The 57671-nt window shown below is 72.1% G+C and carries 28 protein-coding genes and 19 pseudogenes (1 of these 47 running past the window's edge); 28 read left to right on the top strand and 19 right to left on the bottom strand.

Features of this window, described 5'->3' with window-relative positions; translation table 11 throughout:
• The 3 genes and pseudogenes from BJF83_RS11665 to BJF83_RS11655 all read left to right on the top strand — a co-directional run.
• A protein-coding gene (locus tag BJF83_RS11665; protein ID WP_075926293.1) for a ferrochelatase crosses the window boundary here: on the top strand, positions 1–974 show its 3' portion. The gene continues 58 nt to the left of window position 1, outside the view; only the last 974 of its 1032 coding nucleotides appear in the window; its start codon lies beyond the left edge, outside the window; the stop codon is at positions 972–974.
• Between the two features lie 233 nt (positions 975–1207).
• Positions 1208–3243: pseudogene (locus BJF83_RS11660) on the top strand (prolyl oligopeptidase family serine peptidase).
• 21 nt (positions 3244–3264) lie between these two features.
• Positions 3265–4074 (top strand): inositol monophosphatase family protein, encoded by an 810-nt coding sequence (locus BJF83_RS11655; RefSeq protein WP_075926292.1) that lies wholly within the window; start codon positions 3265–3267, stop codon positions 4072–4074.
• Between the two features lie 147 nt (positions 4075–4221).
• On the opposite strand, the gene BJF83_RS27890 is transcribed toward BJF83_RS11655, so the two are convergent.
• Complete coding sequence (locus tag BJF83_RS27890) at positions 4222–4386, bottom strand: hypothetical protein (protein WP_017598337.1); 165 nt, start codon at positions 4384–4386, stop codon at positions 4222–4224.
• 606 nt (positions 4387–4992) lie between these two features.
• Between BJF83_RS27890 and BJF83_RS11650 the strand changes: the two genes are divergently transcribed.
• The 3 genes from BJF83_RS11650 to BJF83_RS11640 all read left to right on the top strand — a co-directional run bounded on the left by BJF83_RS11650 (position 4993) and on the right by BJF83_RS11640 (position 7635).
• Positions 4993–5646 (top strand): response regulator transcription factor, encoded by a 654-nt coding sequence (locus BJF83_RS11650; RefSeq protein ID WP_075926291.1) that lies wholly within the window; start codon positions 4993–4995, stop codon positions 5644–5646.
• On the top strand, positions 5643–6893 hold the full coding sequence (locus BJF83_RS11645) for a HAMP domain-containing sensor histidine kinase (RefSeq protein ID WP_075926290.1): 1251 nt from the start codon (positions 5643–5645) through the stop codon (positions 6891–6893). The genes BJF83_RS11650 and BJF83_RS11645 overlap by 4 nt, the downstream gene beginning before the upstream one ends.
• Before the next feature lie 445 nt (positions 6894–7338).
• Complete coding sequence (locus BJF83_RS11640; protein ID WP_075926289.1) at positions 7339–7635, top strand: DUF4193 domain-containing protein; 297 nt, start codon at positions 7339–7341, stop codon at positions 7633–7635.
• 207 nt (positions 7636–7842) lie between these two features.
• Here BJF83_RS11640 and BJF83_RS11635 read toward each other — a convergent pair whose 3' ends face one another.
• Positions 7843–8121, bottom strand: a complete 279-nt coding sequence (locus tag BJF83_RS11635; protein WP_075926288.1) for a DUF4235 domain-containing protein — start codon at positions 8119–8121, stop codon at positions 7843–7845.
• Positions 8122–8302: 181 nt separating this feature from the next.
• Between BJF83_RS11635 and valS the strand changes: the two are divergent.
• From valS to BJF83_RS11615, 4 genes and pseudogenes are all read left to right on the top strand, one after another.
• Positions 8303–10878, top strand: a pseudogene (gene valS, locus BJF83_RS11630) (valine--tRNA ligase).
• A 143-nt stretch (positions 10879–11021) separates the two neighbouring features.
• Positions 11022–11497, top strand: a pseudogene (dut, locus tag BJF83_RS11625) (dUTP diphosphatase).
• Between the two features lie 58 nt (positions 11498–11555).
• Positions 11556–12404, top strand: a complete 849-nt coding sequence (locus BJF83_RS11620; RefSeq protein ID WP_075926299.1) for a DUF3710 domain-containing protein — start codon at positions 11556–11558, stop codon at positions 12402–12404.
• Between the two features lie 40 nt (positions 12405–12444).
• Complete coding sequence (locus tag BJF83_RS11615) at positions 12445–13185, top strand: PIG-L deacetylase family protein (protein WP_075926298.1); 741 nt, start codon at positions 12445–12447, stop codon at positions 13183–13185.
• 123 nt (positions 13186–13308) lie between these two features.
• Here BJF83_RS11615 and BJF83_RS11610 read toward each other — a convergent pair.
• Positions 13309–14411: pseudogene (locus BJF83_RS11610) on the bottom strand (serpin family protein).
• 366 nt (positions 14412–14777) lie between these two features.
• On the opposite strand from BJF83_RS11610, the pseudogene BJF83_RS11605 reads away from it, so the two are divergent.
• A pseudogene (locus BJF83_RS11605) lies at positions 14778–15550 on the top strand (DUF3159 domain-containing protein).
• On the opposite strand, the pseudogene BJF83_RS11600 reads toward BJF83_RS11605, so the two are convergent.
• Together BJF83_RS11600 and BJF83_RS11595 are read right to left on the bottom strand one after the other, a co-directional pair.
• Positions 15547–16238: pseudogene (locus BJF83_RS11600) on the bottom strand (potassium channel family protein). The pseudogenes BJF83_RS11605 and BJF83_RS11600 sit on opposite strands and share 4 nt — an antisense overlap.
• A 1-nt stretch (position 16239) precedes the next feature.
• Positions 16240–16914, bottom strand: coding sequence for a TrkA family potassium uptake protein (locus BJF83_RS11595; protein WP_075926287.1), 675 nt, complete (start codon positions 16912–16914; stop codon positions 16240–16242).
• A gap of 224 nt (positions 16915–17138) precedes the next feature.
• Here BJF83_RS11595 and BJF83_RS11590 point away from each other — a divergent pair, with 224 nt between their 5' ends.
• Positions 17139–18422, top strand: coding sequence for a class I SAM-dependent RNA methyltransferase (locus BJF83_RS11590; RefSeq protein WP_075926286.1), 1284 nt, complete (start codon positions 17139–17141; stop codon positions 18420–18422).
• A 164-nt stretch (positions 18423–18586) separates the two neighbouring features.
• On the opposite strand, the gene BJF83_RS11585 is transcribed toward BJF83_RS11590, so the two are convergent.
• From BJF83_RS11585 to BJF83_RS11570, 4 genes and pseudogenes are all read right to left on the bottom strand, one after another.
• Positions 18587–20098, bottom strand: a complete 1512-nt coding sequence (locus BJF83_RS11585; RefSeq protein WP_075926285.1) for a hypothetical protein — start codon at positions 20096–20098, stop codon at positions 18587–18589.
• A pseudogene (locus BJF83_RS11580) lies at positions 20095–20978 on the bottom strand (ATP-binding cassette domain-containing protein). Before BJF83_RS11580 ends, BJF83_RS11585 begins: the two are co-directional and overlap by 4 nt.
• Complete coding sequence (locus tag BJF83_RS11575; protein ID WP_075926284.1) at positions 20975–21781, bottom strand: zf-HC2 domain-containing protein; 807 nt, start codon at positions 21779–21781, stop codon at positions 20975–20977. The pseudogene BJF83_RS11580 and the gene BJF83_RS11575 overlap by 4 nt, the downstream one beginning before the upstream one ends.
• A complete protein-coding gene (locus tag BJF83_RS11570; RefSeq protein WP_075926283.1) occupies positions 21778–22365 on the bottom strand; it encodes an RNA polymerase sigma factor in 588 nt (195 codons plus the stop codon). The genes BJF83_RS11575 and BJF83_RS11570 overlap by 4 nt, the downstream gene beginning before the upstream one ends.
• A gap of 285 nt (positions 22366–22650) precedes the next feature.
• On the opposite strand from BJF83_RS11570, the pseudogene BJF83_RS11565 reads away from it, so the two are divergent.
• The 5 genes and pseudogenes from BJF83_RS11565 to BJF83_RS11550 form a co-directional block, all read left to right on the top strand.
• Positions 22651–23259 (top strand): annotated as a pseudogene (locus BJF83_RS11565) (LLM class flavin-dependent oxidoreductase); the annotation flags it as partial.
• Between the two features lie 392 nt (positions 23260–23651).
• Positions 23652–26362 (top strand): annotated as a pseudogene (gene acnA / locus BJF83_RS11560) (aconitate hydratase AcnA).
• A gap of 522 nt (positions 26363–26884) precedes the next feature.
• Positions 26885–27637: pseudogene (locus tag BJF83_RS28960) on the top strand (serine/threonine-protein kinase); the annotation flags it as partial.
• A 236-nt stretch (positions 27638–27873) separates the two neighbouring features.
• Positions 27874–29094: a hypothetical protein gene (locus BJF83_RS28955; protein WP_262391474.1), complete on the top strand. Its 1221-nt coding sequence runs from the start codon at positions 27874–27876 to the stop codon at positions 29092–29094.
• A gap of 278 nt (positions 29095–29372) precedes the next feature.
• The gene (locus BJF83_RS11550) at positions 29373–30053 is read left to right on the top strand and encodes a potassium channel family protein (protein ID WP_075926281.1); all 681 of its coding nucleotides are present in this window, start codon (positions 29373–29375) and stop codon (positions 30051–30053) included.
• A 16-nt stretch (positions 30054–30069) separates the two neighbouring features.
• On the opposite strand, the gene BJF83_RS11545 is transcribed toward BJF83_RS11550, so the two are convergent.
• Positions 30070–30744: a TetR/AcrR family transcriptional regulator gene (locus BJF83_RS11545; protein WP_075926280.1), complete on the bottom strand. Its 675-nt coding sequence runs from the start codon at positions 30742–30744 to the stop codon at positions 30070–30072.
• A 137-nt stretch (positions 30745–30881) separates the two neighbouring features.
• Between BJF83_RS11545 and BJF83_RS11540 the strand changes: the two genes are divergently transcribed.
• On the top strand, positions 30882–31754 hold the full coding sequence (locus BJF83_RS11540) for an alpha/beta hydrolase (RefSeq protein WP_075926279.1): 873 nt from the start codon (positions 30882–30884) through the stop codon (positions 31752–31754).
• Positions 31755–31773: 19 nt separating this feature from the next.
• On the opposite strand, the pseudogene BJF83_RS11535 reads toward BJF83_RS11540, so the two are convergent.
• Positions 31774–32345, bottom strand: a pseudogene (locus BJF83_RS11535) (uridine kinase).
• A gap of 156 nt (positions 32346–32501) precedes the next feature.
• On the opposite strand from BJF83_RS11535, the pseudogene BJF83_RS11530 reads away from it, so the two are divergent.
• The 8 genes and pseudogenes from BJF83_RS11530 (at position 32502) to BJF83_RS11495 (ending at position 43487) form a co-directional block, all read left to right on the top strand.
• Positions 32502–33676, top strand: a pseudogene (locus tag BJF83_RS11530) (ROK family protein).
• Positions 33677–33988: 312 nt separating this feature from the next.
• Positions 33989–35133 (top strand): annotated as a pseudogene (locus BJF83_RS11525) (sugar ABC transporter substrate-binding protein).
• An 85-nt stretch (positions 35134–35218) separates the two neighbouring features.
• Positions 35219–36015 (top strand): annotated as a pseudogene (locus BJF83_RS11520) (ATP-binding cassette domain-containing protein).
• On the top strand, positions 36015–37295 hold the full coding sequence (locus BJF83_RS11515; protein WP_075926278.1) for a sugar ABC transporter permease: 1281 nt from the start codon (positions 36015–36017) through the stop codon (positions 37293–37295). The pseudogene BJF83_RS11520 and the gene BJF83_RS11515 overlap by 1 nt, the downstream one beginning before the upstream one ends.
• 301 nt (positions 37296–37596) lie before the next feature.
• Complete coding sequence (locus BJF83_RS11510) at positions 37597–38832, top strand: styrene monooxygenase/indole monooxygenase family protein (protein ID WP_075926277.1); 1236 nt, start codon at positions 37597–37599, stop codon at positions 38830–38832.
• 163 nt (positions 38833–38995) lie between these two features.
• Positions 38996–39661 (top strand): sulfite exporter TauE/SafE family protein, encoded by a 666-nt coding sequence (locus BJF83_RS11505; RefSeq protein ID WP_394329325.1) that lies wholly within the window; start codon positions 38996–38998, stop codon positions 39659–39661.
• Positions 39662–39941: 280 nt separating this feature from the next.
• A pseudogene (gene dxs / locus BJF83_RS11500) lies at positions 39942–41857 on the top strand (1-deoxy-D-xylulose-5-phosphate synthase).
• A gap of 232 nt (positions 41858–42089) precedes the next feature.
• Positions 42090–43487, top strand: coding sequence for an FAD-dependent oxidoreductase (locus BJF83_RS11495; RefSeq protein ID WP_075926275.1), 1398 nt, complete (start codon positions 42090–42092; stop codon positions 43485–43487).
• Here BJF83_RS11495 and BJF83_RS11490 read toward each other — a convergent pair.
• Positions 43471–44382, bottom strand: coding sequence for a neutral zinc metallopeptidase (locus tag BJF83_RS11490; protein ID WP_316042257.1), 912 nt, complete (start codon positions 44380–44382; stop codon positions 43471–43473). The genes BJF83_RS11495 and BJF83_RS11490 overlap by 17 nt on opposite strands.
• Positions 44383–45182: 800 nt before the next feature.
• Positions 45183–45974: a TetR/AcrR family transcriptional regulator gene (locus BJF83_RS11485; RefSeq protein ID WP_075926274.1), complete on the bottom strand. Its 792-nt coding sequence runs from the start codon at positions 45972–45974 to the stop codon at positions 45183–45185.
• A gap of 147 nt (positions 45975–46121) precedes the next feature.
• Here BJF83_RS11485 and BJF83_RS11480 point away from each other — a divergent pair.
• A pseudogene (locus BJF83_RS11480) lies at positions 46122–48351 on the top strand (MMPL family transporter).
• A 93-nt stretch (positions 48352–48444) separates the two neighbouring features.
• Here BJF83_RS11480 and BJF83_RS11475 read toward each other — a convergent pair.
• The 6 genes and pseudogenes from BJF83_RS11475 to BJF83_RS11450 all read right to left on the bottom strand — a co-directional run bounded on the left by BJF83_RS11475 (position 48445) and on the right by BJF83_RS11450 (position 56153).
• On the bottom strand, positions 48445–49305 hold the full coding sequence (locus BJF83_RS11475; protein ID WP_262391473.1) for a hypothetical protein: 861 nt from the start codon (positions 49303–49305) through the stop codon (positions 48445–48447).
• Positions 49306–49451: 146 nt separating this feature from the next.
• Positions 49452–51523: pseudogene (locus BJF83_RS11470) on the bottom strand (3-hydroxyacyl-CoA dehydrogenase NAD-binding domain-containing protein).
• Positions 51524–51594: 71 nt separating this feature from the next.
• Positions 51595–52794: an acetyl-CoA C-acyltransferase gene (locus BJF83_RS11465; protein WP_075926273.1), complete on the bottom strand. Its 1200-nt coding sequence runs from the start codon at positions 52792–52794 to the stop codon at positions 51595–51597.
• 193 nt (positions 52795–52987) lie between these two features.
• Positions 52988–54042, bottom strand: a pseudogene (locus BJF83_RS11460) (tetratricopeptide repeat protein).
• Positions 54043–54236: 194 nt separating this feature from the next.
• A complete protein-coding gene (locus BJF83_RS11455; RefSeq protein WP_262391472.1) occupies positions 54237–55499 on the bottom strand; it encodes a ribonuclease D in 1263 nt (420 codons plus the stop codon).
• Between the two features lie 79 nt (positions 55500–55578).
• A pseudogene (locus BJF83_RS11450) lies at positions 55579–56153 on the bottom strand (DUF3000 domain-containing protein).
• 340 nt (positions 56154–56493) lie between these two features.
• On the opposite strand from BJF83_RS11450, the gene hemE reads away from it, so the two are divergent.
• Positions 56494–57462, top strand: coding sequence for a uroporphyrinogen decarboxylase (gene hemE / locus BJF83_RS11445; protein WP_394329326.1), 969 nt, complete (start codon positions 56494–56496; stop codon positions 57460–57462).
• The last annotated feature ends 209 nt before the right edge of the window (positions 57463–57671 follow it).

Here is a 57671-nt window from a genome sequence, read left to right as displayed (position 1 = left end):
AGGTCATCCCGTTCCTGGAGAACGTGACCCGGGGGCGCAACATCCCCCGCGAGCGGCTGGCGGAGGTGGGTGAGCACTACTTCCTCTTCGGTGGCGTGAGCCCGATCAACCAGCAGTGCCGGGACCTGATCGCGGCGATCACCGACGACTTCGCCGCAGGTGGGGTGGACCTTCCCGTCTACTGGGGCAACCGGTTCTGGGCGCCGATGCTCACCGACACCCTCGCCCGGATGCGGGACGAGGGCGTGCGCCGGGTGCTGGCGCTGCCCACGTCCGCGTACTGCAACTGGTCCAGTCGGACCGCCTACCAGGAGGACATCGACCGGGCCCGTGCCGCCCTGGGTGACGACGCCCCCGAGGTCGAGCTGATCCGTCCCTTCTACGACCACCCGGGCTTCGTCGAACCCCTGGTCGAGCACGCGGACGCCGCCCTCGCCGCGCTGCCCGCGGACCAGCGGGCGGGCGCGCGGCTGCTCTTCTCCGCGCACTCCATCCCCACCGCTATGGCAGAGGCCAGCGGCGGCCCCGGCCGGGCGTTCGGAGCGGAGGGCGCCTACGGGGCCCAGCTCGCCGAGGTGGCGGGCCTGGTGGCCGCCCGGCTCGACCGCGAGTACCCTTACGAGGTCGTCTACCAGAGCCGGAGCGGCCCGCCCAGCCAGCCCTGGCTGGAGCCGGACGTCAACGACCGCATCGAGGAGCTGGCCAAGGACGGCGTGCCCGCGGTCGTGGTCGTCCCGCACGGATTCGTCTCCGACCACATGGAGGTCAAGTTCGACCTCGACGTGGAGGCCCGCGAGACCGCGCGCAAGCTCGGGGTCGGCTATGAGCGGGCGCTGAGCCCCGGCACCCACCCGCGGTTCGTGTCCATGGTGACCGAGCTGGTCCGCGAGTGCACCGACGGCGCCGCGCCGGTGCGCCTGGGCGGACTGCCCCGGTGCCCCGAGCCTGGCCAGGTCTGCTGCCGGCAGCGTTGAGCCGGGTCGGGCGGAGGGCCGCGGCCGCGCTCGTCGCGGGCCTCCGCTCCGCTTCGTCCCGTCCGTGGCCCCACCACCCTCGACGGATGCCCGCGGCGCGGTGCTCGCCCCTGTCGGCGCCCGAACCGAACCCCCCGGGGGGCGGCGGGCCCGCGGCCGGTCCCCCCGTCTGCGGGGATTCGCCCGATAGGGTCGGCTCCAGACCACACGTCGACGGTTCAGGAGGATTCGCCTTGGTTCGTTCCTGGTATGAACTGCCGGAGTACGTCCGTCTCCGCCGTGTCAACGGGCTGCGCCTCTCCCCGGACGCACCCGCCTCGTGGCGCCCGTCAGCGGCCTCGGGCCCGACGGCGCCGCCTTCCACAGCGCCCTGTGGGAGATCGACACGGTCCCCGCGTCCGAGGGCGGGAACGCACCCCGGCGCCTGACCCGCTCGGCCAAGGGGGAGAGCGCCGCCCACTTCCTCCCCGATGGATCGCTGCTGTTCGGTTCCGGCCGGCCCAATCCCGACGCGACCTCCGAGGCCGCTCCCAAACCCGCCCTGTGGCTCCTGCCCTCCGACGGCGGCGAGGCGCGCCCGGTCGCCTCCAGACCCGGCGGCGTCTCCTCCTTCACCGTCGCGCGCGACTGCGGCCTGGTCGCCTTCACCTCCGACACACACGCTGGCAGCGAGACCGCCGAGGCTGACCGGGAGGCCCGCGAGGCACGGGAGGAGGCCGGGGTCACCGCGATCCTCCACGAGGCCCTGCCCATCCGCTACTGGGACGGCGACATCGGCCCCGACCACCCCCGCTACCTGATCGCCGAGCCGCCCGCCGACGGCGACTCCGGTCTCGGCGAGCACCGGGACCTGACCCCCGACGCGGGTATGGCCCTGGTGAACGCTTCGGGCGACCTCACCCCCGACGGGTCGGCGCTGGTCACCGAGTGGCGGGTGCTCACCGTGGGAGGCGCCGACCGCATTGACGTCGTGTCCGTCGACACGGCCACCGGCGAGCGCCGCACCCTGGCCAGCGACCCCGACCACGACTTCGGCGGGCCGCGGGTCTCCCCGGACGGCCGCCACGTCCTGCTCACGCGCGGCTCGGCGGGCACGTACGACGGCGAGCCCCGCGACCACACACTGTGGCTGGTCGACCTCGCCACCGGTGAGGGCCGCGACCTGCTGCCCGACCACGAGCTCTGGCCGCGCGACTACGCGTGGGCGGCCGACTCCGCGTCCGTCTTCCTCGTCGCCGACCAGGACGGCCGCGGACCCGTCTTCCGCGTCGACCTGGACACTGGCACGCTCAGCCGTCTCACGGGCGACCACGGCTCCTACGGCGCGCTCAACCCCTCTCCCGACGGCCGCCACGTGTTCGCGCTGCGCGACGCCTGGGACGCCCCGCCCGCGCCCGTGCGCCTGGACGCCGCCGTCGTCGACGGAGCGCCCACGCCCCTGCGCACGCCCGGGTCCGAACTCACCATGCCCGGCACTCTGACCGAGATCGAGACCACGGCCGACGACGGCGAGCGGATCCGGTCCTGGCTCGTGCTGCCGGAGGAGGCCTCGGCCGAATCCCCCGCGCCCCTGACGGTCTGGGTGCACGGCGGCCCCTACATGAGCTTCAACGGCTGGTCCTGGCGCTGGAACCCCTGGCTGCTCGCCGCGCGCGGCTACGCGGTCCTGCTGCCGGACCCCGCCCTGTCCACGGGATACGGACAGCGGATGCTGCGTCGCGCCTGGGGGAAGTGGGGGCCGCGCACCCACGCCGACGTCATGGCGATCACCGACGCCGCCGAGGCGCGCGCGGACATCGACGCCGACCGGACCGCCATGATGGGCGGCTCCTTCGGCGGATACATGGCCAACTGGATCGCCGGGCACACCGACCGCTTCCGTGCCATCGTCTCGCACGCCTCGCTGTGGGCGCTGGACGGCTTCAGCGGCACGACCGACCACCCGGCGGCGTGGGAACGGGAGTTCGGGACCCCGCTGGCCCAACCCGACCGCTACACGCTGAACTCGCCGCACCTGCGCGCCGACCGGATCCGTACGCCCATGCTCGTCATCCACGGGGACAAGGACTACCGCGTGCCGATCGCGGAGGGGATGCGCCTGTGGCGGGACCTGCTCCTACACGAGGTGGACGCCAAATTCCTGTACTTCCCCGACGAGAACCACTGGATCCTCAAGCCCGGCAACGCCCGGATCTGGTATGAGACGGTCTTCGCCTTCCTGGACCACCACGTCCACGGCAAGGAGTGGACCAGGCCGGAACTGCTCTGACCCACGAACGGGGGACCACACGTGAGTACCACCCATCCTCCCGACCCTGAGGAGCTGCGCGCGCTCGCCGTGCGCGCGGCGGCCGAGGCGGGGGAGCTGGCCGCCGGGGGCCAGGCGGGCGTCACCGTGCTCGACACCAAGTCCAGCCCCACGGACGTCGTCACGAAGATGGACCGGGCCGCCGAGGAGCTGATCCGTGCCCGGCTGCTGGGGGCCCGCCCCCACGACGCGGTCCTCGGTGAGGAGGGCGGCGGTGTGATCGGCACCAGCGGCGTGCGGTGGATCGTCGACCCGATCGACGGCACGGTCAACTACCTGTACGGGAGTCCGGACTGGGCGGTGGCGATCGCCGCCGAGGTGGACGGGAGGGTCGTGGCCGCCGCCGTGAACGTCCCCTCGCGCCGGGAGATGTTCGAGGCGGTCCTCGGGCACGGTTCCCGCCGCAACGGCGTGGCGCTGCGGGCCCCGGACGCCGTGCCGCTGGACCGGGCCCTGGTGGCCACCGGCTTCGGGTACTTCCCCGAGCGGCGCGCCCACCAGGCGCGGGTGCTGCTGGAGGTGCTCCCCAGGGTGCGCGACATCCGGCGCTGCGGCGCCGCGGCCGTGGACCTGACCGGACTGGCGACCGGCCGCTGCGACGCCTACTACGAGCGCGGACTCAACCCCTGGGACTGGGCCGCGCCCGGCCTGATCGCCAGTGAGGCCGGCGTGCGCGTGGGCGGGGCGGCCGGCGGGCCGCCCAGCACCGATCTGGTCATCGCGGCGCGCCCGGAGCTGTACGAGGCCCTCGACGGCCTGTTGGCGCCGCTCGGCGCAGACACCGACGGCTGACGGCCGCCGGGGCCGCGGTTCCCTGGGCCGCCGCGGTGTGAACGCCCCAGGACACGTGAGAGGCGGGGCGGACCCGTGATCCGCCCCGCCCCGTGTTCGGGGCCCCGCCGGTCCGGGGGGATCCGGGTCAGGGCCGCCGCACCCGCGTCAGCAGCGGGTGTCGATGCCGTTGCGAGCCGCGATCCGGTAGAGGTCCTCCAGCTCCGACGCGTGTGTGTCGGCGAGGAAGTCGTCCCCGGCGGCCTGAGCCGAGCGGAGCGACCGGGAGGTCTCGTTGATCCGGACCTTGATCTCTGCGAGGAACTCGCCCATGACACCTCTCTCAGGGGTCGGCACCGGGGCACACGGGTGTCCCGGTGAAAGCCGTCAGCGCACGACTGCGTGTCCGCGCGATCCGATGGCGCCACTTCGGTGTGGCGCGTACCCGTCGCGGTCCGGCCTGAGGCGGCCGGTGCCCACGCGTGCGTCTCCTACCCCGGCCGCCGGGTGATCCAAACCCCACCGGCGACCCCGGTTTCAGGGACCGGCCGCCGAGCCCCGGACGGGCCCGGGGGCAGGCGGGGTGGGGCATGACACATCTCCCCGGTGCGCCCCATGCTTACTTGTTTCTTATTCTTGATGTGTCAGATTCGAGATGTGCGGGGTTGGGCCGCCGCCGACGGTTGGGGGATTCGTCGGCGGCGGCTCCCCGTGCGCAGCAGGGATCGAAGCTCTCGGCCCAGCGCCCGTGTCCCCACGGGATGAGGAGAGTGGTTCTCCGCGGAGGAGGCCACGGCGGGTTTACCGCCTCCTTACTCCGGATGTGGGAGAACGGATGACGCGGCCGGGACCAAGAACGCCGCTGCCGGTGTGTTGGGGGATGCGCCGGCAGCGGCCCCTCTTTCTTTTTCCCAGGCAACAGAGGTCGAGAAGGTCAACGTGCGCGTACTCGTGGTCGAAGACGAACGGGTCCTGGCCGACACCGTGGCGGTTGGACTCCGGCGCGAGTCGATGGCGGTGGACGTGGTCTACGACGGTGACACCGCCCTGGAGCACGTGGCCGTCAATGACTACGACGTGGTCGTCCTCGACCGAGATCTGCCCGGCACCCACGGCGACGACGTCGCCCGGTCGCTGGTGGGAGACAGCTACACCGGCCGCATCCTCATGCTCACCGCCTCCGACGGTGTCCAGGACAAGGTCGAGGGGCTCACCCTGGGAGCCGACGACTACCTGGCCAAACCCTTCGCCTTCGCCGAACTCGTCGCGCGCGTGCACGCCCTGGGCCGCCGCGCGGTGCCGCCGCTGCCCCCCGTCCTGGAGCGGCACGGCATCGAGCTCGACCCGGCCAACCACCGGGTGCACCGCGACGGCCGCGAACTGGCGCTCACGCCCAAGGAGTTCGCCGTCCTCCACGTGCTCATGCGCGCGCGTGGGACCGTGGTCAGCGCAGAGGGGCTGCTGGAGAAGGCCTGGGACGAGAACGCCGACCCCTTCACCAACGTCGTCCGGGTCACGGTGATGACCCTGCGCAAGAAGCTCGGCGAACCGCCGGTCATCCAGACCGTCCCCGGTGCGGGGTACCGGTTGTGAGACCGGCGGAGCGCCCGGAGCCCGGACAGGTCGAGCCGACCCGCCCGGGTGACACCGGCACGTGGCGCAGGCTCAACACCGTGGCGCCCTCCGGACAGGGCGCGGAGCGCTCCGCCGCCGCCGAACGGGTGCACCGCTTCACCGACAACCTCAGCCTGCGCTCGCGGCTCACCCTGATCTACGGGATGCTGTTCTTCGCCGCGGGCTCGGTGCTGGTGCTGGTCAACTACCTGATCGTCACGGTGCTGCTCAACGCCCTGCTGGCGGAGGAGAGCGCCGCGGAACTGGCCGCGCAGAGCTACCTCATCGAGGAGGTCCTCACCCACGTCACCCGCTTCTCCCTGCTCGCCCTGTTCCTGGTCGGGCTGCTCGCGGTGGCGTTGGGGTACGCGGTGGCCGGGCGGGCCCTCTCCCCGCTCCAGAAGATCACCCGGATCGCCCGGCGGCTGTCCGAACGCTCCCTGCACGAGCGGATCGCCCTGTCCGGGCCCGACGACGAGATCCGCGAACTCGCCGACACCTTCGACGGCATGCTGGAACGACTCGACCGCGCCTTCGACGGACAGCGCCGCTTCGTCGCCAACGCCTCGCACGAACTGCGCACCCCGCTGGCGATCAACCGGACCCTCCTGGAGGTGGCGCTCAGCTCCCCGGAGGTCTCCGCCGACCTCAAGAGCGTTGGACAGACCCTGCTGGAGACCAACGCGCGCCACGAACGCCTCATCGACGGCCTGCTCTTCCTGGCCCGCAGCGACCGCGAGCTGGAGGCCCGCACCCGGGTCGACCTCGGCGAGGTCGCCGAGACCGTGCTGAGCCAGCTGGCGGGCGACCTGTCCGAGTCCGGCCTCCAGCTGCGTCTGGACCTGCGCCCGGCCCTGGTGGAGGGCGACCCCGTCCTGTTGGAGCGGCTCGTGGGCAACCTCGTGGAGAACGCCCTCAAGTACAACGTCGCCGAGGGCGAGATCACCGTCCGCAGCGGCATGTACGAGGGGCGCCCCGCCGTCCAGGTGGAGAACTCGGGCAAGGTGATCCCCGCCTACGAGATCGAGGGCCTCTTCGAGCCGTTCCGACGCGGCTCCGGCGACCGCGTGGGTTCGGGACGCAGCGCGGGACTGGGTCTGTCCATCGTCCGTTCCGTCGTGCGCGCGCATGAGGGCGTCGTGACCGCCTGGCCGCGCGCGGGCGGGGGGCTGGTCGTCACGGTGTGCCTGCTCGGTCCCCCCGGCGAGACGGCCGAGCGCCGCTGAGTGCCGCGCGCGAGCTGCGCAAGGCCACGCTTCGTGGTATCTATACGTGTCCGAAGACACGCCCACCCCTGTCACGAGCGTCGACTCCGGGTGGGTATGCTTCCCCGGGCGTGGACACGGAGGGAATCCCTCCTGACGTGGGCATGTCTTGGATATTGCCCACCGGTGGGGGAGTGTTCCGCGCTCGTCCGGGATGGGCGAACAGGCTCCCGTGCGGGAGTCCGACACCGGGTAGTACACGGGGAGCCGACCGAGGTGTGGCCGCCATGGCCGCCTTCGGTCACGGTCCCGTGAGAGTGCCGCTGACCTGTGGACGGTGACCCGGGAGGGGGCACGGTTCGCCAGGAACGGAAAAACTCATCGGCGGAACCGGGCACAACGAAGGTCTCTCAAGCGTTACACCCGCGCGACGAGGCACTGAACGAGGGGGATGGAGTTAGCACAGATGGCCACCGACTACGACAGCCCGCGCAAGACTGACGAGGAAATCAACGAGGACAGTCTCCAGGAGTTGCAGGCGCGGCGCGGGGAGAAGGCCGCCGGGCCGATCGACGCCGACCCGGACGAGGTCGCCGAAGGTATGGAGCTGCCCGGCGCGGATCTGTCCGGCGAGGAGCTCGCGGTCCGCGTCCTCCCGCGTCAGGCCGACGAGTTCACCTGCGCGCGGTGCTTCCTGGTGCACCACCGCAGCCAGCTCGCCGAACAGCGTGACAAGCAGCTGATCTGCAAGGAGTGCGCCTGAGCGGACGGGGCGGACCACCGTCCCCGTCCGCGGTACCCACCGCCGAACCCCCGTCGCCGGGGCCCGCACGGCGGTGACCGTCGCGCCGGGCGCCGACATCACGCACGGCGGTGGACGGCCGACCACACGCGTGCCGCGTGCGGTGGGCCGTCCACCGTGTGTCGTCCGGGCCCGCGTACCGCCGCGGAAGCCGACCGCGGGGCCGGGTCAGACCTCGATCGCGTCGCGGCCGGACCGGGTCAGCCCCTTGCGCGCGGTGCGCACGGCGAGCACCCGGGCGACCTCCACGCCGACACCGGCCACCACGGCCCACCCCAGGGCGTGACCGAGCCCGACCTCGGGGGACTCGATGTCCGTAGGGGGCTCCTCCCCGGTGGCACGGGTCCAGGCGAAGGTCAGGGCTTTGCGGGTGACGTACTCCGCGGCGAACCCCGCCACGAATCCGATCAGAGCGGGGGCGAGTTCACCGCCGTCCTTCTTGGCCATGTTGTCTCGTTCACCGTTTCCGTTGGGCTTCGATGGCACGCCCGTGGCGCGCCGTGTCCGTAGTGGGGATCCTTTCACGGACGCCCCCAGCACGCATGATACCCGGGTAGGGTATTGGCGCCCGCGGTGCAGCGCCGGGAAAGCGGAACGAACACGGCCGCCAGCGGACTACCATTGCCACATGACCAACCGCTCTCATTCCTTCCGCATGCCCGACAAGCCTTCGCTGGACGGTATCGAGGCGAAGTGGGTCGACGTATGGGATGAGTCCGGCGTCTACCACTTCGACCGCACCCGCGGCCGCGAGGACGTCTTCTCCATCGACACCCCGCCGCCCACCGTCTCGGGCTCGCTGCACATCGGCCACGTGTTCTCCTACACGCACACCGACACGGTGGCCCGCTTCCAGCGGATGAACGGCAAGGCCGTCTTCTACCCGATGGGCTGGGACGACAACGGTCTGCCCACCGAACGCCGCGTCCAGAACTACTACGGCGTGCGCTGCGACCCGTCGATCCCCTACGACCCGGACTTCCAGCCCCCGGTCAAGCCCGACCCCAAGCGGCAGATCCCCGTCTCCCGCCGCAACTTCATCGAGCTGTGCGACCAGCTCACCGAAGAGGACGAGAAGGTCTTCGAGTCGATCTGGCGCCGCCTCGGGCTGAGCGTCGACTGGCGGCACACCTACGCCACCATCGACGACGACTCCCGTGCCGCCGCCCAGCGCGCCTTCCTGCGCAACCTGGCCCGCGGCGAGGCCTACATGGCCGAGGCGCCCACCCTGTGGGACGTCACGTTCCGCACCGCCGTCGCCCAGGCCGAGCTGGAGGACCGGGAGCGCCCCAGCGCCTACCACAGGCTCGCCTTCCACCGGCCGGACGGCACCCCGGTCCACATCGAGACCACCCGTCCCGAGCTGCTCGCGGCCTGTGTCGCCCTGGTCGCCCACCCCGACGACGAGCGCTACCAGGACCTGTTCGGCACCACCGTGCGCACGCCGGTCTTCGGCGTCGAGGTCCCGGTCCGGCCGCACCGCCTCGCCGACCCCGAGAAGGGGTCCGGCATCGCGATGATCTGCACCTTCGGCGACATCACCGACGTCACCTGGTGGCGCGAGCTCCAACTGGAGACCCGGCCGATCATCGGCTGGGACGGCCGCATCATGGCCGACCCGCCCAAGGGTCTGGAGTCTCCCGAGGGACGCGAGGCCTACGCCTCCCTCGTCGGCGCCACCGTCCACACCGCGCGCGAGCGCGTGGTCGCCCTGTTGCGCGCCAGCGGCGACCTCATCGGCGAGCCCACCGCGATCACGCACCCGGTGAAGTTCTACGAGAAGGGCGACAAGCCCTTGGAGATCGTCACCACCCGTCAGTGGTACATCCGCAACGGCGGACGTGACGAGGGTTTGCGCGAGGCGCTCATCGAACGCGGGCGCGAGCTCGTCTGGCACCCCGAGCACATGCGCTCGCGGTACGAGAACTGGGTCGGCGGGCTCAACGGCGACTGGCTGATCAGCCGACAGCGCTTCTTCGGCGTGCCGTTCCCGGTCTGGTATCCGCTCGACGCCGAGGGCAACCCCCGCTACGACGCGCCGATCCTGCCGCGCGAGGACCAGTTGCCGGTCGACCCCAGCTCGCAGACGCCCGAGGGCCACACCGAGGACCAGCGCGGCCAGGCGGGCGGCTTCATCGGCGACCCCGACGTCATGGACACCTGGGCGACATCCTCGCTGACGCCGCAGATCGCCTCCGGATGGGAGCGCGACCCCGACCTGTTCGGGCGCGTCTTCCCGATGGACTTCCGCCCCCAGGGGCAGGACATCATCCGCACGTGGCTGTTCTCCACGGTCGTGCGCGCCCACTTCGAGAACGGCGCCCTGCCCTGGAGCACCACCGGCGTCTCCGGCTGGATCCTGGACCCGGACCGCAAGAAGATGTCCAAGTCCAAGGGCAACGTCGTCACGCCGGTCGCGCTGCTGGAGAAGTACAGCTCCGACGCGGTCCGGTACTGGGCGGCCAGCGGGCGCCTGGGCACCGACACCGCCATGGACGAGGGCCAGATGAAGGTCGGCCGACGACTGTCCATCAAGATCCTCAACGCCAGCAAGTTCGTCATGTCGGTCGCGGGTGAGGGCGCCGTCACCGACCCGACCGCGGTCACCGAGCCGCTGGACCGCGCGATGCTGGCCACCCTGGCGGACGTGGTCGAGGACGCCACCGCCGCCTTTCGGGCCTACGACCACACCCGGGCCCTGGAGCGCGCCGAGCGGTTCTTCTGGGACTTGTGCGACGACTACCTGGAGCTGGTCAAGGCCCGTGCCTACGACACCGGGTCGACCGAGGGCGCCTCGCGCGCGCGGCCCTGCTCATCGCCCTGGGCGCCCTGCACCGGCTGTTCGCCCCGTTCCTGCCCTTCGTCACCGAGGAGGTCTGGAGCTGGTGGCAGGAGGGCTCCGTGCACTCCCAGCCCTGGCCGGAGGCGGCCGAGTACCGCGCCGCCGCCGTCGACGGCGACCCGGCCGTACTGGCCGCCACCGCCGAGGTGCTGCGCGCCGTGCGCAAGGCCAAGTCCGAGGCGAAGTTGTCCATGCGTGCCGAGGTCGAGCGGGTTCGGGTCTGGGGCAAGCGGGTCGAGGCCGCCCGGGCGGCCAGCGGCGACATCGCCGCCGCGGGCCGCGCCGCCGGGATCGACTTCGAGGCCACTGACGAGGCCGAGCTGACCGTCGAGGTGACGCTGCCCGAGTCCGCCCAGGACTGACGACCAGGCCGGAAGGGGGGCTGGGCTCGGGCGCCCGGCCCCCCGTTCGCGCGTCCCGGGTCCGGCCGCGGCCGGAGTCCGTCCCGCGCTCCGGGGCGTCGGACACCGGGCGCACCTCCCGAAGGGCGATAGGCTCAGCGGTTGTGAGTACCTCATCCCTGGAAGGCGGACGGATCCCGATCACGGTCCGCCGCCTGGACCCCGGCCTTCCCCTGCCCGCGTACGCGCACCCCGGCGACGCGGGCGCGACCTGTACACCGCCGTCGACGTCGACCTCGCGCCCGGTGAGCGGGCCACGGTTCCCACCGGGCTGGCGATCGCCCTGCCAGAGGGGTTCGCCGCGTTCGTCCACCCGCGTTCGGGGCTGGCGGCGCGCTGCGGCGTGACCATCGTCAACGCGCCGGGCACCGTCGACGCGGGGTACCGCGGCGAGATCAGGGTGACACTCATCAACACCGACCGGGACACCCCCGTACGCCTGTCGCGCGGGGACCGCGTCGCGCAGCTGGTCGTCCAGCGTGTGGAGCGGGCCGAGTTCGCCGAGGCGGACTCCCTCCCCGAGTCGGTGCGCGGAGTTGGCGGGTTCGGTTCGACCGGGGGCCACGCCGCGTTGCGGTGAGGTCGCCCCGAAATCCCGGTGTCACCCGGGGAGCAACGGAAGCGGAGAGGTGAAGGGCGTGTTTGGACGCCGCCGTAGGAAGCGGGACGACAAGACCGGCAGAGCCGCGGAGACCGGGTCCGCCGCTCGGCGGAACGGCGCCGCGGGAGAGGTCTCCTTCGACAACGAGATCGAGCCCGAGCGGCCGACCGAGCAGGTGGCCAAGGAGGCCGACCGTCACCGGGCCACCGGCCCCTGGGACTCCACCGAGGATGTCCCCGAGGCCCGGCGCATGGACCTGGGCAGCCTCAAACTGCCCATGGAGCAGGGCACCGACATCCAGGTGAACGTCGCCCAGGACGCCAGGGGCAGGCAGAAGATCATCGGTGTCACCCTCGTGCGCGGCAAGACCGCGCTCCAGGTGCAGCCTTTCGCGGCCCCCAAGTCCTCGGGGTTGTGGGACGAGATGCGCGAGGAGCTGCGCGAGCAGGTCACCAAGCAGGGAGGCCAGGCCGAGGAGCACTCGGGCACCTTCGGCCCCGAACTCCAGGCCGTCATCCCGGTCCAGGGGAAGAAGACCGAGGACGGCAGGCAGCTGGGTCAGCGGGTGCGGTTCATCGGAGTGGACGGCCCGCGCTGGGTCCTGCGCGGCGTGATCCGCGGCGAGGGCGCCTCCAAGCCCGAGATGATGGCCGAGGCCGAGCAGCTGTTCGCCAACATCGTCGTGGTCCGCGGCGAACAGCCGGTGCCGCCCAGCGAGCTGCTGGAGATCACCGTGCCCAAGCAGCTTCAGGAGCGGATGGCCGCCGCGGTCAAGGAGCGCAACGCGCATCGCGCGGCCCAGCGCGGCAACGCCGGGAGCTCCCCGAACGGCTCGGCCAGCGCGGGTCAGGCCGGGCGGACTCCCGACGAGGCCGAGGGCTCCTGAACCATCGGAAGGCGTGCCGGGGCGGCGTAGGGTGATGGTCATGACGGACACGAACGACAACCGCGCCCCCCGGCCGCTCCCCGAGAACTGGAACCGGGCCCTGGCGGTCGTGGCGCACCCCGACGACCTGGAGTTCGGGGTGTCGTCGGCGATCGCCCGCTGGACCGCTCAGGGCAAGAGCGTGGTCGAACTCATGGTCACCCGGGGTGAGGCGGGCATCGACTCCCTGCCGCCGGAGCAGTGCGGTCCCGTGCGCATGGCGGAACAACGCGCGTCGGCCGCGATCGTGGGCGCCGAGACCGTGGAGTTCCTTGAGTTCGCGGACGGCGCCCTGGAGTACGGGCTCTCCCTGCGGCGCGCGCTCGCCGAAGCGATCCGGCGGCACCGCCCCGACGTCATCGTGTCCGTCAACTTCCGCGAGGCCTTCCCGGGCGGCACCTCGTTCAACCACGCCGACCACCGGGTGCTCGGCCCCGCCCTGCTCGACGCGGTCCGCGACGCCGCCAACCGGTGGGTGTTCGCCGACCAGCTCGGCGACGGCGTCGAACCGTGGTCCGGGGTGCGCTTCGTGGCCTTCGGAGCCTCGCCCCGCTCCACGCACTTCGTGGAACTGGGCGAGGCCGACCTGGCCGCGGGGGTGGCGTCGCTCGACGCGCACGAGGTGTATCTGGCCGGCCTGGACGGCTTCGACCAGAAGTCCTTCCTGTCCAGCGCCGCCGCGGAGGCGGGCCGCCGCGTGGGTGCGGCGCTGGCCACGGAGTTCGAGGTCTTCGACGTGTGAGGTCCGGCTCAGGCGTCGGTGCGCACGCGCACGAGCTGCCCGGGCCGCCGGTGTGGGACGGGCCCAGCGATGGGTCGCTCCTCACCTGGACGGGGGAATGACGGTCGAACCAGGTGGCGGTGCTCAGGAGGCGGCACCGGGGTCCACGGGGTCGGCGACGCGGCCCAGGAACAGGATCGCCTCGCCGAGCCGGAGAACGAACGCGAACGGCCGGTCGACGGTGAACTCCACGGGCGGAGAGGGCACGATCGCCGACATCACCGTCACCGCGGCGGTGGCGGCGGCGCCCTCGGCTCCCTTCTCGTCCACCCTCAGCACGGCCTGGTGCAGAATCCCCTCCACCCGGAGCGGCTCGTCGCTGATTCCGTCGAACCGGGCGCGGTCACCGGCCAGCCTGGTGACGCCCAGCTCCGCCAGGGGTGCCAGGAGCTGGGTGTCGGTCCCCACCGAGAAGCGGGGCAGCGCCAACTCCACCTCACGGAGGCGGCGCGCCCGGTACAGGTCGGCCAGGGCCGCCGCGTCCGGCGTCGGCGGCGCGGACGAGGGGTCCTCGGGCAGCAGCACGTCCAGGGTCAGGCCGTGCTCACCCGCCAACCCGACCATTCGCCACCCCGCCGCCTCCGCGTAGGCCATGTCCTCCCGGCGGTGCATGGTGGGTACCTCGCGGGGACCGGCGGGAGCGCGGAAGGTCCGCCCGCGCGTGGCGTCCGAGGCGAAGGAACCGATCCACACCATCGCGACCCACAGCGCGTTGACCAGGAGCAGTCGTGTGTCGGGGCGCACCGAGCCGGCGCGCAGCAGTTCGGGGACCAGGCCCCGGGTCACCTCGGACACCCGGCCGTTGACCCGTCGGCGCACCCCCTCCGGATCGCGAGCGAAGCCGACCCCCTCCACCTCGACGCCGGGCCGGGCGCGCACCTGCCCGGCGAAGGTGGGCCGCACGCGCAGGTCGTCGGGCACGTACAGGCCGTTGAGGGTGGCCAGCTCCAGACCTTCGGCGGCCGAGACCGCCGCGTCCAACGCGGCCAGGTGGACGGGGACGTTCCGACCGAGCAGCAGCTCCAGCTCGTCACGGGTCCGGCCGCCGCGCCGGACGCGAGCACGCCCAGCACCGTGCCGACCGAGTGCGGGGACCAGACGTGTGAGGCGTCCGGGGCGGCCAGGACCCGGTCCAGGGCGGCGGCGAACGCGAGGTGGTCGGTTCTCGGCGGGTCGGACAACCTCATGGGATCTCCGTACGTTGTTGATCGGCCTGGGAGGGCCGGGTGTGGCTGACGGGGTGCTGACTTCGCTGACTTCGGAGGAACGGCCCCCCGACCCTCCGGGGCGCTCCGGTCGCTGATGGAGATCTGGGCGACGGGGTCGGCGCCGCCAGGGTACGGACTCGCGGCGAAGGTCGCCAGATGTGACACCGGGCACACGTCAAGGGCGGGCGAACCGGGACGGGATGGGACGGAGCGAGGTCCCGGGACCCACCGCGTCCGCCGTGCGCCCCGGGGCGGCGCGGACGCGTGGACTAGGCTGGACGGGTGGCGCCGGACCCGTGCGAGGGCGGCTCCGACCGGACACGACGAGCAGCGACCGGGAGCGGGATGACAGACCAGCAGCGGGCCTCCGGGGAGACCGCCGGGCCGACCGGGGACGGCGACGGGGCGGACACGCCCAAGGTCACCGAGGACACCGTCGAGGCGCTCGTACGTTCCAGCTGGCCAAGGCACTGGGGGGCAAGCGCGGCATGGTCGAGACCGCCGTGCCCACCCTCTCCTTCACCCTGTCCTACGTGGCGTTGTCCGACCTGCGGCAGTCGATCATCGCCGGTGTGGCGGCCGCGCTGCTGCTGGGCGTGCTCCGCCTGGTCCAGCGCTCGTCGGTGCAGTACGTCCTCACCAGTCTGTTCGGCATCGGCATCGCGGCGGTCTTCGCCATGCGTAGCGGCGAGGCGGCCGACGCGTTCCTGCCCGGTGTCATCTACAACGCGGTCTACGCCGTGGTCCTGAGTCTGTCCGTGCTCGTGCGCTGGCCCGCGATCGGCCTCATGATCGGCCCGTTCATCGGCGACAGGGAGGACTTCACCTCCTGGCGGGCCAACCCGGCCGTGGTCAGGCTGTCCTCCCGGCTGACGTGGCTGCTGGTCCTGCCGTGCGTGATCCGGGTGATCGTGCAGTATCCGCTGTGGCTGCTCGACCACCACGACGTCGCCGACACCTTCGCCCTCCTCGGTCTGGCCAAGGTCGCGATGGGCTGGCCGCTCCAGGTGGCCGCGTTCGCCGCCATGGTGTGGGTCCTTGCGCGGGGCCGAACCCCCCTGGTGAACCGTGCCGACCCCGGGCCGCGGGACCCGGAGCAGGGCGACGGCGGTCGCTAGTCGCTCTGGTCCGGCGCGCCGCCGTCGGCCGGGCCGAGCAGGGCCTCCAGGGGTCCCAGCGCCTCCGGTTCGGCGAGGAAGACCACCGTGTTGCCCACCGTCAGGGTGCGTGCCGGGTCGGGCGGGCGCACACCGCCCGGACCGACCACCGCGACCAGCGCCACGCCCTCGGGAAGGCGCCCGGTCATGGCACTCTCGGGCCCGCCCACGAACGGACTGGCGGCGTGCAGCACGGACTCGGCGATCTCCGCGCCCGGCAACGGCGGCAGGGCGCCCTCCTCGGCCAGCTCGTCGTCGGTGACCCCCTCGACCAGATCCGCGATCAGCCGTGGCGGGGAGACCGCCAGGTCCACGCCCCACGACTCGTTGAACAGCCACTCGTTGTCGGGCTCGTTGATCCGGGCGATCACCCGGTCCACACCGAACTCGGTCTTGGCCAGCAGCGACACCACGAGGTTGACCTTGTCGTCGCTGCTGGCGCGATCACCACGTCGGCGTCGCCCAGACGGGCGTCCTCCAGGCTGGCCAGCTCGCACGCGTCGGCGAGCAGCCACTCCACCTGGGGGAGGTCGTCGACGCCGATCGCCCGGGTGTCCCGGTCGATCAGCAGCACGTCGTGGCCGCTGGCGGCCAGTTCGGTGGCGATGGAACGGCCCACGCTGCCCGCTCCCGCGATGGCGATCCGCATCTCACTCGTGTCCCGTCTCTTCACCGGTGTCGAGGCGCAGCTGGTCGAGGTCGCGGCCGTGCGCGACCACGTGCAGGACGTCGCCCTCGGTCAAGGGCTCGTCGGAGCGCGCCAGCAGGATGGAGCCGTCCCGGGTCAGGTACACGACCCGGACTGGGGTCCGTGCCTCCAGATCGGCCACCCTGCGTCCGACCCAGCTCGGGGGGAGCGTCAGCTCGTTCATGGCCAGGGTGCCGGAGGCGTCGTGCCACTCGGGCCCGGCGGCCAGCCGCTCGTCGCCGGGGACCATACGGCGCAGGATCGTGTCCGCGGTCCAGCGCACCGTCCCCACGGTCGGGATGCCAAGACGCTGGTAGACCTCGGCGCGGCGCGGGTCGTAGATGCGCGCGACGACGTGCGGCACGCCGTAGGTCTCGCGTGCCACCCGGGCGGCGATGATGTTGGAGTTGTCGCCGTTGCTCACCGCGGCGAAGGCGCCGGCGTGGTCGATCCCCGCCGCGAGTAGGACTTCCCGGTCGTGCCCCACACCCCGGACCGCGTGCTTGGACACCGTGCCGCGCAGCCGTCGGAACGCGTCGGGGTCCTGGTCGATCACCGCGACCGAGTGACCCAGGTCCACCAGTGTGTGCGCGAGGGTGGAGCCCACCCGCCCACACCCCATGATCACGATGTGCACCTCGCCCGCACTCCCGTCGAGAACGCCGTTCGACCCGGTGGACGCCGCCCGCCCACGGTCTCACCTTGGCACAGATCGTCCCGACACGCGCGACCGTCCCGGGAACCCAGGCGTGCGGTCGGCGCCGTCCGGCGGGTCCCGCCGGTCGGCTAGATTGGGTTCGGTTGGTGGCTGTGCGCGCAGGGTCACCGGTGTACCCGGCCTCTCTTCCGAAGGACTTCCCCATGACCCGTGTGGGCACCGAACTCGAACTGTCCGTCGACGACGTCGCGCACGGCGGATGGTGCGTGGGGCGCCACGACGACCAGGTGGTCTTCGTCCGCCACGCCCTGCCCGGCGAGCACGTGCGGGTGCGGATCACCGAGCGGACGTCGCGCTTCCTTCGCGGGGAGGCCATCGAGGTGCTCACGGCCTCTCCGGACCGGGTCGAGGCCCCGTGCCCGTTCGCGGGGCCCGGGAGGTGCGGCGGGTGCGACTGGCAGCACGCCTCGCTCCACGCGCAGCGCCGGATCAAGGCCAAGGTCGTCGCCGACCAACTGAACCGCATCGCCGGGATCGACCGCGCGATCACCGTCGAGGAGCTGCCCGGTCACCCCGACGGTCTGGGCTGGCGCACACGCGTGCGGTTCGCCGTCGACGCGGACGGACGCCCCGGGTTGCGCCGCCACCGGTCACACGACATCGAACCCGTGGACGAGTGCCTGATCGCGCACCCCGGCGTGACCGAACTGGGGGTGACCGACGCCGTCTGGAAGGACGTTCGGGACGTGGAGGCGGTGGCCTCCGCCAGCTGTGCCGACCGCGCCGTCGTCGTGACCCCGGCCCGCTCGAAGCTGGGCCCCCTGCCCGAGCTCAAGGCCTCCAGCGCCGTCCTGCGGCGCTTCAAGGGGGGCAGGGTCCAGTCGGTGCGCGGACGCCGCGGGGTGCGGGAGACGGTGGCCGGACACGAGTACCGGGTCAGCGCGGGCGGCTTCTGGCAGGTGCACCCGGCGGCGGGGGAGGTCCTGACCGAGGCGGTCATGGACGCCTTGGCGCCCAAACCGGGGGAGACCGCCCTGGACCTGTACTGCGGGGCGGGGCTGTTCACCCGCCCGCTCGCCGAGGCCGTGGGACCGCAGGGGCGGGCGATGGGCGTGGAGAGCGGCGCCGAGGCCGTGCGCGACGCCCGGTACAACCTGCGGGACCTGGAGCAGGTCCGGGTCGAGCGGGGCGACGTGGCCGCCCAGATGCGCGAGTGGGCGGACGTGCGCGCGGACGTGGTCGTCCTGGACCCGCCGCGGACCGGCGGCGGCGCCGAGGTCGTTCGCCTGCTCGCGGGCACCCGGCCGCGCGCGGTCGCCTACGTCTCGTGCGACCCGGCCACGCTCGCGCGGGACCTGGCCGCGTTCGACGCCGAGGGGTACGCACTGGTGGATCTTCGTGCCTTCGACGCCTTCCCGATGACCCACCACGTGGAGATGCTCGCGGTGCTGGAGCCCGTGCACAAGGCGCGCCGCCACCGTTCCTGACCGCCCGCGGGCCCGAGGGAACGCGTCCCCCGGGCCCGGCGGACCCCGCCCCGGCGTCGGCGCCGGGGGGCGCGCGGCACCGCGAGGCCCAGAGCCAGCTCGGCCATCCCCGTCCAGGAGAGCGCGGACAGCCGCTCACCGACCACCTGCACCCCCAGGAGGGGTCAGTCGCAGGTTCCGGCGTCCTCCGGGGGCAGGTCGGCCTCGGGATCGAAGTAGTGCCACGGGTCGTGGCGGCGCCAGTCGTCGGCGTCGGCCAACCGGTCCCCGCCCGCGGGTACGGGGAGGTCGAGCAGCCCGGCCAGGTCCGTGGTTCGCCCCTCCGGGGAGGACAACGTGTCCCAGTGCGCGGACAGGACCTCGGCGACGCGTTCGTCGGGCAGCTCCGCGAGCGCACCTGCCACCACGAGGTCCGTCTTGGAGGGCCCGAACGCGGTCAGCTGGTAGTTGACGTTCGGCGCCCAGGGCTCGGCGGCGTCGCCCGAGGAGACCGTCGTGAGCCAGACCATGAGGGGGAGCCTGGCCTGACCCGTGGCCCAGCACGGTTCGGCGTAGGCATCCGGCAGGCCCAGGACCACGCGCGCCCCTCCGCTGATGATCTCGGGCCTGAAGTAGGGCTCCTCGAACAGCCCGAGGTCGTACGTCACGACGCCCCGCCCCTCGGGCGCCTCGAAGTCCCGTGTGAACGACTCCCCGTCCTGCCAGACCACCGGAAACCGGTCCCGGGCCTCCTCCGGCAGCAACGCCAGGGGCGGGCCGAGCGCGTCGTGCCACTTGTCGACCAGGCCCTCGAAGCCCGGCAGCGGGCAGTAGGTGATCCCCTCCCTGACCTCGCAGCTCGTGGTGCCGTGCAACGCACTGTCGGGGAACCTGTGGTCCCATCCGTAGACCGCGTTCGCGTACACGGGCGTGGCCAGGGCTCCCGCGGCCAGGACCGCGCACGCACCGGCGGCGATCCCGCGCGCCGCGCCCCGCCTGGGCCGGGCGGTCAGCGCGACCGAGACGAACAGCCCGACCAACAGCAGGGCGTAGACCAGGTAGAGCCCGGAGAGCACCGTGATGCTGGGCGACCGGTTGGAGAAGGGGTCGAAGCTGAGGACGGCCAGGCTCTGCACCCGGTGGACCACCTGCGGGCCCGCGGACGCCAGGGCGGTGTCGAGGTAGAGGAGGTAGCCGGGCAGGATCACGGCGGGGACGATGATCTGGGCGTAGGAGCGGGTCCACATCGCGGCCGCGACCGAGGCGGCGGGCCCGGCCAGGGCAAGGGCGAAGGGGACGGCCCGGGCGTACGGGCTGACCGCACCCAACTGGGGGCCGTCGGCGACCAGGTGGCAGAGCACGGCCACGGCCGCCTGGCACACCACCGTGACCAGCGCGGCGGCGACCAGGAGGGAGAGCAACCGCCCGGTGCGGCCCAGGGGCGCCACGACGGAGCCGGAGTAGCGGGCCTCGCGCACCGCGGGGAAGGTGGTCGCCGCGAACATCGTGGCGGCGACGGCCAGCGCCGCGGACTCCGTCGTGTTGGCCACGTCCAGCGCGCTGGGCCGGTGGTATCCGGCCTGGGCGGCGTAGACCAGCGCCGCCGAGACCGCCGTTCCCAGGTACAGGAAGGGCTGGACCAGGAACCTGCGGACATTGAAGCCGGTCAGTCGTGCGAACGCCGCGGCGCGCCTCACACCGCCTCCCGTTCCACACCGGTGAGCAGCAGGTAGGCGTCCTCCAGGGTGGGTTCCACGCGGGTGCGCGCACCGTCGTCGGCCGGTGTGGTCCCTCCGGGGTGAGCACGCGGTAGCGGCCGTCCGCCAGCCGCCACGTGGTGACCCCCTCACGCGGGCGCTCTCCCTGCACCCACACCCTGCCCTGGGCCCGTTCCACCAGCTCACCCGGTGTCCCGTCGAAGACCACGCGGCCCCGGTCGAGGCACACGACGCGGCGGCACAGCGCCGCCACGTCCTCGATCTGGTGGGTGGAGAGCACGACGGTGCTGTGCCTGGCCAGCTCGGACACCAGGTCGCGGAACCGGATCCGCTGTTCGGGGTCCAGGCCGATGGTCGGTTCGTCCAGGAGCAGGAGTTCGGGATCGCCGAGCAGTGCGCAGGCCAACCCCAACCGCTGGCGCATTCCTCCGGACAGGCGGCGCACCCGGGTGTGGCGGCGTTCGTACAGGCCCACCCGCCGCAGGCTGCGCCGCACCTCGTCGTGGCGCGCCCGGCGCCCGCCCAGCTCCTTGAGGCACGCCACGTAGTCCACCAGGGCGAACGCGGTGAAGTGCGGGTAGAACTCGGGGTTCTGCGGCAGGTAGCCGAGGCGTCGCCGGATCTCGGTGCGGTCGGCGGCGCGGAGGGGGTCGCGTCCCAGGAGGCGCAGTTCGCCCTGGCCGGCGTCCAGGTCGGTGGCCAGGCAGCGCAACAGGGTGGTCTTGCCGGCTCCGTTCCGGCCCAGCAGGCCGGTCACCCCCGGACCCAGGTCGAGGTCGACGCCGTCGAGCGCGGTCCGGGTGCCGTAGTTGCGGGTCAGGTCGCGCGCACGGACGACGGGGACGGCCGAGTCGGTCACGAGGTCCTCATTCTGGAACGGATCAGGAGGGCCCCGACCAGGGCGGCCAGTGCCACGGCCCACCAGGGCTGCGCGTGCGGCGCGACCATGGCGAGGGGGGTGAGGTGTTCGGCGCCGGACAGCGCCGTGAGGCACAGCAGCCACAGGAGCCCCACGGCACCGCTGGACAGGCTCAGGTGGGCCCACTGGGACAGCACGAGCGAACCGGCGACCAGCGTCAGCGCGGGCAGCAGCCAGAAGACCGCCGACCACGGTGTGGTGGGCGCGGGCATGAGCAGTGCGGCGAGGGTGCACAGGATCACGGCGGGCACCAGGACCGCGCACGTGCGCACGAACAGGAGCCGCTGCCCGGCCATCGGCGTGACCGAGGTCAGGGTGTGCGCCGGATCCACGCCGCGGCCGTAGGCGAGCGCCACCCCGGCCAGGGGGAGGATCGGCGCGGTGAAGTAGAACACCAGTGATCCGCTCGGCAGCGCGTGCGCGGCGCCCAGGGCGCAGGCCAGGACGAGCACCGTGGACAGGAGCCAGGCGCGGTATAGCTGCGGTGTGGCGGCCAGCAGTTTCACGGCCGCGTCGCCGAGTCCGAGCGCGCGCAACAGGCGTTCGACCGGGTGCGCGCGGGGCCGGTCGACGACGTCGCGCAGTTCGGACCAGCTGCGTTCGATCCAGTCCTCGTCCGCGGGCAGCAGCCCTCGGCAGGGCGGGCAGTGCATCAGGTGGGCTTCCACGGACATCGCCGTGACGTCGTCGGCGGTGTGGAACGCGTAGGCGCGTATCTCGGCAGGGGTCAGGTGCCAGTTCATGTCAGTGCCTCCCGCAGACGCGCCTTGGCGCGCATCACCCGTGTCTTCACGGTTCCTTCGGGGATTTGGAGAATCTGTGCGGCCTCCCGCACGGTGAGTCCGTCCAGCACGGTGGCCTGGATGGCCGCGCGCAGCTCCGGGGAGAGGGAGTGCATGGCGGCGCCCAGGGGGCCGTGCTCGATGTTGAGCAGGACCAAATCCTCCGCGGAGGCGTCGCCGACGGTCTCGTAGGGTTCGGGGTCGACGTCGGCGATCCAGCGGTTCGCGCGCTTGCGCAGCTGCGAGATGAGTTGGCGGATCGCGATGGTCCACAGCCACGCCCCGGCGTCGGTGTCGCCGGGGCGCGGGGCGTACGAACCGGCGTTGCGCCACACTGCCAGAAAGGTCTCCTGGAGCGCGGCGTCGAGCTGGTCGGTGTCCGAGCACCGGTAGCGCAGCCGCGCCCGCAGCCATGGAGTGTGCCTGCGGTGCAGGATCTCCAGTGCGTCGGACTCCCCGGCGGCGACGGCGGCCAGCAGTTCCGGGTCGGAACTGTCGGGGCCGAAGGACGGCGCGCGGCGGCGCGAGCGGCGGAACAGCTTCACTGACGTTCTCCGGGGGTGTCTCGGTCTACGGGCCCGGGAGGAATCGGAGTCTCCCACACACGGCGGACGGCGGCAGAGCGGCCACCCCCTGGGACGGCGCTTCGGGCGCCCGCGGTCAGCGTGAGTTGCGTCACAGGGGAGTCGCGTGTCGGGAGAGCCGTGCGTTGCGTTGGCCGGGCCTTTTCGACCGCGCTCGCGCGCCGGGTGTCCGGACGCACGCGGGCGTGGGAGAAAATGGGGCGTATGCGCCTGAGGATCTTCCTTGAGCCCCAACAGGGGGCCACCTACGAGGACGAGCACGCGGCCTACGGCATCCCCTTCCCGGTCGCGGCCCGTGAGCGCTTCGACCGCTACGAGGAGCAGTTGGACATCATCACCGGTCTGTGGTCCACACCGGCCGGGGAGACCTTCCGCCACGAGGGCGAGCACTACCGGCTCGCGGAGGGGCCCGCGCTGCCCGAGCCCCAGCAGGAGCCGCACCCTTGCGTGGTCACCGGAGGGGCCGGCGCCAAGCGCACGCCGCGCCTGGCTGCCAGGTTCGCGGACGAGTGCAACGTTCCGTTCGGTTCGGTCGGGGACACCTCCGCGGCTTTCGAGCGCACCCGTGCGGCGGTGCGCGACCGCGGACGGACGTCCCCCATGGTCTACTCGGCCGCGCAGGTCCTGTGCGTGGGGCAGGACGAGCCGGAGGTCGCGCGGCGGGCCGACCGGATCGGTCGCGGCGTCGGCGAACTCCGGCGCGACGGCCTGGCGGGCACTCCGGACGAGCTGGTGGACCGGTTCGGGGCGTTCGCCGAGATCGGCGCCGAGCGCGTGTACCTCCAGGTGCTGGACATGTCCGATCTGGACCACCTGGAACTGGTGGCCGACAAGGTCGTGCCGCAGCTCGGCTGAGCGCTGCGGTCGCGGCCGGTCGGCGGGGGGCGGCGTCGGGGCCCGGACCGCCACCCGATAACTTGATATCGAGATACAAGTTGGATACCTTGACGTCAAGATAACAGCGGGACTCCCCCCGACCCGCTCCCGGCACGGGCGTGTGAACCTGACCGCTTGCGAACGCCCGGCCCCGAACATCGTGGACGCCCGCGGTCAACGGACCACCTGGTCCGCGGCGAGTGGTGTCGCCGCAGGTCAGCGTGGACCAGATGGATGCAGGTGACAGCGGAGGGCAGCCCCGTGGCTCTCCGAGGCCCCCGAGTCCGGTGAGGGCGGCCTCAGTAGGCCCCGCACCCGCCCGATCGGGCAGGATGCTGGGGACAGAGTGGCGAGATCAGGAGGCAGACACCGTGTCCGCGAACAGCTTCGGCGCCCGTGACACGTTGCGCGTTGGCGACGAGTCGTACGAGATCTTCCGGTTGGACGCCGTCCAGGGCGCCAACCGACTTCCCTACAGCCTGAAGGTGCTGCTGGAGAACCTTCTGCGCACCGAGGACGGTGCCAATGTCACCGCCGACCACATCCGCGCGCTGGGTGGGTGGGACGCCAAGGCCCAGCCCAGCCAGGAGATCCAGTTCACCCCCGCGCGGGTGATCATGCAGGACTTCACCGGCGTGCCCTGCGTCGTCGACCTCGCCACCATGCGCGAGGCCGTGCGCGACCTCGGCGGCGACCCGGACAAGATCAACCCGCTCGCCCCGGCCGAGCTGGTCATCGACCACTCCGTCGTCGTCGACCTCTTCGGCCGCCCGGACGCCTTCGAGCGCAACGTCGAGATCGAGTACGAGCGCAACTACGAGCGTTACAAGTTCCTGCGCTGGGGCCAGACGGCCTTCGACGAGTTCAAGGTCGTCCCGCCCGGCACCGGCATCGTGCACCAGGCCAACATCGAGCACCTGGCGCGCGTCACCATGAGCCGGAGCGGCCAGGCCTACCCCGACACCTGCGTCGGCACCGACTCGCACACCACCATGCAGAACGGCCTGGGCATCCTGGGCTGGGGGGTCGGCGGCATCGAGGCCGAGGCCGCCATGCTCGGCCAGCCGATCTCCATGCTCATCCCGCGCGTGGTCGGCTTCAAGCTCTCCGGTCAGCTCAGGCCCGGCACCACCGCGACCGACCTGGTGCTCACCATCACCGAGATGCTCCGCGAGCACGGTGTGGTCGGCAAGTTCGTGGAGTTCTACGGCGAGGGCGTCGCGTCGGTGCCGCTGGCCAACCGCGCCACCATCGGCAACATGAGCCCGGAGTTCGGCTCCACCGCCGCGATCTTCCCGATCGACGAAGAGACCATCCGCTACATGCGCCTGACCGGCCGCTCCGAGCAGCAGGTCGCCCTGACCGAGGCCTACGCCAGGGCCAACGGCTTCTGGCACGACCCGGCCGCCGAGCCCGAGTTCTCCGAGTACCTGGAGCTCGACCTGGCCGAGGTCGTCCCGTCCATCGCCGGCCCCAAGCGCCCGCAGGACCGCATCGCCCTGTCGGAGGCCAAGCCGACCTGGCGCCACGACGTCAACAACTACGTCTCCGACGACGAGGCGGGCGAGGAGTCCTTCCCGGCCTCCGACGCCCCGGCCACGACCGCCAACGGGCGCCCGCACCGCGCGGCCAAGGTCACCATGGCCGACGGCACGGAGACCGAGATCGACCACGGCGCCGTCGTCATCGCCGCGATCACCTCCTGCACCAACACGTCCAACCCCTCGGTCATGCTGGGCGCCGCCCTGCTGGCCAAGAAGGCGGTGGACAAGGGCCTGTCCCGCAAGCCGTGGGTCAAGACCTCGATGGCCCCGGGCTCCAAGGTCGTCACCGACTACTACGAGCGCTCCGGCCTGACCCCGTACCTGGACAAGCTGGGCTTCAACCTGGTCGGCTACGGCTGCACCACCTGCATCGGAAACTCCGGCCCGCTGCCGGAGGAGATCTCCAAGGCGGTCCAGGACAACGACCTCGCGGTCACCGCGGTCCTGTCCGGCAACCGCAACTTCGAGGGCCGGATCAACCCGGACGTGAAGATGAACTACCTGGCCTCGCCGCCGCTGGTGGTCGCCTACGCGCTGGCCGGGTCCCTGGACGTGGACGTCACCACCGAACCGCTGGGCGTCGGCAAGGACGGCGAGCCGGTCTACCTGGCCGACATCTGGCCCTCCGCCGAGGAGATCCAGGAGGTCATGGACTCCGCGATCGCCTCGGACATGTACGAGAGCGCCTACTCGGACGTGTTCGCCGGCGACGAGCGCTGGCGCTCGCTCCCGACGCGACCGGCAACACCTTCGAGTGGGAGGACGAGTCCACCTACGTCCGCAAGCCCCCGTACTTCGAGGGCATGGCCACCACCCCGGCGCCGGTCGGCGACATCACCGGCGCCCGCGTCCTGGCCAAGCTGGGCGACTCGGTCACCACCGACCACATCTCTCCGGCCGGTGCGATCAAGCCGGGCACCCCGGCGGCCGAGTACCTCAGGTCCCACGGCGTCGAGCGCCGCGACTTCAACTCCTACGGTTCCCGCCGCGGCAACCACGAGGTGATGATCCGGGGCACGTTCGCCAACATCCGCCTGCGCAACCAGATCGCGCCGGGCACCGAGGGCGGCTACACCCGCGACTTCACCCAGCCCGACGCGCCGGTCTCGTTCATCTACGACGCCGCGCAGAACTACGCGGCGCAGGACATCCCGCTGGTCGTCCTGGGCGGCAAGGAGTACGGTTCCGGGTCCTCGCGCGACTGGGCCGCCAAGGGCACCCGCCTGCTGGGCGTCCGCGCGGTCATCACCGAGTCCTACGAGCGCATCCACCGCTCGAACCTCATCGGCATGGGCGTGCTGCCGCTCCAGTTCCCGCAGCCGGTCCGCTGACTCCCTTGGCCTGACCGGCGAGGAGACCTTCTCCATCACCGGCGTGACCGAACTCAACGAGGGCCGTGTCCCGAGCACGGTCAAGGTCAGCACCGACACCGGCGTCGAGTTCGACGCGTGGTGCGCATCGACACCCCGGGTGAGGCCGACTACTACCGCAACGGCGGCATCCTGCAGTACGTGCTGCGCCAGCTCATCGCGGAGTAGGACAGGGCGGCTTCGGCCGTCGATTGATGAGAACGCGGCGGGAGTGCCGCTGGAGCGACGCGTAGCCGGTCCCGTATCCGCTGCGCACGCCCTGGATGTCCGCCCGCGCCCACACGGCGCGCAACGCGGTTCAACGGGGGCCGCCATCGTCCGACCGACGGTGGCGGCCCCCGTCTTCGTGGGCGAGGAGAACGCGGCGGGACGGTCGTCGCGCTCACTCCGGCTCACGCGCGACGGGCGTGGTGGGTATGCTCGCCGCATGTCCGATCCCCTCCTCCCCCGCGTGAGGAAGTCGGCTCCCCGCGTGCTCCCGCCGGTCCCAGCCGTTCCCCGCGTCCCGGTGTCCGCCGCCCCGCTCGTCGTGCACGTCGCCCGCGCGCCTGTCCGCCACGGGGAGCGCGCACGGGTGCGCCGGTCCGGCGGCCGGTTTCGGTACGCTCACGGACGGCCTCGTCGAGCGGGTGCAGCGCCGCGACCACCGTCGAAGGACCACGTGACCATCAACCAAGAAACGGGCCGAAGGTGAACGACCCCCAGATCCAGGACGGACCGGGCGCGGAGCACGACCGCACCGGACGGCTCGTCGGTGACTTTCGACTGGTGCGCTCGCTCGGGCGCGGCGGATTCGGGGAGGTGTTCCTGGGCGAGGCCCCGGACGGCGCCCGCGCCGCCGTCAAGGTGCTGCACGCCACCTGGGCGGGGGACCCCGAGATGCGCCGACGCTTCACGGCCGAGGTCGAGCAGGCCAGGCGGGTGAGCGGCTTCTGCGTCGCCGCGATCCTGGACGCCGATCCCGAGGCACCCGAACCGTGGATCGCCACGGAGTTCATCGACGGGCCCACCCTGCACGACGCGGTGGCCCACACGGGCCCCCGCAGCGGTGTGGAGCTGCACCGCCTGGCGGTGTCCACGGCGACGGCGCTGGCGGCCATCCACGCCGCCGGGGTCGTGCACCGGGACCTGAAGCCGGAGAACATCATGCTGGCCCCGGACGGGCCGCGCGTGATCGACTTCGGCATCGCCAAGGCCGTGGAGTCCACCTCGGTCACCGCCAGCGGCGTGATCGGGACCATCGGTTACATGGCGCCCGAACAGCTGGAGGGGGTTCGCCTGACCGCGGCCGTGGACATCTTCGCGTGGGGTTCGGTGATGGTCTACGCCGCGACGGGGCACGAGGCCTTCCCCGGCCCCACCCAGGCCTCACGCATCGCCCGCATCCTCAGCGCCGAGCCCGAACTCGGCGCACTCGCCGGTGTCCTGCGCGACATCGTCCGCACCTGCCTCGACAAGGACCCGGCCCGCCGGCCGAACGCCGCGACCCTGCTCAACCAGCTCGTCTCGCGCCCGGCGACGGCTCCCAGCCCGCCCCGCCGCCCGCCGACACCGACGCGGCCACCCGGGTCGTCGCGGACCGGACCCGGATCGAGGGGAGCGCCGCGGCCCCGGTCGGTCCCACGCGCGTCGAGCGGCCCGTCCCCGTCGACCCGACCCGTGTGGAGCCGCCCGCGGCGGTGGACCCGACCCGCGCCTACACCCGGCTCGCCCCTGGAGGCCCGCCGCCAGCCAGCGGCCCGGTCACCGGCGCCAACCGCCAGCCGAGCGCGCCCCACCACGACGGAGTGCCCCCGTACCACTTCGTCGGCGTCCGGTTCACCGACACCCGCTCCCTGGCCACGGCCATGCAGCAGAACTGGAACGCCGCCGTCCGCGTCTTCAGCGACCCGCAGGAACGCGCGGCGCTGGGCGCCTGGATCATCGACGACCTCGGCGACGTCTCGGTCGACCGCTCCATGTTCCGCCGTCACGTCAACGACGCCAACCTGGCCATCGCCTCGTTCATCGCCCAACTGTGCCCCGAGTTGCCACCGGTCTTCCGCGGCCGCGGCGTCACCCCGGCGGAACTGGGCGGACTCTTCCACGACCCCCGGCCGCTGTTCACCGGTGCGCCGCTGGCCAACGAGATGGCGCTGCTCGCCCGCCCGGACGTCCTTCGTGTCCTGGACGCGCACCGCAGTCCCGAGCCCGGCCGTCTGCGCCAGCTCGCCGATCACCTGGAGGAGGCCGAACGCGCTGGGATCGACCTCCACCGCCAACTGGTCGACCAGCTGGCCGGTTGGCGCTCGGCCCGCGCCGAGGCCAACCCGGCGCTCATCCTCACCTTCCTGCTCCACCCGGAGCGGATGGTGCGGCCCGACACCGGCGGGGACCGGGAGCTGTCGGACTGGGTCGACATCCTGTGGAGCCGCGTCGAGGCCAGCCCGCTGCCCGCCAACGCGGGGTGCGCGGCCGTGGTCTACGGATCCATGGCCACGATGCGCGCGCTCGCCCATCAGCAGCGCGACTGGGAGGGGCGGTTCGCCGAGGTGCGGGGCACGCACGAGACTTTGGCGGGCAGGACCGCCCTCCAGACGCGGCTGCACACCGTCGTGCGCTCGGCCCGGTACGCGTTCCTGGGTCTGCCGTTCGGCGCGGTGCTGGCCCTCGTCGGCGCCGCGGCCGGAACCGACTACCCCGCGGACTGGATCGTCCACCTGCTGACCGTGATCGGCGTCGTCGGAGCCGTGGTCGCGACCGTCAGCGGAGCCGCGCTGCGGCTGCTCTGCGGCGATGCGGCCCGGCGCGCCCGACGTGTGTGGGACCTGCAGCAGTCCACCGCGCGCCTGCCGGAGCTGACCTCGGGGGTGGAACGCATCCGGGGCGACCTGGAGCAGGCGCGCAGGATCTGCGCCTGACGATCCTGCGGTCGGTCGCCGCGCCCGGGACGTGTCGACGCTCGGAGAGAGCGGACCTGGACGGACGGTCCAGGTGCGGCAGTCCCTTCACGCTGGGCCGGCGCCCATGGCGGCCGACGCGCACCGGGCCCGCCAGGTCAGCGGTGCGACGAGGGGCGGGACGCGTGGCCGACCGCCCGCTCCCGGGGTGTCGTGCTGACGCGGCCCGTCGCCGTGGCGCATCATCGTGGTGCGGCGGCGGCACTGCCGCGCGGCGGACACGTCGGGGGAGGGGGACCGTGGGCGACCGCAGTCCGAACCTCGGCCTGTTCCTGCTGTTCGTGGCGTTGCTCCAGTTCGGGTACCCGCTGACGCTGCACGGGCCGGGCTGGACCGCCCTGTACATGCTGCTCTACGCGGGGATGATCGCCTTCGGCCTGCTCGTCGTCCGCGGCGAGCGCGATCGTGTGCTGCCGGTCCTGGTCATCGGCGTCGTGCTGGCGTTCTTCGGGCTGTGGGTGGCGGTCGACCCGGAGCACGATGTGGCGCTGCTGGGGCTGTTCGTCACGGTCTCCGCCTTCCAGGTCGGTGTCGTCTACTCGCTGCTCAAGTTCGTCTACCGGCGCGGTGGGGCGCACGGTCTGGACCTCATCCTGGCCGCCGTCAGCGTCTACCTGCTCATCGGGGGAGTGTTCGCCGCCGTGTTCAGCGCGGTGGAGATCCTCGCCCCCGGCAGTTTCGTCGATTCCACCCACCCCGACGGCCCGATGCGCTGGCAGCGGTTCATGTACTTCTCGTACGTCACCCTGGTCACGCTGGGCTACGGGGACATCGTGCCCGCGGGTCCGTGGGTTCGCTCCCTGGCCGCCGTGGAGGCCGTGATCGGCACGCTGTACCTCACCACCGTCATCGCCCGGCTGGTCGGCGCGTACGTCGGGGTCCCCTCCCGGAGGCGCGGGGACGGCGGCGCGTCGGGCTGAGCACGGGGCGGCGGCGTCAGTCCGTGGGCGTGGCCGCGTCGTCCGGTTCGTCGGCCCACGGTCGCGGTGCGGCGGGGGTCGCGAGCACGTCGAGCCGGGCGGCGAGGGCCCTGCGGGCCGTGACGTAGGGCGTGGTCAGGTCGTCCTCCAGCAGGGACAGCGCGTTGGCCGCGTCCACGAACGCGTGCACCTCGAAGGCGAGGAGCGCGGTGTCGGTGTCCTCCGCCAGTTCACCGAGTTGGCGGGCGTCCTCGGCGGTGCGGACGATGAGCCCGCGCCACGCGTGCTGCGCCGCGACCAGGGATTCGCGCACCCGGCCCGGACGGGACTCGAACTCGGCGGTCACGGTGTAGAAGAAGCAGCCCCCCGAGAACACGCGCTCGCGCGAGTAGGCGAGCTTGTTCGCGCACAGCCGCCAGAGCCGGTCCACGCCCGGGGGCGCCTCCATGGCCTCGCGCACCACGTGGTCGTGGTAGATCCGGCTGGCCGCCCGGACGGCGGCGAGCTGTAGCTCCTCCTTGGAGCCGAAGTGCGCGAACACCCCGCTCTTGCTGATCTGGAGCTCCTTGGCCAGTCGGCCCAGGGACAGGCTCTCCAGCCCCTCCTCCGACGCGATGTCCACCGCGCGCCTGAGCACCGTCCGACGCGTCTGCTCGCCCCGCAGGATCCGGCCGTCGGTACTGGTGGTCATCGGTGCCTCCACGGACGTGGCGGGAGTGAACGGTCGGTCGATGGTCCGGACAGGATATCCGCCACTTGACGGACCGAGACCGGCGAACAAATAATACGAACGTTCGTATTATTTCTTCCAGCCACCAGGAGCCCACCGTGGACACCGCCTCCTTCCTCGGCGCCGCCCTCAACACGATCGCCCTGCCCGCCCCCCGCATCGCCGGAGCCCTGGCCCGCAGGGCGTGGGCCCGGCCGCCGCGACCCCGCCCGGTCTCCCCGGGAGCGCTCGAACTGCACGAGAGCGCCCGCTGGGAACGGCTCACCGTGGACGGCTGGCGGGTGGCCGCCTACGCGTGGGGCGACGGCGAACACCCGGTCCTGCTCGTCCACGGCTGGGGCTCGCGCGCCGCCCAACTCGCCCCGATCGCTCGGCGCCTCCTCGACCTCGGATACAGCCCCGTCGCCTGGGACGCTCCGGGCCACGGCGACACGGGCGGACCCGCGGGCACGATCCTGGAGGCACGGAGGATCATGGAGCTGCTCCAGGATCGCCACGGCCGGTTCCGCGCGGTCGTGGCCCACTCCCTGGGGGCGCCGTTCGCCGTCCACGCCCTGTGTGAGGGACTGGCGGCCGACCGCGTCGTCCTGGTCTCGGGCATGGCGGACTTCGCGTTCGCGACCGGGGGCTTCGAGGCCGCCCTCAGGCTGCGGCCGCGGACGTCACGGGCGCTGCGCTCGTCGATCGAAGGACACTACTTCGGTGGGGACACCACCGCCTGGGCGCGCTTCTCCACCACCCACGGTGCGGACGTGCTCACCCACCCGGTGCTCCTGCTGCACGATGAGGACGACCCCGTGGTCCCGGTGGAGCACTCCCGTCGGGCGCACGCGGCGTTCGGCGACCGGTCGCGGTTGGTCACCACCACCGGCCTGGGCCACAACCGCATCCTGAAGGACCCCGAGCAGGTCGACCGCGTGACCGACTTCGTCCGGGGCGCGGACCTGCCCACACGCGCCAGCGGCGACTGAATCCCGCGTCGGGCGCCCCTCAGTCCGTGGGCGCGGTCCCCGAGGTGTCCACGACCAGGTCCGCGTGCTCCCGGGGGCGGTGCTCGGCGTGGAACGCCTCCTCCTGCCGCGCCCACAGGGCCCGGTGGGGCGCGTACAGCGCCGCGTCCGCGCGCGGTCCAACCGGCGGGCCCGTTCGGCGTCCGTCGCGCTCACCCACACCAGGACGTCGAGGTGGGGGCGGGCCGGAGCGGCCCCGCAGCCGCACCCCTCGACGACGAGGGTGCCGGCACCGTCCGCCAGGGGCGGCGGCAGCGGCGTCCAACCCTCCCCGAAGCGGCCGAGTTCCCAGTCGAAGCGCCGCCAGGCCGCGCGTCGGCCGCGCGCGACCGGCTCCAGGACCCACTCACGCAGGAACCGATGGGCGAGCGACAGCCCCTCCCACCCCGGGTAGAGGTCCTCCATGGTCAGCACGGCAGAGGGCTCGCCCGCCCGGTGCAGCGCGGCGCCCAGCCGCGCGGCGACGGTGCTCTTGCCCGATCCCGACCGGCCCTCGACCGCGACCACGCGCGGCCGCCGCTTCGGGACGCGGGACAGCACGGCCGCGGCCAGGCGGTCCTCCCACCCGGCGTCACTGGTCCGGACGATCTCTGCTGGCACATCCAGGAGGGTAGCCGTGGCCCCGTGTTCGCGCTTGCGTTCAATCCTTGTAGCATGCCTCACAGCAGCGCGCGGCGCTGTCGCACGCACCGATCACGAGGGGGCCGGGTGACCGACACCACCGTGACGCCCGGGTCCCAGTCCGCCCTGCGTCAGGCCAACGAGCGACGCGTCGTGGACGTGCTGCGCCGGGACGGCACGCGCACCCAGGCCGAGCTGGCCCGCGCCACCGGCCTGTCCGCCGCGAGCGTGTCCAACATCGTGCGCGGCCTGCGCGCGGCGGGCACGGTCTCGGTCCGCGACACCGCCTCCAACGGCCGCCGGGCACGGGCGGTCACCCTCCTGCGCCCGCCGGGCACGGTCCTGGCCGTCGACTTCGCCGCGGACCGCGTCGCGGTCGGCGTGGGCGACAGCGACGGCAACCTCCTGGCACGCGAGGAGATCGGCTACGACGTCGCCGCGGACCCCGCGCGCAGCGTGCGCCGGGCCGCGTGGCTGGCCGAGACCACGCTCCAGCGCGCGCGGATCGACCTGCACACGGTGTCCTCGGCGGTCGCATCGGTCCCCGGTCCCCTCGACCCGGGCACCGGCGAGGTCGGCGCCATCTCGTGCGTGCCCCGGTGGACGGGTTTCCGCCCCGCCGAAGCCCTGGTCGAACGGCTCGGCGTCCCGGTGGTGGCGGAGAACGACGCCAACCTCGCCGCGCTGGCCGAGGGTCGGCGCGCGCGGGGGAGGGCGCCGAGCACCTGATCCACCTCGCGATCGGAGAGGGGGTGGGCGCCGGGATCGTCCTGTCGGGCGAGCTGTTCCGGGGCGCCGGCGGCACCGCGGGCGAGATCGGGCACATCGCGCTCGACCCCCGTGGTCCGGTGTGCCGGTGCGGCAACCGCGGCTGCCTGGAGACGTTCGTGGGCGCGAGCTACCTGCTGGACATGCTGCCGCAGAACTCCGAGGTGAACCGCGGACCGGGCGGTGCCCGGGTGAGCGACATCGTCGCCGCCGCGCTCACGGGAGACCCGGGCTGCCGACGCGTCGTCGCCGAGGCGGGGTCGGCGCTGGGACAGGGCATGGCCATCGTCGCCAACCTGTTCAATCCGGACCGGATCACTCTCGGGGGCGGTCTGGCCGAGGCTGGCGACCTGCTGTTGGAGCCGATGCGGCGGGCCATGGAGTTCGGTTCCCTGGGCAGTGCCCTGCGGGATCTGATTCTCGTGTCCGGCTCGCTCGGCCGGGACGCGTCCCTGTACGGGGCGCTGTGGACGGCGTCGCGCGTCGCGCGCTGACTCCGCCGTCGCCCTCCCCGTCGCCCTTGCCTTCACGCGTGCCGTGGGCAGCGCCGTTCCTCCCGTGTACCGCGAGGTCAGAGCGGGTGGAGCAGCTTGGACGCGGACCGTTTCGCGTATCCTTCACACGATGTCACACGCACTGTTCGCCGCTCTGGCCTGGTATTTCGCTGACTTTAACTGATGAACGCAGCGCTCGTAACGTTTCAGTTATGTGTTCATGAGTTGACGTCAAGCTGTCGGTGGGGTTCTACTTCACAGCATCACTCGCGAGTTCCCACCACCGATCCCCCGTCCAGAGAGCGCCCCGCGTTGAGCACACGACGCACCTTCCACCGACCAGCGGCCGCACTGGCCCTCCCCGCCGCCACCGCCGCGTTCGCCCTCCTCGTCTCCGGTTGCGGCTCCCTCACCACCACCGGTGGCGAGTCCGAGCGGGAGACGCACAGCGTGGAGGAGGCTTCCACGTCGGACTCCTCCTGCCCGAACTCCAGACCGCCCGCTACGAGGCCTTCGACCGGCCCTACTTCGAGCAGGCCCTCGCGGATCTGTGCCCCGCCTGCGACCTCTCCTACGCCAACGCCGACCAGGACGTGGACGAACAGCAGACGCAGGCCCAGGCCATGCTGACCGACGGGGTCGACGTGCTCGTGCTCGGCGCGGTCGACTCCCAGGCGGCCGCCGGGACCGTGAACGAGGCCCAGTCCCAGGGTGTGCCCGTCGTCGCCTACGACCGCCTCGCCCAGGGCGGCGTGGACATGTACGTGTCCTTCGACAACGTCCGCGTCGGCCAGGTCCAGGCGCAGGCGCTCCTGGAGGCGATCGAGCGGCAGGGCACCGCGGGCGACGGCCAGATCGTCGTGATCAACGGCTCGCCCACCGACCCGAACGCCGCCGACTTCAAGTCGGGCGCCCACGAGATCCTGGACGGGCAGATCGACGTCGGCCAGGAGTTCGACACCCCCGACTGGTCACCCGACCAGGCCAACAGCCAGATGGAGGGCGCCATCACCTCCCTGGGAGTGGACGAGATCATCGGCGTCTACTCGGCCAACGACGGCATGGCCTCGGGCATCATCTCCGCCCTGCGCAGCGCGGGCGTCGACACCGAGGACCTGCCCCCCGTCACCGGTCAGGACGCCGAACTCCACGGCATCCAGCGGATCATCGCCGGTGAGCAGTACATGACCGTCTACAAGGCGATCCGACCCGAGGCCGAGATCGCCGCCGCCATGGCGGTCGCCCTGGCCACCGGCCAGGATCTCGACGCGGGCGAGTACACCCTCACCGACGTCGAGGACGCCGACGGCGAGCCCGTCCCGTCCGTCCTGCTCGATCCGATCGCGGTGACCGAGGAGAACATCGGCGACACGGTCGTCTCCGACGGTCTCCACTCGATCGAGGAGATCTGCACCGACGACTACGCCGACACCGAGTTCTGCCAGGAAGCCCTGTAGGTCCACGGCGCGACGTCCTGACGGCGGGCGGGCCGGGTCCGACCGGTCGGCCCGCCATGGGGGCGAGGAAAGAGACACCAGCACCATGAGCACACCCGTCCTGGAACTGTCCAGGATCTCCAGACCTTCGGGGCCGTCCGCGCCCTCAGCCAGGTCGACTTCCACGTCGCGGCCGGAGAGGTCGTCGCCCTGCTCGGTGACAACGGAGCTGGCAAGTCCACCCTGGTCAAGGTGATCGCCGGGGCCCACCCCGCCGACACCGGCGGGACCATCGCGTGGGACGGGCGGCCGGTCGGCATCGGTTCGCCCTCCGACGCCCAACGGCTCGGCATCGCGACCATCTACCAGGACCTCGCCCTGTGCGACAACCTGGACATCGTCGCCAACCTGTTCCTCGGCAACGAACAGCTGCACTTCCCGGGCACCCTCGACGAGGTGGCCATGGAGAGCCGGGCCCGTGAGCTCCTGGACTCACTCTCGGTGCGCATCCCCGACCTGCGCGTCCCCGTCTCCGCGCTGTCCGGAGGCCAGCGGCAGATCATCGCCATCGCCCGCTCCCTGCTGGGCCAACCCCGCGTCGTCATGCTGGACGAGCCGACCGCGGCGCTGGGCGTCGCCCAGACCGCGCAGGTGCTCGACCTCATCGAGCGACTGCGCGACCAGGGCCTGGGCGTGGTGCTGATCAGCCACAACATGGCCGACGTCCGCGCGGTCGCCGACCGCGCCGTGGTGCTGCGGCTGGGCCGCAACGCCGGGGACTTCCCCATCGCGGAGACCAGTTACGAGGAGATCGTGGCCGCCATCACCGGCGCCACCGACAACCCGGTCACCCGCCGCTCCGAACGCACCGGCGCCTCCGCCGTGGCCACGAAGGACCACTGATGACCCAGCAGACACACCTCACCCACGAGGACACCGCCACGGAAACGGCGCCGACCGAGGCCGCGCGCGACCCCCGACTGCTCGTCACCGCGGCCTCCCCGCGCGGCTGGATCCAGGCCCTCCGACGCAACGTGCGCGGCGGCGAGCTCGGCCCGGTCCCGGTCGTCGTCGGGCTCGTCCTCATCGCGGTCGTCTTCCAATCGCTCAACGACCGGTTCCTCTCGCCGCAGAACCTGTCCAACCTGACCGTGCAGATCGCCGCGATCGGCCTTATGACCACCGGCGTGATCATGGTGCTGCTGCTCGGTGAGATCGACCTGTCCATCGGCTCGGTCGCCGGTCTGTCCGCCGCCGTGCTCGCGGTGCTCGCCGTACGCCACGGGGTCAACGAGTGGCTGGCCATCCTGGCCGCCCTCGGCGTCGGACTCCTGATCGGGCTCCTGCACGGAGTGATCTTCGCCAAGGTGGGCGTGCCCGCCTTCGTCGTCACCCTGGCGGGTCTCCTGGGCTGGCAGGGCACGCACCTGTACCTCATGGGCAGCGACGGCACGATCAGCACCAGCTCCAGCGGCCCCATCGCACTCCTGACCCAGACCTACTTCGTCCCGTTCCTGGGCTGGGCCATCGCGGCCGCGACCCTGGCCCTGTACCTGGTCTGCGCCCTGACCGCCGAACGCCGCAGGCGCCTGTCCGGCCTGCCGTACCGCGCTCCGGTCCAGGTCCTGGCGCGGACCGGGATGCTGGCGCTCCCGCTGATCGGCGGCGTGTGGACGCTCAACCAGTACAACGGGGTCCCGCTGGCCTTCCTCGTCTTCGTCGGGTTCGTGGTCCTGCTGGACCTGGTCCTGCGCAAGACCCGCTACGGGCGCATGGTCTACGCGGTGGGCGGCAACGCCGAGGCGGCCCGGCGCGCGGGCGTCAACGTGGACCTCATCCGCGTGTCGGTGTTCGGTATCGCGTCAGCGCTGGCCGCGCTCGGAGGGATCATGCTGGTCTCGCGCAACTTCGCGGCGAGCGTGTCCACCGGCGGCGGGGCCGAGCTGATGATGGCCATCGCCGCGGCGGTCATCGGCGGGACCAGTCTCTTCGGCGGTCGCGGCAACGCCTACTCCGCCCTCCTGGGCGGTCTGGTCCTGGGCGCGATCACCTCCGGTCTGCTCCTGCTCCAGATGGACACCTCGGTCCGGTTCATGATCACCGCGGCGGTCCTGCTGATCGCGGTCATCCTGGACGCGGTCTCCCGGCGCGGGCGCAAGACCCACGCCCGGGGCGGCGCCTAGGAAGCGGGGCGGGCGCCCCGCTCCCCCCGGGAGGGCGGCCCCCGCCACTCCCGGCCACCCCGCTCCGGTCCGGACCTCCCGTCGGACCGGGGCCGTCGCGTGCGCGCACGCGACGGCCCCGGTCCCTTCCACGGAACCCGTACCCGGACGGGGCCCGCGCGCGGCCGCTGTTACGTTCGTCGCGACCGACCGCCTCGGCCCCGGGCACTCCGCCCGCACGTCGGTCCATCAGCCGTGCCCGGATGACGGCCGCACCGGTGCGCCCACCGGGTTCCGAGGCGTCTATCCCAGGAGGAAACGCATGCGAAGGATTCTCGTCATCGGCGCGGGCCCGTCCGGTCTCCAGCTCGGCATCGGCCTGCTCGCCGAGGACTACGAGGTGACGCTGGTCAGCCCGCGCGGCCCTGAGGAACTGCGCGCGGGACCGGTGCTGTCCACCCAGTGCCTCTTCGGGCCCGCCCTGCGCCGCGAACGGCGCCACGGGCTGTCCCTGTGGCAGGGCCGCGCGCCGCTCATCGAGGGGGTCGGGGTCAGGGTCACGGGAACGGCGGACCCCGACGTGTCCTGGGTCGGTCGGCTGAACGAGCCCGCCCAGTCCGTCGACCAGCGGCTCAGCCTCTCCGCGTGGCTGGAGCGGTTCGTTCGCGACGGCGGCCGGTTCCTCCGCCGCCGGGTCACGGTCGGCGAACTGGAGGAACTCGCCCGCGACCACGACCTGACCGTCGTCGCCGCGGGACGGGGCGAGATGTCGCGGATCTTCCCGCAGGACGCTGTGCGGGCGGTCTCCGGCGCTCCCCAGCGCATCCTCACGGCGGCCTACGTCACGGGCGCCGAGCCCCACCCCGAGGGCGCTGTCCTGAGCCGGACCGCGCTCCCCGGAGTCGGTGAGGTGATCAGCCTGCCCACGTACTCCCTGACCGGGCCGTGCCACGCGGTGATGGTCGAGGCCGTGCCGGGAGGGCCGATGGACCGTCCCACGGCCCCCGACGCGTCCGCCGAGGAGGTGTACGCCGGACTGGCGGACCTGCTCCGAGAGCACGCGCCCCGGGAGTACGAGCGCTTCGTCCACGCCCGGCCCGCCGATCCCGGGGCCACGCTGCGCGGCGCCTACGCCCCGGTCGTCCGCCAGCCCGTCGCCCGACTGCCCCGTGGCACCGCCGTGCTGGGTATGGCCGACACCGTGGTCACCAACGACCCTGTCACCGCGCAGGGGGCGAACATGGCCTCCCTGTGCGCCGACGTCTACCGCCGCGCGATCGTCGACCACGGCGCACGGCCGTTCGACGAGCCGTTCATGCGCCGGGCCTTCGCCTCATACTGGCAGCAGGCCCGTCACGTGACCGCGTGGAGCAGGGTCATGCTCTCCGGTCCCCGTCACGTGTGGGACCTGTTTCGTCTGGCCGCCGAGCACCAGCCGACCGCCGACCGCTTCGCCGACTCCTTCAGTGACCCGAGCGGCCTCATCGACTGGTTCCTGCACCCCGAGCGGGCCATGGAGTACGCCGACGGTGTCCGCGGGCCCGTCCACGCTCTGTGATCCCATGAGCTGACCTCTCAATCCCGATCGGTGGGTGGACATGTAGCGTTCGCCCCCTGATGAACACAGCACTCCTGGAACCCGTCTCCCTCGGGCCGCTCGCGCGGCGGACGCCTGGGTCTTCGTCCTCCTGGCCGGGACGGCCGTTCTCGCGGGGGCGGCCGTGCAGAGCACGGTCGGACTCGGCCTGGGGCTGGTGGCGGCGCCGGTCATCTCCCTCCTGGACCCGACGCTCATGCCGGGGGCGATGCTCATCGCCGCGGTTCTGCTCCCCCTGTTCACGCTGTTCCAGGAGTGGCGGCACGTGGACTGGAAGGGGGTGGCCTGGGGGCTGCCCGCCCGGATCCCGGGGACGGCGGTGGGCGTGTGGGTGGTCGCCACCCTCCCGCCCGGGGCACTGGCTGGCCTGGTCGGCGCCATGGTGCTCATCGCGGTGGCGCTGTCCGTGCGGTCCTTCCGGGTGCGGATCAGCCCGGGCTCCCTCGTCGTCGCCGGATGCCTGTCCGGGTTCACGGGCACCGCCACGTCGGTGGGCGGCCCGCCGATGGCGCTGCTCTACCAGGACGAACCGCCCTCGCGGGTGCGAGCCACGCTGGCCGCCTTCTTCCTGCTCGGCGCGACCGTCTCACTCGCCGCGCTCGGGATGGGCGGGCAGCTGGACTCGCGGACGGCCGTCGTGGGGGTCGCCGCGATCCCGTTCGTCGGGGCCGGGTTCGCGTTGGGCAACGTCGTGCGCCGCCGCATCGAGGCGGCCCGGCTGCGCGTGGCGATGTTGTGTGTGGTCACGGTCTCGGCGATCGGCCTGCTCACGAGGGCCGTCCTCGGTTAGCGTCGGTGGGGGAGGGGCAATGCCGTGTTCAGGAGCGAGTAATGTACGCGAGAAAACCGTGTGGGGCCGGTGTCCGCGCACGCGTCGTCGGGCCGGAGCGTTCCGGGGCGCGGGCGGCTCCGACCGGGAGCGCCGACCCGATCCCGTCCCGGGTGCGACCCGTGGACACGGGCTCATAGACTCGGGTACGCATACCTGCGGGTAGCCAAATCCGGGCCAGGTCACCGTCCGGAGACGGCAAACTCACGCGGACACGTTGGACGAGGGGACTGACGAGACAGTGGCACTGTTCGAGTCGATACACAATCCGGAAGCGCTCAAGAAGCTCCCGGCCGACCAGCTTCCAAGCTGGCGCGGGAGATCAGAGACTTCCTGGTCGACTCCTGTGCGCAGACCGGCGGCCACCTCGGTCCCAGCCTCGGCGTCGTCGAACTGACCATCGCCCTGCACCGGGTCTTCGACTCGCCCAAGGACCCCATCCTCTTCGACACCGGTCACCAGGCCTACGCGCACAAGGTGCTCACCGGCCGCCACGACTTCACCGACCTCAAGTCCGAGGGCGGACTGTCCGGGTACCCGTCCCGGGCCGAGTCCGAGCACGACTTCATCGAGAACTCGCACGCCTCCACGGCCCTGTCCTACGCCGACGGCATGGCCCGGGCCAACGAGGTCAGGGGCCGCCGCGACCGTACGGTGGTCGCGGTGATCGGCGACGGCGCCCTCACCGGCGGCATGGCCTGGGAGGCGCTCAACAACATCGCCGAGAGGAGGAACCGGCGCCTGGTCATCGTGGTCAACGACAACGGCCGCTCCTACTCGCCCACGCGGGGCGGCATCGCCGACCACCTGGCCTCCCTGCGTCTGACCCCCGGCTACGAGCAGGCGCTCGACCTGGCCAAGACCACGCTCAACCGGACGCCCGTCGTCGGCCAGCCCCTGTACGAGGCCCTGCACGGCCTGAAGAAGGGCGTCAAGGACGCGATCCAGCCGCAGATGATGTTCGAGGACCTGGGGTTGAAGTACCTCGGTCCCATCGACGGGCACGACGAACCCGCGCTGGAGAAGGCGCTGCGCCGCGCCCGTGACTTCGGCGGACCCGTGATCGTCCACTGCATCACGCAGAAGGGCAAGGGCTACGCCCCCGCCGAGAACCACGACGAGGACCAGTTCCACGCCCCCGGCCCCTTCGACGTCGACACCGGCCAGGCCAAACCCGGCCCCAAGGCGGAGAAGTGGACGTCGGTCTTCGGCGAGACCATGGTCGAGATCGGCGCCGAGCGCGAGGACGTCGTCGCCATCACCGCGGCCATGCTCTACCCCACGGGGCTGAACAAGTTCGCCGCCGCCTACCCCGACCGCTGCTTCGACGTCGGCATCGCCGAGCAGCACGCCGCCACCGCCGCCACCGGCATGGCCATGAACGGCCTCCACCCCGTGGTCGCCGTCTACGCCACCTTCCTCAACCGGTGCTTCGACCAGGTCCTCATGGACGCCGCGCTGCACCGGCAGGGGGTCACCTTCTGCCTGGACCGCGCCGGGGTGACCGGCAACGACGGCGCCAGCCACAACGGCATGTGGGACCTGTCGATCCTTCAGGTCGTGCCGGGCCTGCGCCTGGCCGCCCCGCGCGACGCCGAGCGCCTGCGCCGCCTCCTGCGCGAGGCCGTGGCGGTCGAGGACGCCCCCACGGTGGTGCGCTACCCCAAGGGCGCGGTCGCCGAGCACCTCGACGCGATCGGCCGGGTCGGATCCATGGACCTGCTGCGCCGGGCCACCGAGGGCGGCCGTTCCAAGGACCTGCTCGTCGTGGGCGTCGGCAGCATGGCCCAGGTCGCCTGTGAGGTCGCCGACCGGATGGCCGACCAGGGTATCGGCGTCACCGTCGTCGACCCGATGTGGGTCAAGCCCCTGGACGGGGCCCTGGTCGCCGAGGCCGCCGAGCACGGCGTCGTGGCCGTCATCGAGGACAACGGCCGCACCGGCGCCGTCGGTGACGCCGTCGCCCGTCTGCTGCGCGACAACGACGTCGACGTGCCCGTGCGCACCTTCGGCATCGAGCAGGAGTTCCTCGACCACGCCAAGCGGGACCGCATCCTCCAGCAGCAGGGCCTGACCCCCCAGGAGCTCTCCCGAAAGCTCACCGAGACCGTCTCCCGTCACACCGAGTCCGCCGCGTCCCCGGTGGCCGCGTCCTGACCGGAGCCTGGCTCTGACGGGGCTCACCGCGCCTCGCGTCGGCCCAGACGGACGCCCGCGGCGCGGTCCTGGCCTCCTGGCGCCCCGGCGGAGCCCGAGCCACACCCCAGGACGCTGCCCGGGTAAGCCGGGAGCCGATCCCGGCCGGATCCGCGTGGACGAGGGCGTCCCCGACGCGGGGACGCCCTCCACATGCGCCCGGCACGGGCCCTGGAGCTGTCAGAATGGAACCATGACCGTTCCCGACCCCGACCAGCAGCGCGCCGGCGAGCCGCTCCGGGTGGCCGTGATCGGATCCGGGCCGGCGGGCATCTACGCGGCCGACGCGCTCATCCGCCAGAGCCGCGTCCCCGTCCGGGTGGACGTCATGGACCGGCTGCCCACCCCCTACGGTCTGGTCCGCTACGGCGTGGCCCCCGACCACACCAAGATCAAGGGCGTGGCCCGCGCGCTGCGCAAGGTTCTGGAGCACCCGCACGTGCGCTTCGTCGGCGGGGTCGAGTTCGGGGCCGCCCTCACCCGCGCCCACCTGGCCCGCACACACCACGCAGTGGTGTACGCGACCGGCGCCAGCGTCGACCGCCGACTGGGCGTCCCCGGCGAGGACCTGCCCGGAAGCGTCGCCGCCACCGACTTCGTCAACTGGTACTGCGGCCACCCCGACAGCGAACTGGAGCGGTTCGTCCTGGGCGCGGAGGAGGTCGCCGTGGTGGGGGCCGGCAACGTGGCCCTGGACGTGGCGCGCATCCTGGTCAAGACCGCCGACGAACTCCGGCACACCGACATCCCCCAGCCCGTCCTGGAGGCCCTGGCCGCCAGCAGTGTGCGCGTCGTCCACCTGCTGGCCAGGCGCGGCCCGCTCCAGGCGAAGTTCACCGCGCCCGAGCTGCGCGACCTTCTCGCCCTGCCGGACGTGGACGTGGTCGTCTCCGCCGAGCAGGTCGACATCGACCCCGCCGACGTGGGCGGTCCCGCCCCCGAGGTGCACCAGGTGGCCCGGGCGGCGCGCACCAACCTGCGGCTGCTGTCCGATCAGGCACGGCGCGCCCCGCGCGGGTGCGCGCGCAGTGTCCGGCTGCACTTCTGGGTGCGTCCGGAGGAGATCCTGGGAACCGACCGGGTGACCGGTGTCCGGTTGGAGCACACGCGTCTGGACCCCGACGGGCACCTGGCGGGAACCGGGCAAACCACCCTGCTCGACGTCGGGATGGTGCTTCGGTCGGTCGGGTACGCCGGGGTGCCGCTGCCCGGCGTCCCCTTCGACCCGGTCGAGCGGACCGTCCCGCAGGAGGCGGGCCGGGTGCTGGACACCGCGGGTCGGCCCGTCCCCGGCGACTACGTGGCCGGATGGATCAAGCGCGGCGCAACCGGGGTGATCGGCACGAACAAGTCCGACGCCGCCGGGACCGTCCGCTCGCTCCTCGACGACGCGCCGACGCTGCGCTCGGGCGCACCGGACCTGGTCCCGTTGGAGGCGCTCCTGGACGAGCTGGGAATCGGGCACAGCGGCTACGGCGACTGGCTGCGCATCGACAGCGCCGAGGCGGAGCAGGCCGAACGGCTCGACCGCGGGGAACGGGTCAAGCTGCACGGCTGGGGCGCCTACCGTGAGGTCATCGAAGGCGGCTGAGGCACGCCGAGCCCCGCCCCCGCCGACCCGCGGCGTGGGCGGGGCGGTGCTCAGGAGACTCGGCGCGCCTCGGCCCCGTAGGTGTTGCAGCCCTCCACGGTTTCTCCTGACCAGCCTTCCTCCAGCCAGAACGAGCGGTTGACCGCGCTGCCGTGGGTGTCCAGGTCGCCGCCGGCGTGAAGTGCTCGTCGACGACGCCCAGCGCCTCGGCGTCGCCGTCCATGATCGCCCGCAGGCCGATCCCGGCCAAGCACTCGGCCTGGAGCTCGGTCCGGCGCAACGCCTCCAGGCGCTCGTCCTCGTCCTTGGACCCGAACTCCAACTGGTGGGAGAGGTCGAGGATGCCTGTCGCGAACTGGACGTGGTGGCCGTACTCGTGCCCCATGAGGGCCACCCAGACCTCCTCCTGGTCCTCGTCGGGGACGAACGCGCCGAGCTCGCGGACGTTGGGTAGGACGACGGTGATGCGGGTGTGGTCGCTCTCGTAGTAGGCGAGCGTGTAGCCCTCCTCCTCGCCCGAGTCGGGGGACTCGCGGGTGACCGTGATGTCCGGTGTCTCGGAGTGGAGCCCGAGCCCGTTCATCACCGGTTCCCACAGTGTGTCCAGGCACTCCCCGGTCGCGTCGGCGAACACCTCCCAGGACTCGTCGGAGTCGATGTCCAGATCGGGCGGGTCGCACTCGACCGTCGTGGGCACGGCGGCGGAGTACAGGGGGTGGTCGTCGAGGCCGACATCCACCGGGTTCGGGGCCGCGGTCAGGGCGGCCTCGTAGTACAGGGAGACGTCGGCTCCGCCCGCCGAGGGCTCCTCGCGCGGGGTGCTGACCACGGTCACGACGCTCGCGGCCAGTGCCGAGAGCGCGACCGCCCCCGCGACCGCGGTGCCGAACAGCACGTTCCTGCCGGTGCGGCGGCGCGGTGGTCGCGGCGGGTACCACGTGTGCGGGGGAGCCCAGCCCGCCGGCGGGGCCCCGGCCCAGCCGGAGTAAGGGTTCCACGCGTTCCCGAACCCCTGGTGCGCGCCCTGGGGGAGGGCGGTGCGCGGACCCGGGGGCGGGCCCTGGAGACGCGGGGTGTCCTGCCTGCCCTGGAACGCCTGGGCCCCGTGGGCCGCTGGAGGCCATGGGTACGCCTGGGTTCCCCCAGGTGCCGCCCGGGGTTCCCACGGCCCCTGGACCTGCTGCGTTGCCTCAGGTGATGCGTGTGTCCCCTGCACTGTTCGAGGCCGCTGGAAAGCTTGGGTCCCGTGGGTTTCCCCCGCTGCCTCGGACGACGTTCTGGTCTCCTGGAGAGCGTGGGCGCCTGGGGACTCTGGGGCGGGTGGATCCCGGTGTCCGAAGGGACGGGGGGCGTCCGGCCTCCCGGGAAACCCTGGGACGCCTGAGGAGCCGCCCACGGGTGACCGCCCGGGTACTGGGGGCGGGACGCCGTCATGTGCGGCGGGGCGGTGGGGGGAGTGGGGGTCCGTGGGGAGCTGGCTCGGGGGTGGGGCCGGTGGGGTTCGGGGGTGGCAGGGTTGGGTGGGCGGTGTCTCCCGGCCCGGGTGATCGAGGCAGGGGTTCCTCGTTCCCGGGTCGGTCACCGCCGGGTGGGTGCTCCACGGGGTCCGTCCTCGCTCTCGTGCCGACACGCGCTGGAGATAGCCGGATCCGCGGGGGCGAATCCGGCATGTAAGGCGAACATCCAGTATGAGGCCTAATCGGGTGCACTGACGGCCGTGGGTGCGGTGCTCTCCGGCGGCTCGTACCTCACCCCCAAGCCCGTCAACACGGTGTGAAGCTCGGACTCGAAGAGTGGTTCCATGTCGTCCATCACGACGCTCATCTGGTCGAAGACCTCCATGCACACCACCCCGTAGAGCCGTACCCAGCACGAGCTGAGCACCATGACCGCCTCCACCGGGATGTGCGGTGCGGAGAAACCGCAGTTCTCAGCGAAGGAGCGCAGCTCGCGGGCGAGTTCGGGAGTGAGGTGTGAGCTGTCCGGCAGGGCGAAGCGGCGCTCGGCCAGCAGCCGGTCGAAGAGGGTGTAGAAGGTCGCGGCGAAGCGCCGGGCGGCCTCGATCGCCGGGGCGGTGTCCGCGTTCGGATCCACGTGGGGTCGCGGCCCGAACATGGTCGCGAACTCGCTCCGGTGGCCGACCGCCCAGGTCCGGAAGGCGCGCAGCGACGTGCGGATGCGTCGGTCGGTGTCCTCGTCGGGGACGCTGGCGTCGGCCGCGGCCACGGCGGCGCCGAGTTCGTCGAACATCTCAACCGTGATCGCGACGAGCAGGGCGTCGATCCCCGACACGTAGCGGTACAGGCCGGGCGCGGTCATGCCCATCTCGCGGGCGATGGCGCGCAGGGAGACCCCGGAGGGGCCGTGTTCGACGAGGTGCCGTCGGGCGATCGCCTTGATCTCCGAGAGTGTGGCTTCGCGCACACGTTCCCGGCGGCTCAGTCCGACCTGCTCCACCTGCCCTCGGGCGACCTGCGGTTGCGTCATGGGTTGCGCTACACCCCGTCTCCGGCGCCAGCTCGCTGGCGCTGTGGTGCTCGTCGGCGATATTGACATCGTAACGGGTGCACGCTTTAGTGAACACCGTTAGCAAACGCCGTTCACCACCAAGAGCATTCACTGAGAGGGCGACGCATGCCGACACACGCTGGCCTGTTCGGCCGTCTGGGGCTGGCCGTCCACCGCCGGCGGTGGTGGACGCTGGTGGCCACCGGTCTCTTCACCCTCTTCGCCGTCGTCTGGGGATCGGGGGTCTTCTCCGACGTCAGCGAGAGCGGCTTCGAGGATCCGCACGCGGAGTCCACCCGCGCCACCGAACTGATCCAGGAGGAGCTGGGCCACGACGACGTCGACGTCGTGGCGGTCTTCCGCAGTGACGAGACGCAGGTGACCAACCCGACCTTCGCCGCGGCCGTGCGGCGCGTCACCGACGACCTTCCCGGGGAGCTGGTCACGTCCTACGACGTCTACCTGGACGAGAGCCTCAGCGACGTCGAACGCGGCATACTCGTCTCCGAGGACCAGCACGCCACCTACGTGCCGGTGACCCTGAGCGGGCAGACGCACGCCGACCGTCTGCACCAGTTCGAGGAGGTCGCCGAGATCCTGGAGGCCGGGCCTCTGGAGACACACCTGGGCGGGCCCATCAGCGTGGAGAACGAACTGTCGGCGACAGCCGAGAGCGACATCGTGCGCGCCGAGCTGTTCACCCTTCCGGTGCTGCTGTTCCTGCTCGTCCTCATCTTCGGCGGGGTCGTGGCGGGCCTGGTCCCGCTCAGCGTCGGAGGCCTGGCCATCCTCGGCTCCCTCACCTTGCTGCGCGCCCTGACGCAGGTGACCGAGGTGTCGGTGTTCGCGGTCAACGTCGCCACCATCCTCGGCCTGGGCCTGGCGATCGACTACGGACTGTTCATGGTCAGCCGCTTCCGGGAGGAACTGGACCGCGGCAACTCCGTCGCCCACGCGATCAGCCGTACGGTGGACACCGCCGGGCGGACCGTCGCCTTCTCCGGAGTCACTGTCGGCATCGCCTTCGCGGGTCTGCTGTTCTTCCCCCAGCCCATCCTGAAGTCGATCGGCTGGGGCGGGATCGCCGTCGTCGTGTTCGACCTCCTCGCGGCCCTGGTGTTCCTGCCCGCGCTGCTGTCGGTGGTGGGGAGGCGGATCGACCGGCTGCGACTGCCCTGCGACGCGCACCGTCGCCAGCGCGGTCCACGACGGCGCCGGGGCGTGGGCCCGCCTGGCCCGCACGGTGATGCGGGGCCCGGCGGTGTCCCTGGTCGCCGTCGGCGGCGTGCTGTTGTTCCTCAGCTCCGGCCTGTCCGCCGCCCAGCTGGGCGCCACGGACCAGCGGTACCTGCCCGAGGACGCCGCCAGCCGGATCGCCGCGCAGGCGCTGGAGGAGGACTTTCCCGCTGGCGGGATGGGACGCCTGCACATCGCCGTCACCGGGGACGTCGCGGAGGAGGATCTCGACGAGTACGCCATGCGCCTGGAGGAACTGTCATCGCTCGTGGAGCTCTCCCAGGTCGAGCGAGCCGGTGACCGAGTCGCGCACGTGCTGGTCGCCTACGAGGGGGAGATCGACGATCCGGAGACCGCCGATCTGGTCCGCCAGATCCGGGGCGAGCCCCTGCCCGAGGGCGCCGAGGAGGCCCTCGTGGGCGGCGTGGCGGCGCGGCAGTTGGACAACGTGGCGGCGATCGTCGACGCCGTCCCCACGACCGTGGCGTTCGTCGCCGGCGCGACCGTGCTGCTGCTCTTCCTCGCCTTCGGCTCCGTGGTGCTGCCGGTCAAGGCCGTGCTCATGGGCGCCCTGTCGCTCGGGGCCTCCCTGGGCATGGTGGTCCTGGCCTTCCAGGAAGGGGTGCTCGGAGGGTTGCTCGGCTTCGACGCGGTCGGCACCATCGACCCGACCTACCTGGTGCTCATCACCGTCGTGTCGTTCGGCCTGGCGATGGACTACGAGCTGTTCCTGCTCAGCCGGGTGCGCGAGGAATACCTGCGGACCGGGGACAGCACCCACGCGGTCGCGACGGGGCTCCAGCGGACCGCTCGGATCATCACGAGCGCCGCGCTGCTGCTCGTCGTCGTCCTCGTGGCCATGGGCGCCTCGGGGCTGTTGTTCCTGAAGATCATCGGAGTGGGCCTGGCCATGGCCGTGGTCGTGGACGCCACGCTGGTACGGGCGGTGATGGTGCCGGCGACCATGCGGCTGCTCGGCGACCTCAACTGGTGGCTGCCGCGACCGCTGCGCTGGTTGCACGAGCGCGTGGGCATCTCCGAGGGCGGGGCGGAGGAGGACACCCCGCCGGGGGCCGCCCCCACCGCCCCGCGGGCCGTCCGCACCCTGGAGCGCCTCTAGGACGCGTTCCCCCGTCAGGGCTTCCACGGCATGGGCGTTCTGGCGGGCTCCTCCTGCGGGGGTGCCCGCGCGGGGCGCCGGGCCCGTGGGCCGCTACTCGGCGAAGAGTTGGTCGACGGTGCTGACGTCCGGGGCGCGGTCGGCCCACGCTTCGAGCTGTTCGACATCGTCGCAGCCGGTGATACGTGCGCGTGCGTCCTCGGTCACCTCGACGCCGAGAGCGGTCAGGACGCGCAGAAGCATCCTGGCCTCGCCCTCCGCCCTGAGGCTGTCCACCCAGGGGCTGTGGTAGTCGAACGTGTTCGCCATCATGAGCGCCTCCAGGGCTTGCTGTCCGTCGGTGTCGGCGAGCAGGTGCAGCGAATAACCAATGTACTTCGCCGCCTTCTCCGGGTCGATTTTGTCCAAACCGCTGTTCAGGGCGTCCAGGACGCCCGCCTTCCTGGCCCCGTGCGCCGCCGCCGAGAGGACCCCCAGCGCGGGGGAGGCGGCGACGGTGGCCGGGTCGGTGACCACCGGAATGTCCTTGGGCCCGATCACGAGCGGGCGCAGCACGAACCCGGGATGACCGAGTTCGATGGGTCCGGCGTAGTCATCGGCCACGGACTGGCGTGGACAGATGACCAGCAGGGCGACCGGACACTCGTGTCGGGACCGCAGGCACGCCAGGTACTCGGGCCAGGTGAAGCGCTTGCGTTCGGACGGGTCGCGCTGCACCTCCACGATGACGCCCATGAGGGAGTCGTGGAGGCCCTTGGGGCCCTCGCCGCGCAGCAGGATGGCGACGTCGGACCGGCGCTCGACCGGGTCGACGTGCCCGAGGTCGCAGGACGTGATCTCACTGCGTTCGTATTCCGGGACGCGCACGTCGCGCTCGCGCAGGAACTCGACCGCCATGTCGGGGGACTCGGCGAACAGTTCGGCGTAGATCTGGTGTTCAGGGGTGATTGCCACACGTCAGACATTACACAGGGTTACTTGTCAGTATGAACGCGTAGCTGAATTGTTCGGGATCTCGGAATCGTGGCTGTCGGACACGAGGACCGGGCCCGGCGCCCCCGAGGGGAGCCGGGCCCGGTCCGTCCAGGGTCCTACGGCCGTCAGAGCGCCTTGAGCGCGCCCTCGTGGAACGGCCTGCCGTTCACGGCCTCGGACACACCGGAGCGGTCGAGGTACGGCGTGATGCCGCCGGTGTGGAACGGCCAACCCGCGCCCGTGATCAGGCACAGGTCGATGTCGGCGGGCTCGGCCACGACGCCCTCGTCCAGCATGACGCGGACCTCGCGGGCCAGCGCACGCAGGGCCCGGTCCAGGATCGCGCTCTCCTCGGACGGGTTGGTCCCGCCGCTGAGCAGAGCCTTCACCTCCGGGTCGATGCTGAAGTCCGGTGCGAAGATCTGCGTCTTGCCGGCCTTGACCACCTCGGCCAGCTGCGGGGACACCGCGAAGCGCTCCGGGAAGGCCTCGTGCAGCGTCTCGGACACGTGCAGCGCCACCGCCGGACCCACCAGCTGGAGCAGCATCAGCGGCGACATCGGCAGCCCCAGGGGGGAGACCGCGCGGTCGGCGACCTCGGGCTCGGTGCCCTCCTCCACGGCCGCCAGGACCTCGCCCATGAACAGGGTGAGCAGGCGGTTGACGACGAACGCCGGGGCGTCCTTGCACAGCACCGCGGTCTTCTTCAGCTGCTTGGCCGTGGCGAAGGCCGTGGCCAGTGCGGCGTCGTCGGTCTTCTCGCCGCGGATGATCTCCAGCAGCGGCAGGACGGCGACCGGGTTGAAGAAGTGGAAGCCCACGACCCGTTCGGGGTGCTGGAGCCTGGACGCCATCTCGGTGACCGACAGCGAGGAGGTGTTCGTGGCCAGGACGGCCTCCGGGGAGACCACGGCCTCCACCTCGGCGAACACCTGCTGCTTGATCTCCATCTTCTCGAAGACGGCCTCGATCACGAAGTCCGCGTCGGCGAAGGCGTCCTTGGTCAGCGAACCGGTGACCAGGCCCTTGAGGCGGTTGGCCTTGTCCTGGCTGACACGGCCCTTGCCCAGCAGCTTGTCGACCTCGCCGTGGACGTAGGCCACGCCCTTGTCCAAGCGCTCCTGGTCCAGGTCGGTCATGACGACCGGCACGTCCAGGCGGCGGGCGAACAACAGGGCCAGCTGCCCGGCCATCAGACCGGCGCCCACGACACCGACCTTGGTGACCTTGCGCGCCAGCTGCTTGTCCGGGGCGCCCGCGGGCCGCTTGGCGCGCTTTTGCACCAGGTCGAACGCGTACAGGCCCGACTTGAGCTGGTCGCTCATGATCAGGTCGGCGAGTGCGTCGTCCTCGGCGGCGAAGCCCTCGTCACGCGTGCGGTTCTTGGCCTCGGCGACCAGCTCGACCGCTCGGGCCGGGGCCGGGGCGGCGCCGTGCAGTTTGCCCTCGACGGTGAACCGGGCCATGTTGACCGCGTTGTCCCAGGCCTCGCCCTTGTCGACCTCGGGGCGCTCGACCGTGATGTCGCCCTTGACGACCTTTGCTGCCCAGCGCAGCGACTCCTCGACGAAGTCGCGGGCTCGAAGAGCGCGTCGGCGATGCCCATCTCGAAGACCTGCTTGCCCTTGATCATCTTGTTCTGGGCGAGCGGGTTGTCGACGATCAGCTTCAGGGCCTTCTCGGCGCCGATCAGGTGGGGCAGCAGGTAGGTTCCGCCCCAGCCCGGGACGAGGCCCAGGAAGGCCTCGGGCAGCGCGAACGCCGGGACGCCCGAGGAGACGGTGCGGTAGGTGCAGTGCAGCGCGACTTCGACGCCGCCCCCCATGGCGGCACCGTTGACCAGAGCGAACGTCGGCACGTCCAGTTCGCCGAGCTTGCGGAACACGTCGTGCCCGAGCTTGCCGATGGCGTGCGCCTGCTCGCGGTCCTGGACCGCGGGTACGCCGGTCAGGTCGGCGCCCACCGCGAAGATGAACGGCTTGCCGGTGACGGCGACGGCCACGATGTCGGTCCGCGCCCTGGCGGCCTCGATCGCCTCGTCCAGGCTGAGCAGACCGCCAGGGCCGAAGGTGTTCGGCTTGGTGTGGTCATGCCCGTTGTCCAGGGTGATCAGGACCGCGGTGCCCGCCCCGTAGGGGAGCTGGACGTCACGGGCGATCGCCTGGGTGACGACCTCGGAGCCGAAGAGTTCTCGCATAGAACTGTGACGCGAAGCGTCTCCGTTGAGGGTGGTGGTGGGTGACGGGTGGGACTGCTCGATGGCCATTCTTACTTGCCCCCCTCGTAGTTGGTGTTCTCCCACAGGATCGTCCCGCCCATGCCCAGGCCGACGCACATGGTGGTCAGGCCGTAGCGGACGTCGGGGCGTTCGGCGAACTGGCGCGCGAGCTGCATCATCAGACGCACGCCAGAGGAGGCCAGCGGGTGGCCGACGGCGATCGCTCCGCCCCAGGGGTTGACGCGGGCGTCGTCGTCGCTGAGGCCGAAGTGCTCCAGGAAGGCGAGCACCTGGACGGCGAAGGCCTCGTTGATCTCGATGATGCCGATGTCGTCGATCGAGATGCCCTGGCGCGCGAACAGCTTCTCCGTGGCCGGGACCGGGCCGACGCCCATGACGGCGGGGTCGACGCCGGCGAAGGAGAAGTCGACCAGGCGCATACGGGCGTCCAGGCCGAGTTCGGCGGCGACGTCCTCGGCGGCGAGCAGCGCGCCGGTCGCGCCGTCGTTGAGACCGGCGGCGTTACCGGGGGTCACGTTGCCGTGGGCGCGGAACGGGGTCTTGAGGCCGGCGAGCGACTCCATGGTCGTGCCGGGCCGCGGGGGCTCGTCCTCGGTGGCCAGGCCCCAGCCCTTCTCCAGGGAGCGGACGACCATCTCGACGAGGTCCTGCTGGATCTTGCCGTCGGCGTAGGCCTTGGCGACCTTCTCCTGGCTGCGCACCGCGTAGGCGTCGGCGCGCTCCTTGGTGATGGTCGGGTAGCGGTCGTGCAGGTTCTCCGCGGTGTTCCCCATGACCAGGGCCGACGGGTCGACCAGCTTCTCGGAGAGGAAGCGCGGGTTGGGGTCGACGCCCTCACCCATGGGGTGGCGGCCCATGTGCTCGACGCCGCCGGCGATCACCACGTCGTAGGCGCCGAAGGAGATCCCCGCGCCGGAGGTGGTGACGGCCGTCAGCGCGCCGGCGCACATGCGGTCGACGGCGTAGCCGGGGACGCTCTGCGGCAGCCCGGCCAGGATGGCGGCGCTGCGGCCGATGGTCAGGCCCTGGTCGCCGATCTGGGTGGTGGCGGCGATGGCGACCTCGTCGACGCGCTCCGGCGGCAGACCCGGGTTGCGGCGCAGCAGTTCGCGGATGACGCGGACGACCATGTCGTCGGCACGCGTCTGCGCGTAGAGACCCTTGCCAGACTTGCCGAACGGGGTACGGACCCCGTCGACGAACACGACGTCGCGTGCGGTTCGCGGCACGATGGGCCCTCCTTCTCAGGCGGTGGAACGGATTTGTCACCCTCATGCTACTCGCCAGTAACAAATAACGCGAGCGATGGCGGCGCCCACCTCGAACGGATTGTCGTAAGGGTCCACCGGCGGGCGGGGACGGGCTCGGAAACATGGCGAAGGGGCGCGCGGACCGGATCCGCGCGCCCCTCCGCCATCGAACTCAGAGCAGGGCGTCCGCCTCGCGGGGACGGCCCGCGGCGTTGTACGCGCCCGCGAGGTCGCGCCGCAGCCGCATCGTCAGCCGCCGCACCTCCGGGTCGCCCGACGAGTTCAGCGCCACGCGGTAGGCGTCGCGCAGCACCTCGACCGCCTCGTCCGGGCGGCCCGCCTGCGTGACGTCCGGCCGAGCCGGTGGTGCACGCCGAGCGTCTCCAGGTGGCCCTTGCCCAGGCGGCGGCGACGGGCCAGCAGCACCGTGCGCAGTTGCCCGATGGCGTCCTCGCAGTGGCCCGCCAGGCTCAGCGCCGTGCTCAGCCCCAACCGGAGCTCCTCACGCCGCTCGGTGGTGGCCACGTCCGCGATCGCCCGCTCGTAGTGGGCGATCGCGGCGTCCAGTCGGCCGTCGCGCCGGTAGCAGGCGGCCAGGTGGCTGCGCGCCTCCACGGTGTCCTCGTCGGCGGGGCCGAACTGCTCCTCGCGCTCGCGCAGCAGGATCTCCCACTGGACGGCGGCCTCGGCGGGCTGTCCCGCGTCCTCCAGCGCCCAGGCCAGGTTCTCGCGGATGATCTCGGTGCGCGGGTGCTCGTCTCCGTGCACCGATACGGCCTCGCCCAGAGCCAGCTGGAACTGCTGCACGGCCGCATGACGCCGACCCATCTGCGCGTACTTGGTCGCGAGGTTGTTGCGAGCGGTGATGGTGTCCGGGTGTTCCGTGCCGTGCCGCTCCACCAGCGACTGAAGGGTGCGCTCCAGCGACGCCGCGCGCTTTCCCCCGGACTGTGCGGCCGGGGCCTGGGCCGGGGCGGCGGTTCGAGCCGGGGCGGCGGACCTCACGGTGGCCCGGTCGGGGTCGGCGGCCCGCGGGACCGGTCGGCGCGGCAGCGGCTCGGCGGTCTCCGTGGCGGAGTCCTCGGCCGGGCCCACCACGCGCACGTACTCACCCGCGGTGTCCTCGAACGGGCCCGTGGGAGCGGGCACGGCGGTATACGCCGGGCGCGTCCTGTCCGCTCGGGACAGGCCGGTTTCGCGCAGAAGCGCACGCCAGAACGCCAGCAGACTCACCACATCTCCCTGATCGCCTCCCGCGGCGGACACCGCCGCGGAACGTCGCCTTCGTCAATCGCCCCCGGTGCTCGAGGCACATTTCCATAACATAATCGGACACGCGGCGCGAGAACAGGCGTGAACCGCCCCCCATGCCAGGTGAGTTCGGTCACGTTGGGGTTAAGTGGGTGAAGCGGGGGTAAAAGTCAGCCCTTTTCGGCTCCCAACAGGGCCGTGGCCAGGGCTTCCGCGGTCAGACCCACCTGCCAGTCCCGTGCGCCGCGCTCGCGCAGGAACGCGGCCACCGAGTCGGCGTCCACCGACCGCGGCGGCGCCCACGCCAAGCGCCGGACGGTGTCCGGCAGGAGCAGGTTCTCCGTCGGCATCACCACGTCCTCGGCGATCCCCGTGACGGTCGCGCGCGCCGCCTCCAGACGCCGAGCGGCCTCCGGGGCCCGGTCCGACCACCGGTTCACCGGGGGCGGCCCGTCGCCCGGCGCGTTGGGCCGGGGGAGTTCGGTCTGGGGCATGTCCCGCGCCCGGTTGACGGCCCTGATCCACGTACTGAGGTAGCGCCGCGCCAGTTTGATCCCGAACTGCCGTATCCCGGTCAGTTCGCCGGACGTGCGCGGCATCGCGGCCGCGGCCTCCACGATCGCGGCGTCCGGCAGCACCCGACCGGGCGAGACGTCCCGCTCCTGGGCGATGCGGTCCCGCTCATACCACAGCTCGCGCACCGCGGCCAAGGAGCGCTGGTTGCGCACCCGGTGGATGCCAGACGTCCGACGCCACGGATCCGGCCGCGGTTCCTTCGGCGGTGTCGCGAGCACGGCCGCGAACTCCTCGTGAGCCCACTCCAGCTTGCCGGTCTCGACCAGCTCCTCCTCCAGCGCGTCCCGCAGCTCGATGAGGATCTCCACGTCCAGGGCGGCATAGCGCAGCCAGTCCTCGGGCAGCGGCCGCTGGGACCAGTCCACGGCGGAGTGCTCCTTGGCGAGGCGCACGTTCAGCAAGCGCTCGACCATGAACCCCAACCCCACGCGCTGATACCCGAGCAGGCGCCCGGCGAGCTCGGTGTCGAACAGCCTCCGCGGGCGCAGGTGGACCTCCGACAGGCACGGCAGGTCCTGGTGGGCCGCGTGCAGGACCACCTCGGCCCCGTCCAGCGCCGCGTCGAGCGCGCTCAGGTCCGGGCAGGCGATCGGGTCGATCAGCGCCGAACCAGAACCCTCCCGGCGCAGCTGGACCAGGTACGCGCGCTGACCGTACCGGTACCCGGAGGCGCGTTCGGCGTCCACCGCCACCGGGCCAGTCCCCGCGGACACGGCCGCGACCACACCGGCGAGCGTGTCGTCGTCGGAGGTGACGTCGGGCAGCCCCTCGCGCGGCTCCCGCAGCAGAGGCGCCTTCTCAGCGTCGTCGTTTCCTGGTTCGCGGGATTCTGTCTTGGAGTTCAACGCGTTCGCCACACCACTACGGTATGCGCTGTGGCCACCGGACGCGGAACGAGGACCGGGTCCCACCGGCCTGGGACGACCCCGGTCCGGCTCAGGACCGGGAGCGCTGCCGGGCTATGTCGGCGACGTCCAGCGGAGGCAGCCCCGAGGCCGACGCGAGCAGCGTCAACCAGGCGTTGACGTGGGCGGACAGTTGCTCGGAATCGGGCGTCCAGGAGGCGCGCATCTCGACCTCCGTGGTGGCGCCCTCGGCGGACTTCGTGCCGAACCCCTCCGTCGTGGCCCGCGTGACCGTGCCGCTGAGCGTGTGGTGGGCGGCCCCGTGCGCGTCCAACGCGTCGGTGAGCCAGCTCCAGGCGACCGGCCCGAGCAGGGGATCGGCGGCGATCTCCGACTCCAGTTCGGAGTTGACCTGGCACACCACCCGGAACGGCCCGGGCCAGTCGCGGGTGCCTCGGGGTCGAACAGGACGATGAGCCGCCCCCAGGCGATCTCCTCGCCCTGGACGGTCACCTCGGCCGACACGGCGGCCGAGTGGGGGGCCAGCCGTTGGGGGGCGGGGATCTCCCGCACGGCGATCTCCGGGCGCACGGAGGGGCCGTGCAGCGCCTCGACCGCTCGCCGGAACGTCTCGTGCGCGTTCTCGGCGCTACCGACATCAGGCATGGTGGAAACGTCAGCCTTCATCTTGTGGTGATCACGTCCCGGAGGCCGTGCGGGCATAGCCAGCCGACCGACACCGGGGTGCGGGCCAGTTGATGGGAACGGAACCGACCGTGGCACGAGTCACCTTCGTCAGTACGGAGTTCGCGCGGCGTGTCGGTGTTTTGTGATGATCTTGGAACCGTTCGCGCCGCCCGGCGCACCGGACTTGCGTGCCAGCCCGGGTCACGGTCCGGTGATCCGAACGAGAGCACCGGAGCCGGCATGGCACGATCAAGGTGTGACGCTTCAAGACTCTCCCTTCCTCCGCGCCTGCCGAGGGCTGCCCGTGTCCCACACTCCGGTGTGGTTCATGCGCCAGGCCGGGCGCTCCCTGCCCGAGTACCGCCAGGTCCGCGCTGACGTGCCCATGCTCGAAGCGTGCTCGCGCCCGGACCTGATCACCGAGATCACGATGCAGCCGGTCAGACGCCACGGCGTCGACGCCGCGATCTTCTTCAGCGACATCGTCGTCCCGCTCCGGGCCGTCGGCATCGACCTCGACATCAAGCCGGGCGTCGGTCCCGTCGTCGCCGACCCGATCCGCGACGCGCCCGGGCTCAAGCGGCTCCGCGACGTCGAGCCCGGTGACCTCCCCTACGTGACCGAGGCGGTCGGCCAACTCGTCGGCGAACTGGGCGACACGCCGCTCATCGGTTTCGCGGGCGCCCCGTTCACGTTGGCCTCCTACCTCATCGAGGGCGGCCCCTCCAAGAACCACGAGCACACCAAGGCGCTCATGTACGGGGAACCCGAGCTCTGGGACGAGCTCATGCGCCGTCTGGCCGCGATCACCCTGGGCTTCCTGCGCGCCCAGGTGGAGGCGGGCGCCAGCGCCGTGCAGCTGTTCGACTCCTGGGTCGGCGCCCTCAGCGCCGAGGACTACCGCTCCTGCGTTCTGCCCTACACCTCGTGGATCTTCGGCCAGCTCGCCGAGTACGAGGTGCCGCGCATCCACTTCGGCGTGGGCACCGGAGAGCTGCTCGGCCTCCTCGGTGAGGCCGGGGCCGACGTCGTCGGCGTCGACTGGCGCGTGCCGCTGGACGAGGCGGTCCGCCGTGTGGGGCCCGGCAGGGCCCTCCAGGGCAACCTGGACCCGGCGACCTTGTTCGCTCCGTGGGAGGTCGTCGCCGGGCGGACCCGGGACATCCTGTCCCGCGGACGGGCCGCCGAGGGCCACGTGTTCAACCTCGGGCACGGGGTCCTGCCGAGCACCGACCCGGACATGCTGACGCGTCTGACCGCCTACGTGCACGAGCAGACCGCCCGCTGACCGCGGGGCCGTCCGACGCGGGGTCAGCCCGCTCGGGCTGACCCCGCCTCGGCTCCTCCCAGCGAGTGTGCCGTGGACGCCGCCCTTCGCGCGGCAGGGTAGGTGTCCGAGGTACTAGGTCCTGTCTGGAGTTCGAATTATGGACGCGGTGCGATGCTGCGGAGCCAGAGCATCGCACCGCATAGGTGCAGCCCGGCCTCGTAGCTCTC

Origin of the sequence: Nocardiopsis sp. CNR-923, from assembly GCF_001942255.1 — a bacterium.
In the GTDB taxonomy this organism is placed as follows: Bacteria; Actinomycetota; Actinomycetes; order Streptosporangiales; family Streptosporangiaceae; genus Nocardiopsis.
Note: the sequence above shows the minus strand (reverse complement) of the source record. Positions and strands in the feature narration are given on the sequence as shown.

Coding starts and splice junctions, on each gene's coding strand:
- BJF83_RS11635 (WP_075926288.1), bottom strand. CDS start 8,121: ATGGCCAAGAAGGACGGCGGTGAACTCGCCCCCGCTCTGATCGGATTC.
- BJF83_RS11510 (WP_075926277.1), top strand. CDS start 37,597: ATGCGAAGGATTCTCGTCATCGGCGCGGGCCCGTCCGGTCTCCAGCTC.
- BJF83_RS11545 (WP_075926280.1), bottom strand. CDS start 30,744: ATGACCACCAGTACCGACGGCCGGATCCTGCGGGGCGAGCAGACGCGT.
- BJF83_RS11485 (WP_075926274.1), bottom strand. CDS start 45,974: ATGACGCAACCGCAGGTCGCCCGAGGGCAGGTGGAGCAGGTCGGACTG.
- BJF83_RS11515 (WP_075926278.1), top strand. CDS start 36,015: ATGACCCAGCAGACACACCTCACCCACGAGGACACCGCCACGGAAACG.
- BJF83_RS11615 (WP_075926298.1), top strand. CDS start 12,445: ATGACGGACACGAACGACAACCGCGCCCCCCGGCCGCTCCCCGAGAAC.
- BJF83_RS27890 (WP_017598337.1), bottom strand. CDS start 4,386: ATGGGCGAGTTCCTCGCAGAGATCAAGGTCCGGATCAACGAGACCTCC.
- BJF83_RS11640 (WP_075926289.1), top strand. CDS start 7,339: ATGGCCACCGACTACGACAGCCCGCGCAAGACTGACGAGGAAATCAAC.
- BJF83_RS11495 (WP_075926275.1), top strand. CDS start 42,090: ATGACCGTTCCCGACCCCGACCAGCAGCGCGCCGGCGAGCCGCTCCGG.
- BJF83_RS11590 (WP_075926286.1), top strand. CDS start 17,139: ATGACCCGTGTGGGCACCGAACTCGAACTGTCCGTCGACGACGTCGCG.
- BJF83_RS11575 (WP_075926284.1), bottom strand. CDS start 21,781: ATGAACTGGCACCTGACCCCTGCCGAGATACGCGCCTACGCGTTCCAC.